The organism is Noviherbaspirillum sp. (genome assembly GCF_035254865.1).
Classification (GTDB): domain Bacteria; phylum Pseudomonadota; class Gammaproteobacteria; order Burkholderiales; family Burkholderiaceae_D; genus Noviherbaspirillum.
The window spans coordinates 1-41,893 of sequence record NZ_DATFAF010000007.1; the positions used below are offsets into that span (position 1 = coordinate 1).

At 59.9% G+C, this 41,893-nt stretch carries 47 protein-coding genes and 1 pseudogene; 28 read left to right on the plus strand and 20 right to left on the minus strand.

Features of this window, described 5'->3' with window-relative positions:
• The 15 genes and pseudogenes from VJ651_RS01910 to motD form a co-directional block, all read left to right on the plus strand.
• Window positions 1-388: pseudogene (locus tag VJ651_RS01910) on the plus strand (methyl-accepting chemotaxis protein); the annotation flags it as partial.
• A 282-nt stretch (window positions 389-670) separates the two neighbouring features.
• Window positions 671-2,311, plus strand: coding sequence for a methyl-accepting chemotaxis protein (locus VJ651_RS01915; protein WP_324105802.1), 1,641 nt, complete (start codon window positions 671-673; stop codon window positions 2,309-2,311).
• A 68-nt stretch (window positions 2,312-2,379) separates the two neighbouring features.
• Window positions 2,380-3,267 carry a CheR family methyltransferase gene (locus tag VJ651_RS01920; RefSeq protein ID WP_324105803.1) on the plus strand — a complete coding sequence of 296 codons (888 nt, stop codon included), beginning with the start codon at window positions 2,380-2,382 and terminating at the stop codon, window positions 3,265-3,267.
• A 3-nt stretch (window positions 3,268-3,270) separates the two neighbouring features.
• Complete coding sequence (cheD, locus tag VJ651_RS01925; protein ID WP_324105804.1) at window positions 3,271-3,882, plus strand: chemoreceptor glutamine deamidase CheD; 612 nt, start codon at window positions 3,271-3,273, stop codon at window positions 3,880-3,882.
• A gap of 68 nt (window positions 3,883-3,950) precedes the next feature.
• Entirely contained in the window at window positions 3,951-5,027 is a 1,077-nt protein-coding gene (locus VJ651_RS01930) for a protein-glutamate methylesterase/protein-glutamine glutaminase (RefSeq protein WP_136416135.1), read from the plus strand.
• Between the two features lie 170 nt (window positions 5,028-5,197).
• A complete protein-coding gene (gene cheY, locus VJ651_RS01935) occupies window positions 5,198-5,596 on the plus strand; it encodes a chemotaxis response regulator CheY (protein ID WP_136416137.1) in 399 nt (132 codons plus the stop codon).
• Between the two features lie 73 nt (window positions 5,597-5,669).
• The gene (gene cheZ, locus VJ651_RS01940) at window positions 5,670-6,242 is read left to right on the plus strand and encodes a protein phosphatase CheZ (protein WP_414691288.1); all 573 of its coding nucleotides are present in this window, start codon (window positions 5,670-5,672) and stop codon (window positions 6,240-6,242) included.
• A 55-nt stretch (window positions 6,243-6,297) separates the two neighbouring features.
• Window positions 6,298-7,512, plus strand: a complete 1,215-nt coding sequence (locus VJ651_RS01945) for an EAL and HDOD domain-containing protein (protein WP_324105806.1) — start codon at window positions 6,298-6,300, stop codon at window positions 7,510-7,512.
• A gap of 177 nt (window positions 7,513-7,689) precedes the next feature.
• Window positions 7,690-8,859: a flagellar biosynthesis protein FlhB gene (gene flhB, locus VJ651_RS01950; protein ID WP_324105807.1), complete on the plus strand. Its 1,170-nt coding sequence runs from the start codon at window positions 7,690-7,692 to the stop codon at window positions 8,857-8,859.
• Window positions 8,856-10,943: a flagellar biosynthesis protein FlhA gene (gene flhA / locus VJ651_RS01955; protein WP_324105808.1), complete on the plus strand. Its 2,088-nt coding sequence runs from the start codon at window positions 8,856-8,858 to the stop codon at window positions 10,941-10,943. Before flhB ends, flhA begins: the two co-directional genes overlap by 4 nt.
• Window positions 10,940-12,265 (plus strand): flagellar biosynthesis protein FlhF, encoded by a 1,326-nt coding sequence (gene flhF, locus VJ651_RS01960; RefSeq protein WP_324105809.1) that lies wholly within the window; start codon window positions 10,940-10,942, stop codon window positions 12,263-12,265. The genes flhA and flhF overlap by 4 nt, the downstream gene beginning before the upstream one ends.
• Window positions 12,258-13,064 carry an antiactivator of flagellar biosynthesis FleN protein gene (locus VJ651_RS01965; protein ID WP_324105810.1) on the plus strand — a complete coding sequence of 269 codons (807 nt, stop codon included), beginning with the start codon at window positions 12,258-12,260 and terminating at the stop codon, window positions 13,062-13,064. The genes flhF and VJ651_RS01965 overlap by 8 nt, the downstream gene beginning before the upstream one ends.
• A 50-nt stretch (window positions 13,065-13,114) precedes the next feature.
• Window positions 13,115-13,846 carry an RNA polymerase sigma factor FliA gene (locus tag VJ651_RS01970; protein WP_324105811.1) on the plus strand — a complete coding sequence of 244 codons (732 nt, stop codon included), beginning with the start codon at window positions 13,115-13,117 and terminating at the stop codon, window positions 13,844-13,846.
• Window positions 13,828-14,565 carry a flagellar motor protein gene (locus VJ651_RS01975; protein WP_324105812.1) on the plus strand — a complete coding sequence of 246 codons (738 nt, stop codon included), beginning with the start codon at window positions 13,828-13,830 and terminating at the stop codon, window positions 14,563-14,565. Before VJ651_RS01970 ends, VJ651_RS01975 begins: the two co-directional genes overlap by 19 nt.
• Before the next feature lie 8 nt (window positions 14,566-14,573).
• Window positions 14,574-15,350 (plus strand): flagellar motor protein MotD, encoded by a 777-nt coding sequence (gene motD / locus VJ651_RS01980; RefSeq protein WP_324105813.1) that lies wholly within the window; start codon window positions 14,574-14,576, stop codon window positions 15,348-15,350.
• Window positions 15,351-15,412: 62 nt separating this feature from the next.
• Here the strand turns inward: motD and VJ651_RS01985 are convergent, their stop codons facing one another.
• The 3 genes from VJ651_RS01985 to flgA form a co-directional block, all read right to left on the minus strand.
• Window positions 15,413-15,883, minus strand: coding sequence for a flagellar protein FlgN (locus VJ651_RS01985; RefSeq protein ID WP_324105814.1), 471 nt, complete (start codon window positions 15,881-15,883; stop codon window positions 15,413-15,415).
• Window positions 15,884-15,888: 5 nt separating this feature from the next.
• The gene (flgM, locus tag VJ651_RS01990) at window positions 15,889-16,194 is read right to left on the minus strand and encodes a flagellar biosynthesis anti-sigma factor FlgM (protein ID WP_324105815.1); all 306 of its coding nucleotides are present in this window, start codon (window positions 16,192-16,194) and stop codon (window positions 15,889-15,891) included.
• 132 nt (window positions 16,195-16,326) lie between these two features.
• Complete coding sequence (gene flgA / locus VJ651_RS01995; protein ID WP_324105816.1) at window positions 16,327-17,028, minus strand: flagellar basal body P-ring formation chaperone FlgA; 702 nt, start codon at window positions 17,026-17,028, stop codon at window positions 16,327-16,329.
• Window positions 17,029-17,217: 189 nt separating this feature from the next.
• On the opposite strand from flgA, the gene flgB reads away from it, so the two are divergent.
• The 11 genes from flgB to flgL all read left to right on the plus strand — a co-directional run bounded on the left by flgB (window position 17,218) and on the right by flgL (window position 27,627).
• The gene (gene flgB / locus VJ651_RS02000; RefSeq protein WP_324105817.1) at window positions 17,218-17,631 is read left to right on the plus strand and encodes a flagellar basal body rod protein FlgB; all 414 of its coding nucleotides are present in this window, start codon (window positions 17,218-17,220) and stop codon (window positions 17,629-17,631) included.
• A gap of 2 nt (window positions 17,632-17,633) precedes the next feature.
• Entirely contained in the window at window positions 17,634-18,038 is a 405-nt protein-coding gene (gene flgC / locus VJ651_RS02005; protein ID WP_324105818.1) for a flagellar basal body rod protein FlgC, read from the plus strand.
• Between the two features lie 14 nt (window positions 18,039-18,052).
• Window positions 18,053-18,724, plus strand: a complete 672-nt coding sequence (gene flgD / locus VJ651_RS02010) for a flagellar hook assembly protein FlgD (RefSeq protein WP_324105819.1) — start codon at window positions 18,053-18,055, stop codon at window positions 18,722-18,724.
• Window positions 18,725-18,760: 36 nt separating this feature from the next.
• Window positions 18,761-20,014: a flagellar hook protein FlgE gene (gene flgE, locus VJ651_RS02015; RefSeq protein ID WP_324105820.1), complete on the plus strand. Its 1,254-nt coding sequence runs from the start codon at window positions 18,761-18,763 to the stop codon at window positions 20,012-20,014.
• 46 nt (window positions 20,015-20,060) lie between these two features.
• Entirely contained in the window at window positions 20,061-20,804 is a 744-nt protein-coding gene (flgF, locus tag VJ651_RS02020) for a flagellar basal-body rod protein FlgF (RefSeq protein ID WP_324105821.1), read from the plus strand.
• Window positions 20,805-20,881: 77 nt separating this feature from the next.
• Window positions 20,882-21,664 (plus strand): flagellar basal-body rod protein FlgG, encoded by a 783-nt coding sequence (gene flgG / locus VJ651_RS02025; protein WP_324105822.1) that lies wholly within the window; start codon window positions 20,882-20,884, stop codon window positions 21,662-21,664.
• Window positions 21,665-21,688: 24 nt separating this feature from the next.
• Window positions 21,689-22,360 (plus strand): flagellar basal body L-ring protein FlgH, encoded by a 672-nt coding sequence (locus VJ651_RS02030; protein ID WP_324105823.1) that lies wholly within the window; start codon window positions 21,689-21,691, stop codon window positions 22,358-22,360.
• 94 nt (window positions 22,361-22,454) lie between these two features.
• Entirely contained in the window at window positions 22,455-23,510 is a 1,056-nt protein-coding gene (locus VJ651_RS02035; RefSeq protein WP_324105840.1) for a flagellar basal body P-ring protein FlgI, read from the plus strand.
• A gap of 12 nt (window positions 23,511-23,522) precedes the next feature.
• Window positions 23,523-24,377 (plus strand): flagellar assembly peptidoglycan hydrolase FlgJ, encoded by an 855-nt coding sequence (gene flgJ / locus VJ651_RS02040; RefSeq protein WP_324105824.1) that lies wholly within the window; start codon window positions 23,523-23,525, stop codon window positions 24,375-24,377.
• Between the two features lie 95 nt (window positions 24,378-24,472).
• Complete coding sequence (flgK, locus tag VJ651_RS02045; RefSeq protein ID WP_324105825.1) at window positions 24,473-26,395, plus strand: flagellar hook-associated protein FlgK; 1,923 nt, start codon at window positions 24,473-24,475, stop codon at window positions 26,393-26,395.
• Window positions 26,396-26,415: 20 nt separating this feature from the next.
• Window positions 26,416-27,627, plus strand: a complete 1,212-nt coding sequence (gene flgL / locus VJ651_RS02050) for a flagellar hook-associated protein FlgL (RefSeq protein ID WP_324105826.1) — start codon at window positions 26,416-26,418, stop codon at window positions 27,625-27,627.
• Window positions 27,628-27,672: 45 nt separating this feature from the next.
• Here the strand turns inward: flgL and fliR are convergent, their stop codons facing one another.
• Window positions 27,673-28,431 (minus strand): flagellar biosynthetic protein FliR, encoded by a 759-nt coding sequence (gene fliR / locus VJ651_RS02055; protein WP_324105841.1) that lies wholly within the window; start codon window positions 28,429-28,431, stop codon window positions 27,673-27,675.
• Between fliR and VJ651_RS02060 the strand changes: the two genes are divergently transcribed.
• Complete coding sequence (locus VJ651_RS02060; protein ID WP_324105842.1) at window positions 28,361-28,525, plus strand: hypothetical protein; 165 nt, start codon at window positions 28,361-28,363, stop codon at window positions 28,523-28,525. The genes fliR and VJ651_RS02060 overlap by 71 nt on opposite strands.
• 61 nt (window positions 28,526-28,586) lie before the next feature.
• Here the strand turns inward: VJ651_RS02060 and fliQ are convergent, their stop codons facing one another.
• The 12 genes from fliQ to fliF all read right to left on the minus strand — a co-directional run bounded on the left by fliQ (window position 28,587) and on the right by fliF (window position 38,638).
• Window positions 28,587-28,856 carry a flagellar biosynthesis protein FliQ gene (fliQ, locus tag VJ651_RS02065; protein ID WP_136416187.1) on the minus strand — a complete coding sequence of 90 codons (270 nt, stop codon included), beginning with the start codon at window positions 28,854-28,856 and terminating at the stop codon, window positions 28,587-28,589.
• 9 nt (window positions 28,857-28,865) lie between these two features.
• Window positions 28,866-29,642 (minus strand): flagellar type III secretion system pore protein FliP, encoded by a 777-nt coding sequence (gene fliP / locus VJ651_RS02070; RefSeq protein WP_324105827.1) that lies wholly within the window; start codon window positions 29,640-29,642, stop codon window positions 28,866-28,868.
• A complete protein-coding gene (gene fliO, locus VJ651_RS02075; RefSeq protein ID WP_324105828.1) occupies window positions 29,626-30,039 on the minus strand; it encodes a flagellar biosynthetic protein FliO in 414 nt (137 codons plus the stop codon). The genes fliP and fliO overlap by 17 nt, the downstream gene beginning before the upstream one ends.
• Entirely contained in the window at window positions 30,036-30,455 is a 420-nt protein-coding gene (fliN, locus tag VJ651_RS02080) for a flagellar motor switch protein FliN (protein WP_136416194.1), read from the minus strand. The genes fliO and fliN overlap by 4 nt, the downstream gene beginning before the upstream one ends.
• The gene (fliM, locus tag VJ651_RS02085; RefSeq protein ID WP_292935011.1) at window positions 30,448-31,449 is read right to left on the minus strand and encodes a flagellar motor switch protein FliM; all 1,002 of its coding nucleotides are present in this window, start codon (window positions 31,447-31,449) and stop codon (window positions 30,448-30,450) included. Before fliM ends, fliN begins: the two co-directional genes overlap by 8 nt.
• A gap of 4 nt (window positions 31,450-31,453) precedes the next feature.
• Window positions 31,454-31,984, minus strand: a complete 531-nt coding sequence (gene fliL / locus VJ651_RS02090; protein WP_324105829.1) for a flagellar basal body-associated protein FliL — start codon at window positions 31,982-31,984, stop codon at window positions 31,454-31,456.
• A 176-nt stretch (window positions 31,985-32,160) separates the two neighbouring features.
• On the minus strand, window positions 32,161-33,408 hold the full coding sequence (locus VJ651_RS02095) for a flagellar hook-length control protein FliK (protein WP_324105830.1): 1,248 nt from the start codon (window positions 33,406-33,408) through the stop codon (window positions 32,161-32,163).
• A 7-nt stretch (window positions 33,409-33,415) separates the two neighbouring features.
• Window positions 33,416-33,856, minus strand: a complete 441-nt coding sequence (fliJ, locus tag VJ651_RS02100; protein WP_324105831.1) for a flagellar export protein FliJ — start codon at window positions 33,854-33,856, stop codon at window positions 33,416-33,418.
• A gap of 29 nt (window positions 33,857-33,885) precedes the next feature.
• Window positions 33,886-35,286, minus strand: coding sequence for a flagellar protein export ATPase FliI (gene fliI, locus VJ651_RS02105; protein ID WP_324105832.1), 1,401 nt, complete (start codon window positions 35,284-35,286; stop codon window positions 33,886-33,888).
• The gene (locus VJ651_RS02110; RefSeq protein WP_324105833.1) at window positions 35,283-35,930 is read right to left on the minus strand and encodes a flagellar assembly protein FliH; all 648 of its coding nucleotides are present in this window, start codon (window positions 35,928-35,930) and stop codon (window positions 35,283-35,285) included. The genes fliI and VJ651_RS02110 overlap by 4 nt, the downstream gene beginning before the upstream one ends.
• Window positions 35,931-35,994: 64 nt before the next feature.
• The gene (fliG, locus tag VJ651_RS02115; RefSeq protein WP_324105834.1) at window positions 35,995-36,990 is read right to left on the minus strand and encodes a flagellar motor switch protein FliG; all 996 of its coding nucleotides are present in this window, start codon (window positions 36,988-36,990) and stop codon (window positions 35,995-35,997) included.
• On the minus strand, window positions 36,983-38,638 hold the full coding sequence (gene fliF, locus VJ651_RS02120; RefSeq protein ID WP_324105835.1) for a flagellar basal-body MS-ring/collar protein FliF: 1,656 nt from the start codon (window positions 38,636-38,638) through the stop codon (window positions 36,983-36,985). The genes fliG and fliF overlap by 8 nt, the downstream gene beginning before the upstream one ends.
• 238 nt (window positions 38,639-38,876) lie before the next feature.
• Between fliF and fliE the strand changes: the two genes are divergently transcribed.
• On the plus strand, window positions 38,877-39,218 hold the full coding sequence (gene fliE / locus VJ651_RS02125; RefSeq protein ID WP_136416216.1) for a flagellar hook-basal body complex protein FliE: 342 nt from the start codon (window positions 38,877-38,879) through the stop codon (window positions 39,216-39,218).
• A 72-nt stretch (window positions 39,219-39,290) separates the two neighbouring features.
• Here fliE and VJ651_RS02130 read toward each other — a convergent pair whose 3' ends face one another.
• The 4 genes from VJ651_RS02130 to VJ651_RS02145 are packed head-to-tail and all read right to left on the minus strand — an operon-like array spanning window position 39,291 to window position 41,868.
• Window positions 39,291-40,058: a flagellar brake protein gene (locus tag VJ651_RS02130; RefSeq protein ID WP_324105836.1), complete on the minus strand. Its 768-nt coding sequence runs from the start codon at window positions 40,056-40,058 to the stop codon at window positions 39,291-39,293.
• A 46-nt stretch (window positions 40,059-40,104) separates the two neighbouring features.
• Entirely contained in the window at window positions 40,105-40,392 is a 288-nt protein-coding gene (locus tag VJ651_RS02135) for an EscU/YscU/HrcU family type III secretion system export apparatus switch protein (RefSeq protein ID WP_324105837.1), read from the minus strand.
• Window positions 40,379-41,524, minus strand: a complete 1,146-nt coding sequence (locus VJ651_RS02140; RefSeq protein WP_324105838.1) for a flagellar hook-length control protein FliK — start codon at window positions 41,522-41,524, stop codon at window positions 40,379-40,381. Before VJ651_RS02140 ends, VJ651_RS02135 begins: the two co-directional genes overlap by 14 nt.
• 5 nt (window positions 41,525-41,529) lie before the next feature.
• The gene (locus tag VJ651_RS02145; RefSeq protein ID WP_324105839.1) at window positions 41,530-41,868 is read right to left on the minus strand and encodes a flagellar protein FliT; all 339 of its coding nucleotides are present in this window, start codon (window positions 41,866-41,868) and stop codon (window positions 41,530-41,532) included.
• Window positions 41,869-41,893: the final 25 nt, after the last annotated feature.

A 41,893-nucleotide genomic window follows, 5' to 3' on the forward strand; every position in this document is an offset into this window, starting at 1 on the left:
GGTCAAACATGTGGCCGACATCATGAACGAGATCAGTGCTGCCAGCCAGGAGCAGAGCGCCGGAATCGAGCAGGTCAATCTGGCGATCAACCAGATGGATGAAATGACGCAGCAGAACGCGGCGCTGGTGGAAGAGGCGGCCGCGACCGCAGAGAGCATGCAGCAGCAGTCGGTCACCCTCGCGCAGGCAGTGGCGGTATTCAAGTTGCAAGGCGGCGGTTTCACACTACAGCCTGCGTCTATCGAATCAAGCGCACACGCGCCGCAGCGCGCGGTCCCGGCCAAAGCCATGCCGAGGCAGCGTGCCAAACAGTTGCCGGCCGCGCCGAAGGCAATCGCAAAGGCCAAGGTGGCGACCAGCTCGGATGGCGATTGGGAGGAATTCTGATTTTCGACGCGGGGGCGATTCGCGTGCGCCGGATTTTCAGGAGAAAAGCGGAGGCGCGCTGCGGCGCGCCTTTTCTTTATGGCAAATGACGCGGTAATCATGTTCTGTTTTCCTCTTTGTTCGGGGTTGCGACTGCGCATAATCGAGGCGGCGTCTTCTTGCAGCATCGGTTCTGCAGCCTCAAGTTCGGCAGGCATGGCGTCGATAACAGAAGTGGATTAACCGAATTGCGGCCGGCGGGTTCCGCAGCGACGAGGCGGAATGGGATTCTTGGGAGGCCGAATGAAGACAATTGATAGAAAGTCACTTCGTTATGTGGTGGCGGGCCTCGTTGCGCTCGCTGCCGGCACCTTGTTCGCGGCCTTGCTCAACTGGGTTGCAGCCGCCGCGTTGGGCCCGATTGGCCTGGCCGCCATTGCATCTGCCGTGGCGGCTGTGGTCGCATTGGCAACTTGCCCGAATAACACGCGCGAACTGGCGCAAGCGGTTGAAAAGATCGGTCAGGAAGTCGACCACTTCATGATCGGCGCTGCCGAGACTTCCTACTTCGTCGATTTGATCAAGAAACGAGTCGATACGGATTTGCAGACGACAGAAGACATCGTTGGCAAGGCAGATCAGACTGCGCAAACTACCGAACAGATCGCCGCCAACGCGCAGCGGGCATCCAAGGTGGCGGCCGACGTGCGTACCGAAAGCGTTGCCGGGCGTGCCGAGGTCGATGAAGGGCTGCGACGCATCAATCATGCCCGCCAGGACGCACAAACTGCCTCGCAAATGATGAGCGCGTTGCAGGAGAAGGCACGCCGCATCCATGTGATCACCGAAGTGATCAATGAGATTGCTGCGCGCACCAATCTGCTTGCCTTGAATGCGGCGATCGAAGCAGCGCGTGCCGGCGAGCATGGTCGCGGCTTTGCCGTCGTGGCCGGCGAAGTACGACAACTGGCGCAACGCACCAAGTCCGCAACCGACGACATCGGCGTGATGGTGCGCGAGATCAATGAAGAGGCTGAGCGCGCCGCGGCGGGCATGACGGCCTTGACCGGCAAGGTGCTGGACGCTGCCCAGAATGTCGAAAAGGTCCACTCGCTGCTCGGCAGCATCGAACGCTCGGCAGGGGTGTCGGAAAACGAAGTGCTGCTGATTTCCGCCGCGTCGCGGGAACATGTGGAAACCACCCAACTGATCGCGGATGCGATCTCGCGCATCCGCGACGGCATGATGGCGACCGAGGACGAGCTGCCGCGCGCGGCGAACTCCGCCATGATGCTGTCGGAACGCGGCGAAGAACTTTTTGATGTGCTGTCGCATTCCCATGCGCGGACGGCGCATGACCACATACGGATCGCCGCCCAGCGTGGCGCAAGTGAGATCGGAAAGCTGTTTGAGACAGCGATTGCAAGTGGCCAGATCAGCGAGATGGCACTGTTCGATCGCACATACAAGCCGATTCCGAACACCAATCCGCTCAAGCATACGACGGCCTTCGATACATTTACCGACCGCGTGCTGCCTTCGATCCAGGAGCGCATCCTTGAAGAAATGCCGCAGTTGACTTATGCCGGGGCGGTGGATGATCATGGCTACTTCCCGACGCACAACAAGCGGTTCTCCAAGCCTCTGACCGGGGACTACGAAACCGACCTGGTGAACAACCGCACTAAGCGGATTTTCAATGACCGAACCGGTGAACGATGCGGTGCCAGCACCAATCCGTTCATGCTGCAGACCTACAAGCGCGATACCGGCGAGGTGATGCATGATTTGTCGGTGCCGATCTATGTAAACGGGCGGCACTGGGGCGCCTTCCGTGTTGGTTATCGATCCACTGCGACCCCGGAAACTGCGGCCGTGAACAAGTTGACGAAGCAGACGCCGGCACCGAGCAACAAAAAGCGCGGCCTCGTTACACATGGATAGGGTTGATGTCGATGCAGGTCGACAGTATTTTGAATTTGGACACGATCAATAGCGGAAAGAAGCCTGGAGTGACAACTACGGTACGACCAAACAAGCCGGATACAGTCAAGGAGTTCGAGTTCACGGCTCGCGACTTCAACAGGGTACGAGGCCTCATTTACAAGCGTGCCGGTATCGCACTCGCGGACAGCAAGCACGAGATGGTCTACAGCCGCCTGGCCCGCCGCCTGCGCGCGACCGGCGTGCGTTCCTTCGAACTCTATCTTGACACTCTGGAAAACAGGCCGGACAGCGAAGAATGGGAGGCGTTCACCAATGCGCTGACGACCAATCTGACATCGTTCTTTCGCGAAGCGCATCACTTCCCGATACTCGCCGAACACGTCAGCGCAAGGCCGCAACCGGTCACCGTGTGGTGCGCCGCCAGCTCGACCGGCGAGGAGCCGTATTCGATCGCGATGACCTTGTGCGAAGCACTCGGTCCGGCAGCGTCGCAATCGCATGTGATCGCAACGGATATCGACACCAATGTCCTCAATACCGCTGCCAGCGGCATTTATGGTTTGGACAGGCTGGACAAGATGTCCCCGGAGCGCGCCAGGCGTTTTTTCCTGCGTGGTAAAGGGCAGCAGGACGGGCTGGTGAGAGTGCGCCCCGAGTTGCGGCAGATGGTGACTTTCAAACAACTGAATCTGCTGTCCGACGACTGGCCGATCTCAGGACCCTTCGACGCAATCTTCTGCCGGAATGTCATGATCTATTTCGACAAGCCGACGCAAGGTAAAATTCTTTCGCGGTTTGCACCTTTGATGAAGCCGGATGCATTGCTGTTCGCCGGCCATTCCGAAAATTTTCTATATGTGTCCGATGCATTCAAGTTGCGAGGCAAGACGGTCTACGAGCTGGATCCGACCCATTCCGCGCATCGCATGGTCGCGCGCCGTGTCGAGAAATAATCTATGAGCTACGGTATCGAAGAGCAGTTTGCGACGAACGTCTATTACGATCGGACCTTCGATTGCGACGCCGCCAAGATTCTTCCCGGTGAGTACTACTTCACCTGCAAGGACATGATGATCGTGACGGTGCTCGGCTCCTGCGTCTCCGCCTGCATCCGGGATCGGGTGACCGGCATTGGCGGTATGAATCACTTCATGCTGCCGGATAGCGGCGGGGACATCGACAGCCCGGTATCGGCCTCGATGCGTTATGGTACCTATGCAATGGAGGTCTTGATCAACGACGTCCTGAAGGCCGGCGCAAGACGGGAAAACCTGGAGGCGAAGGTCTTCGGCGGCGGCAATGTGCTGCGCGGCTTTGTCGCGATCAATGTCGGCGAGCGCAACGCGCAATTTGTACGCGACTATCTGCGCGCCGAGAATATTCGCGTCGTCGCGGAAGACCTGAATGATGTCTACCCGCGCAAGGTTTACTTTTTTCCGCGGACCGGGAAGGTGCTGGTCAAAAAACTCAAGCAACTGAATAACAATACGCTGGTCAACCGCGAGCAGGATTACGCAAGTCGTCTCCAGACGACGCCGGTGGTTGGCGATATCGAGCTGTTCGGTTAAACCGCTTTGCACAACGGCCGGCAAGATGCCTGCGCAAAGGGTGGCGCCCGCAATGGAAAGCATGTGTCATGAAAATTAAAGTCCTGATTGTTGATGATTCGGCGCTGATTCGCAGCGTGATGAATGAGATCATCCGGCAGCAGCCGGATATGGAGGTCGTCGGCGTGGCGCCGGATCCGATCGTCGCGCGCGAGCTGATCAAGCAGACCAATCCCGATGTGCTTACGCTTGACGTTGAAATGCCGCGCATGGACGGTCTGGACTTCCTTGAGAAGTTGATGCGCTTGCGGCCGATGCCGGTGGTAATGGTGTCCTCGCTGACCGAACGCGGCTCGGAAATCACGCTGCGCGCGCTGGAATTGGGCGCGGTCGATTTCGTGACCAAGCCCAAGCTGTCGATCCAGAGCGGCATGCTGGAATACGCCGAGCTGATCACCGACAAGATCCGGGCCGCCGCCAAGGCGAGGGTCAAGCCGCGCACCATCGCGCATGCCGATCCGAACAGACCGCCTTCGGAAGGCCTGCCCTTGATCCGCAATCCGCTGACCAGTAGCGAGAAACTGATCATCATCGGCGCATCGACCGGCGGTACCGAGGCGATCAAGGAGTTCCTGGTGCAGATGCCGTCAGACTGCCCCGGTATCCTGATTACGCAGCACATGCCGGAAGGATTCACCCGCTCATTCGCCAAACGGCTGGACAGTCTGTGCAAGATCTCCGTGAAGGAAGCGGAGGGCGGCGAACGCGTTCTCCCCGGTCACGCGTTCATCGCGCCGGGTCACTCGCATCTGCTGCTGGCGCGCAGCGGCGCCAACTATGTGACCCAGCTCGATCAGGGGCCGCCGGTGAACCGGCACCGGCCTTCGGTCGATGTATTGTTCGATTCGGCTGCGCGATTCGCAGGCAAGAATGCTGTCGGTGTCATTCTGACGGGAATGGGCAAGGATGGCGCGGCAGGCATGCTGACGATGAAGAACGCGGGCGCCTATAACTTTGCGCAGGACGAAGCGAGTTGTGTTGTGTTCGGCATGCCGCGCGAGGCGATCGCAATCGGCGCGGCGCATGAGGTCGGCGCCCTGCACGCGCTGCCCGGCATGGTGCTCGGCTACCTTGCGGCGCATAGCAGTCGCGCACTGCGTGTCTGACGACGTTGCAAGAACGACCACACAGGCTTGTCGCAGCTTGTATTTGTCACGCCACTGACCGGGTTGTTTAGGTGCATAAAGAACAGTGGAAGGATTATACTTAGTACGCCGCTCGAATTCGCAGGTGAGCGGCCGGTCTATAACGTTTTATAGAATCAATGGAGCATTTCATGGCTGGTCCAAATACTAAATTCTTGGTGGTTGACGATTTTTCGACGATGCGTCGTATCGTTCGCAATCTGCTGAAAGAATTGGGCTACACAAACGTCGATGAGGCGGAAGATGGTGCCATGGCGCTTTCAAAACTCAGGAGCGAACAGTTCGATTTCGTCATCTCCGACTGGAACATGCCGGTGATGGATGGACTGACCATGCTTCAGCAGATCCGTGCCGACGCCGCCTTGTCCAAGTTGCCTGTCCTGATGGTGACGGCGGAAGCCAAGAAGGAAAACATCATCGCTGCGGCGCAAGCGGGAGCGAATGGATACGTGGTGAAGCCTTTTACCGCGGCTACCCTGGACGAGAAACTTTCAAAGATTTTTGAAAAGCTCGAAAAAGTAGGGGCCTGACGTGGACAAAGCGGTGACCCAGTCGAGGTCCACTGAGCTTGTGCAGGAGGAGGTGCTGGCGCGCGTCGGCCAGATGACGCGCCTGTTGCATGAAAACCTGCGCGGTCTGGGATTCGACAAGCTGCTCGCCAAGGCGGCACATGATATTCCCGACGCCAGGGACCGACTGGATTATGTCGCAAGAATGACCGAGCAGGCCGCGCAGCGCGTTCTGACGGCAACCGAAACGGCGAGCCCCCTGCAGGATCAAATCGTTTCCGGCTCCGACAAGCTCGAACAGGAATGGCGGGCACTGATGCAGTCGCCGTTCACCGAACTCCAATGCCGGGAGATGGTTGAGCGTACCATCGCGTATCTTGACGAAACGCGAAGCAACGCCACCGTCACCAGGCAGCAGTTGTTGGACATTATGATGGCGCAGGATTTTCAGGATCTGACCGGACAGGTTATCAAAAAGGTAACCGAGCTTGCGCATGGCATCGAACAGCAACTTGTTCAGTTGCTCATTGATTATGCACCGCCCGAAGTGCGGCGTGAGGCAGGGCAGGGTTTGCTGAACGGTCCGCAGATCAATCCCAATGCCAGTGCCGATGTGGTTGCCAATCAAGGGCAGGTGGACGACCTGCTGGAAAGCCTGGGCTTTTGACCGCCCGCCAATATCGACGACGATAATGTCGATCTACATCACCAGATAAGCGCAGATGCACGAAGATTACTTCATTGTCCGGGAGCCCTTGGTCAACACGCAGGAGCGCGTTATCGGCTTCGAGCTTTCCTGGCACAACACCACAGCGGGACGCCGCAAGCCAACCGATGTAGAAATCATTGCATTGGCACGTTTTGTCGCCGGACATCTCAACGATACCGAGGCGGGCGCCTTGCTGGGGGATCAAATCCTCTTCGTGGAGGCGACGCCGGAATTGCTTGCGCATGAAGCGCTTTGTGCCTTGCCGCCGAAGGGTACCGTGTTTTCCTTGCGCGGATCGGATGTGGCCTCGTCCGAGGCAATCACGGCAATTCAAGCCGCGCGCTCATTCGGATATGGCATATCGCTGCGGGACGCCGATCTGGGCGCGATCGACAAGAGTGTGCTGCAACACGTGTCGTATTTTGAGGCGCCGATCGGTTTGCCGGATTTTGCGGCGCAAGTACGTCTTCATCGCTCGCTCAATCTGATGTCGCTGCGCATGGTTGCGCGGCAGGTGGACAATTGGCAGGCGTACGATACTTGCGCCCAGCTGGGTTTGTATGCGTTTGTCGGCCATTTGCACCTGACGCTGCGGCCCAACAATTATTCGCGGGATATCAATCCGGCACAGGCCATGATCCTGCAGTTGATGGACATGGTGCGGAAAAACGTCGACGTCCGACAACTCGAAAACGTGCTGAAGCGCGATCCTGCCATATCGTACAAGCTGCTGCGGTATATCAACTCGGCCGGTTTCGGACTGGGGTGCGAGATTCAATCCTTGAAGCATGCCGTCACCATGCTCGGCTATTCGCCGCTCTATCGCTGGCTGGCGCTGCTGCTGGCAACGGCCACGTCGACCGGTTATTCGCCTGTTTTGATGCAGACGGCCGTGGTCCGCGGACGTTTTGCGGAGCTGCTCGGCCAGACCTTCCTGCCCAAGCATGAAGCGGAAAACCTGTTTGTGGCCGGCATGTTCTCCTTGCTCGACAAATTGCTCGGTGTTCCGATGGAGGACGTGCTGGAGAAGATCCAGTTGTCCGAGTCGGTCACGCAAGCGCTCCTGTCGCGCGAGGGTATTTACGGTCCCTTCCTGGCTCTGGCGGAAGCCTGTGAGCTGAACAGTCCCGAACTGGCGTCGATGGCCACGTCCTTGTGCATCGATGCCAGGCAGGTGAGCGACGCACAGATGGCTGCGCTCGCCTGGGCGCAGAGCCTCAGGCTGTAGCTTTCCGCTGCGGCGAAAATCTCCTTTCGGCACGGCCTGCCCCTCCGCATTTGCGAATAGCGGGGGGTTTTCTCTCCTATTCACGGGATCGTCTTCCTGCCATATCGCCAATAATCCTATCTATTAGCCCCCAATGTATCGGCGCATCCGCCGCACGGGGTGAAACAGGAGTCGGCGATGGCCGAAGACAGCGATCTCGAAAGAACAGAACCAGCGTCGCCCAGGAGACTGGAGCAGGCGCGTGAGGAAGGCGACGTTCCCCGCTCGCGGGAACTCGCTACCTGCACGGTTCTGCTCGCCGCGGGCCTCGGCTTCTGGTTTACGGGCGAAGGCCTGATCCGCCGTCTCAATCACATGCTCGCATCCGGCTTGAGCTTCGATCGCGAACAGGCATTCGATTTCAATCTCATGCTGATGCGCCTTGGCTTCAGCCTCGGCGATGTCGTGATCGGCCTTGCCCCGCTGGCCGGTATCCTGGTTCTGGTAGCGCTCGGTTCTCCATTGCTGATCGGCGGTTGGTTGTTCACCACCAAGTCGCTGCAGCCCAATTTCTCGCGCATGAATCCCCTGAGCGGTCTTGGCAATATGTTCTCGGTGCGCGCGCTGGTGGAATTGCTGAAGGCGATCGGCAAGGCGATCCTGGTCGGCACCGTCGCCTGGCTGGTCGTATCCTCGCAAATCGAATCCATGCTTGCACTGAGCGTCGAGCCGCTGGCCTCCGGCACTGCCCACCTTGCTCACTTGCTGCTGATCAGCTTTATTTCCATCGTCGCCAGCCTGGTCGTGATCGCATTGATCGACGCGCCGTACCAGATGTGGCAGTACGCCAACAAGCTGAAGATGACGCGCGAAGAAGTGCGCCAGGAAGCCAAGGAATCGGATGGCGATCCGCAAGTCAAGGCGCGCATCCGCCAGATGCAGCGCGAGATGGCGAAGCGCCGCATGATGTCCGAAGTGCCGAACGCCGATGTGGTCGTGACCAACCCGACTCACTATGCCGTGGCCCTCAAGTACACCGAAGGCAAGATGCGCGCGCCGACCGTGATCGCCAAGGGCGCCGATGAAGTCGCCGCCAAGATTCGCGAGATCGCGGCCGAGCACAAGGTCGCATTGCTGGAGGCACCGCCGCTGGCGCGTGCCCTGTATCGCCATACCGAGCTGGGCGATGAAATTCCGGCCGCCCTTTATACCGCAGTGGCTGAAGTGCTCGCCTACGTGTTCCAGTTGCGCGCTTACAGCAAGCACGGCGGCGTCCGTCCGGCGAAGCCGGAGCAACTGGAGGTGCCGCCCGAACTGGATCCGCTGAACACCGCGCAAACGCGGCCCGATAACGGATTGACGCAATGAATAACCTGACACTGCCCGCATGGCTGAGCGGTTCGTCGAGCAAGGCGCTCGCGGCGCCGATTCTCATCATCATGATGCTGGCAATGATGGTGCTGCCTTTGCCGGCATTCGTGCTCGACATGTTCTTCAGCTTCAATATCGCGCTGTCGATCATCGTGCTGCTCACCAGCCTGTACACGGTCAAGCCGCTGGACTTCATGGTGTTCCCGACCGTACTGTTGGTCAGCACCATGCTGCGCCTGTCGCTCAACGTCGCATCCACCCGCGTGGTGCTGACCGAAGGTCACACCGGTCCGGACGCCGCAGGCAAGGTGATCGAGGCCTTCGGACACTTCCTGATCGGCGGCAATTACACGGTCGGCATCGTGGTGTTCATCATCCTCACCATCATCAACTTCGTGGTTGTCACGAAGGGCGCAGGTCGTATCGCGGAAGTCGGTGCGCGCTTCGCCCTGGATGCGATGCCGGGCAAGCAGATGGCGATCGATGCCGACCTGAATGCCGGCATGATCGGTGAAGCGGAAGCGCGCCGCCGCCGCCAGGAAGTCGGACAGGAAGCCGAGTTCTACGGCGCGATGGACGGTGCGAGCAAGTATGTGCGCGGCGACGCGGTGGCCGGCATCATGGTCACCATCATCAATATCTTCGGCGGCCTGATTGTCGGCATGGTGCAGCACGACCTTGATTTCGGCATGGCGCTGAAGAACTACACGCTGCTCGCCATCGGCGACGGGCTGGTCGCGCAGATTCCTTCGCTGATCATCTCGACTGCCGCCGGTGTCGTGGTATCGCGCGTCGCAAGCGAACATGACATCGGCGGGCAGTTGGTCAACCAGTTGTTCGCCAAGCCGGAAGTCTTGTACATCACCGGCGGAATCATCGGCGGCATGGGCGTCATCCCGGGCATGCCGCATATCGCCTTCATCATGCTCGGCGGTGTCCTTGCAGGCGGTGCGTACATGCTGAAGAAGCGGGCCGAAAAGGCCGCGGAACCGCCGCCGCCCACACCCGAGGTTGCGATGACTGCACCCGAGGTGGAAGAAGCTACCTGGCAGGACGTGGTCCCGGTCGATACGCTGGGACTGGAAGTCGGATACCGCCTGATTTCCCTGGTCGATAAGGGCCAAAGCGGCGAGCTGCTGCGTCGTATCAAGGGCATCCGCAAGAAGTTCGCGCAGGAGGTCGGCTTTCTGTCGCCGTCCGTGCACATCCGCGACAATCTCGAGCTCAAGCCGACCGCCTATCGCATCACGCTCAAGGGCGTGGAAGTCGGCAGCGGCGAAGCCTATGTCGGGCAGTTCCTGGCGATCAATCCCGGCATGGTCAGCGGCAATCTACCCGGCACCGTGACCGCCGACCCGGCATTCGGACTGCCCGCGGTCTGGATCGACGCAGGCATGCGCGATCAGGCGCAGGCGATGGGCTATACCGTGGTCGATGCCGGCACCGTCATCGCCACGCATCTGAACCACTTGATCACGACGCATGCTTCCGAGCTGCTCGGCCGGCAGGAAGTGCAGCAGTTGCTTGACCATCTCAGCAAGGAATCGCCGAAGCTGGTGGAAGACCTGGTGCCCAAGCTGATCCCGCTGTCGACCTTGCAGAAAGTGTTACAGAACCTGTTGATGGAAGGTGTGCATATCCGCGACATGCGCACCATTATCGAGACCATGTCCGAATACGCGGCCCAGGTCCAGGATCCGAATGAACTGACGGCACTGGTGCGCATTGCGCTCGGCCGTGCGATCGTGCAGCAGATTTTCCCGGGAAGTCATGAGCTTTCCGTCATTACCCTGGACAGCCGCCTGGAACGCATCCTGATGCAGGCGATGCAATCGGGCGGACCGGACGGCGCCGGCATCGAGCCGGGCCTGGCGGACACGATCGTGACGCAAGCCGAACAGGCGACACGCCAGCAGGAGCAGATGGGGCTGACACCGGTGCTGCTGGTGCCCGGCCCGCTGCGCGCACTGCTGGCGCGCTTCCTGCGCCGCGCACTGCCGCAGCTCAAAGTGTTGTCGCACGCCGAACTTCCCGATTCCAAGACGATTAGAGTTACCAGCCTAGTTGGAGGCCAAGCATGAACGTAAGAAAATTCTCCGCAAAAACCTCGCGTGAGGCGTGGCGCCTGGTGCGCGACGCCCTCGGCCCGGATGCGGTGATCCTCTCCAACCGCACGATCAATGGCATGGTCGAGATTCTCGCGCTGGCGCCGGAAGACATGTCGGCGCTTGCCGAGCCTGTGATCGAAAAACCCGCAGTGTCGGACTCGACGCTCGCTGCCTTCGGCGCCAAACGCCAGGCCGAGCCGAATCCAGCGAACACACCTTCGGCATTCGGCGCCGGCCGGCCGATCGACAGCGACCAGGCATCCAACCTGGCCGACGCGCTTGCGTCCAGTCGCGGTGTAACTCAGCCGAAGGAGAAAGCGGCAGCGGAATTGACTGAAGTGATGTCGGAGTTGCGATCGATGCGCGGCATGCTGGAATCGCAATTGGCCGAAATCGCATGGAGCAGCCAGCAGAAACGCGAGCCGATCAAGGCATCGATCATGCGCGAAATGCTGTCGGCCGGTTTCAGCGCCAGCCTCGCGCGCTATCTGACGCAAAAGCTGCCGGCAGGCGAGAAACCGGAAAACGGCCTGAACTGGGTGAAATCGGTCCTCGCGCGCAACCTGAATGTGATCGGCAACGAGAACGAGATTCTGGAGAAGGGCGGTGTCTATGCGCTGGTTGGCCCGACCGGCGTCGGCAAGACCACGACAACGGCCAAGCTGGCGGCGCGCTGCGTGATGCGTCACGGTGCCGGCAAGCTCGCATTGATTACCACTGACGGCTATCGTATCGGCGGTTACGAACAACTGCGCATCTACGGCAAGATCCTCGGCGTGATGGTGCATTCGGTGAAGGACGAAACCGATCTGCGCATCGCACTGGATGAATTGAAGAACAAGCACACCGTCCTGATCGATACGGTCGGCATGGGGCAGCGCGACAAGATGGTGGCTGACCAGATCGCGATGCTGTCGGGTACCGACTGCAAGGTCAAGCGCCTGCTGTGCCTGTCGGCGACCTCGACCGGCGAAACGCTCAACGAAGTCGTGCGCTCGTATCAGGGCGATGGTCTGGCGGGCTGCATCATGACCAAGCTTGATGAGGCGGCGACGGTGGGAAATGTGCTCGACGTCATGATCCGCCAGAAGCTGAGCCTGTACTACGTGGCCAACGGCCAGCGCGTGCCGGAAGACTTGCATGTGCCGAACCAGCATTATCTGGTCGATCGCGCATTCAAGCTCAAGCGCGAAACTGCACCGTTCCAGTATCACGACGAGGAACTGCCGCTGGTGATCGCCACCACGGCACATGCCATGAATGATAAAAGTTTGCGCGAGGTGACACTTGGCTAGTTTCGATTTTGATCAGGCCGAAGGCCTGCGCCGGATGCTGGCCGGTCCGAAGCCGCGCGTATTTACCTTCCTGTCGGCTGCATCGCCGGAGGAAAAGGGCGCCATGCTGGTGAACCTCGGTGCATCGCTCGGACAAGCGGGCAGAGACGTGTTGCTGCTGGATGCCTGCCTTGGACAAGACGGCATCGCAACACGCCTGAAGGCGACGCGCGGTGCGAGTTTGATGCAAGTGGCACGCAATGAGCGTTCGCTTGACGATGTCATTCAGCTAATGCCGCAAGGGTTTGCTGTGGCGGCGCTGTCGCGCGGACCGAGCAGAATGGAGAAGGATTCGGAGCAGGCGCGTCGCCTGGAAGATGCCTTTGGCGTGCTGGCCAAGCGTGCCGACATCATGGTGGTGGATGCGGAACTGGACAAGGAGGACAACTTCGCGATCCCGGCGCTCACCAGCAGCGAGATCGTGGTGCAGGTGTCGAACAATCCGGCTTCGATCAAGAACGCCTATGCGATCATCAAGCGCGTCAACGGACGCCTGGGGCGGCGTCCTTTCAGTCTGCTGGTCACCGGAGCCAGCGAAAAGGAAGCGCAGGTCGTGTTCGAAAACATGGCGCAAGTCGCGAAACGTTATCTTGCTGTCAAGCTCAATTCGATGGGCTCTGTGCCTGCGGACGAGCACCTGAAACGCGCCATGCACTTGGGGCGTGCGGTGGTGGATGCCTTTCCGCTGGCAGGTGCCTCGGTGGCGTTCCGGAAATTAGCTGGCCGGGTCGTATTGTCTGAAGTCGCTACCGCGGGATAACATGGTGCGATTGCAACTACCGGTCGCCGCATGCAACCGGAAAAGACACTATGTACACCGTTAGCGGAAAATCCGACAAGAATCACCTGCTGGAGATGCATGTTCCGCTGGTGAAGAAGCTTGCGCATCAGATGAAGGCCAAGCTGCCGCCGAGCGTCGAGGTCGATGACCTGATCCAGGCGGGCATGATCGGCTTGCTGGACGCGATCAACCGTTATGAGGAAACGCACGGCGCGCAATTCGAAACCTATGCGGTGCAACGCATTCGCGGCGCCATGCTGGATGAACTGCGCAACAGCGACTGGCTGCCGCGCGGTATCCGTCAGAACATGCGCAAGATCGAAGAGGCGATGAACAAGCTGCAGCAGCGCCTCGGCCGTACGGCGAAGGAAGCCGAGATTGCGAAGGAACTGAAGGTCTCGCTTGAGGAATACCAGGACATGCTGAGCGAGGGCAGCGGCCACCAGCTGGTGTATTACGAAGATTTTCACGACAAGGACGAGAACGAACATTTCCTTGATCGTTACTGCGTCGATGAGTCGAGCGATCCGCTGAAGGCACTGATGCATACCGGTTTCCGCGAGGCGGTGATTCGCGCGATCGAGGCCTTGCCGGAACGTGAGAAGATCCTGATGGGGCTCTATTACGAACAGGAGATGAACCTGAAAGAGATCGGGGCAATCATGGGGGTGTCCGAGTCGCGCGTGTGCCAGTTGCACAGCCAGGCCATTGCACGCATGCGTGCGCGGCTCAAGGAGCAGGCATGGACTGGGCTAGCCTAGCCGGCCTGCTGCTCGCGGTCGCGGGCATCCTGTCGGGGCAGTTTCTCGAAGGCGGGCACATGGACTCGCTGGTGCAGCCGGCGGCATTCGTGATCGTCGTCGTCGGCACCATCGGCGCCGTGCTGCTGCAAAGCGGCTCCGTCAACTTCGTTCGCGGCATTGCGATGGCGCGCTGGATTTTTTTTCCGCCGGAGGACAAGAGCCGCACGCTGGTGCAGGACATCACCATGTGGAGCACGACCGCGCGCCGCGAAGGCTTGCTCAGCCTGGAGCGCTTTCTCGATGATGTGAAGGACGATTTCACCGCCAAGGGTTTGCGCATGATCATCGATGGCATCGACCCGTACAAGATTCGTGAAATCCTCGAAGTCGACATCTCGACCTACGAACGGCGCGAGCGGCACGGAGCGAAGGTCTGGGAGGCGGCCGGCGGGTATTCTCCGACCATCGGCATTCTCGGAGCGGTACTGGGATTGATTCACGTGATGGAAAACCTGACCGACCCTGGCAAGCTGGGTGGCGGCATCGCGGTCGCGTTTGTCGCGACGATCTACGGTGTCGGTCTGGCCAACCTGGTATTTCTTCCTGTCGCCAACAAGCTCAAGACCCTCATCTCCGACGAGGTGCGTCGGCGCGAAATGCTGACGGACGTGTTCTGCAGCGTGGCGAATGGCGATAATGCGCGCGTAGTCGAAGAGCGCCGGTTGGCATACAAATAGCCCGCACCATGGCGCGTAAAAAATACGACGAAGAGAGCGACAATCACGACCGCTGGCTGGTGTCGTATGCCGATTTCATCACTTTGCTGTTCGCCTTTTTCGTGGTGATGTATGCCTTGTCCTCGGTCAACGAGGGCAAGTATCGGGTACTGTCGAATTCACTCGTCAATGCATTCGGTGGAGTGCAGATGGCGCCCATCAAGGGAACGCCGCCGCCGGTGAGTCCCATTCTTCCGCGCAGCCTGCCGCCGGTAAGGCCGCGCAATGCCGAGGCATTGCGCAAGGAGAGGGAGCAGTTGACCGGCGTTGCGCGCGACATCCTCAAGGTCATGGCGCCGCTGGTCGAGCAGGGCAAGGTACGCGTTACGCAATCAGGCCGGGGCGTGTCTGTCGAGATCAATGCAAGCGTCTTGTTCGCGCCGGGTGACGCCCACCTCTCGGAGGCCAGCAGTCAGGCGCTGCGGGCAGTGGCAGCCGTCCTCAAGAATGACGACCATGCGATCCAGGTGGAGGGACATACCGATAGCGTGCCGATCCGGAATGCGCTGTTTCCCTCGAACTGGGAGTTGTCGGCCGTGCGCGCGTCGAGCGTGATACGGCTGTTCATCGATAGCGGCATCGACGAGGCACGCCTGACCGCGGTCGGACATGGGCCGACACAACCGGTGGGATCGAACGAGACGACGGAAGGGCGCATGCGCAACCGCCGGGTGGCGGTCATGATCCTGTCGAATTTGCCGGACCCGGCGACTGACGTGCCTGTGGAGGCACAGGGCAAGAAATAGAAAAAAATCAGGAAGTGCGCGCGATGCCGGCTGGATCACCGGCACGGGGAAGTTGCTTCTTGTCAGCCGACAACCAGTTTGCGGCTGGCGGCCTGCCCGGTGGATTGCCCGTTCGGGCCATACATGTTGCCGCCTTGCGGATTGCCTTGCAAAACGTTCAGTGCTGTCTGCGCGCGCGCCATGTGCTTGCCGATCAGCAGGCCGTTGACGCGATTCAGCTCTTTTACCTCTTTGGCCAGTTCCAGCAATGCATTCCATGCCTGAACAGCTGTCGGTGGCGCTGTTTTCAGCCATGTCTTCATGCCGGCTTCGCTGGCTTCGATTCCGGCAGCGGTCAAGCTGCGATGACGGCGTTGTGCCAGTTCGGTCATGCGTACCACGACCTTGTTCTTTTCCTCGGCAAGCCTGGCGAGCGCTTCGACATCGGCGTTGATGAGGACCGCTTGTTCCTCCTTGAGCAACTGCAGCAGAGCATTGCCCTCTTTGATTTCTTCGCCGAGATTGATCGCCGGGTTCTTGCCAGAGTTTTGCATTTTTGTTAAGCCTTGCGCGTGTGGATCAGGTCGTTGACCGTGTCCAGCAATCCATTCGCGACCTTCTCCGGGTCGACCTTGAATGTGCCGTTGGCGATCGCGGCCTTGATTTCTTCCACCTTGCTTGCGTCGAACACGCTATTGCCGCCGACTTGTGCCAGCGACTCCAGTTTCGACGAGATGTGGACACTATCCGATCCGGCCGGCGCCTTGCTGACGCTGCCTGCCTTGTCGGCGCTCTTTCCCGAGCGAGTTTGCGTCGTCTCGACGCCCAAGCCCGCGGTTTTCTTCAGCGAGTCATTGATTTTCACGGCATCTTCCTTGTCTTGTTAATGTCTGATTCATGTCCGGCCAACGGATTTTCGCATCTTGTCATGTTGTTTATCGACGCATTCTTCCGAAACTTTAGCATTGAATCCCGAAATCAGGAAAAAGCACGTGAATTAGTAGCTTACTTCAACAACGCCGCCCGCTTTTGCTACGCCGCTGACGACTTGGCCGGATGCGGTCCGAGCTTGCGCAACCTGGCCTTCAGCCGCGTTGTTCAGCGCGCGCGCCTCCGCGGAAACGCTAAAACCCGGGCCGCTGGAAACCAGTCGCACGGTTTGCCCTTGCTGAACCGCCTGCTGGCTTCTTAGCGCATCGTTGCGCAAGGGTGTGCCTGCAGACAATGAAACCACTGCTGTCCGACCGATCGCCTGCGACATCTCGGTAACGATGCCGGGCGGCAGTGCCGTGAGATCACCCTTGACCTTGGCAAGTTCGTTCGCGCTGATCAATTGGCCTTGCGCCAAGGGCGCCGCCGTCACAAGGTATTCGGAAATAACCTGCACGGTCGCCGAAACATAGATGGTCCATGGCGACGGCACCGAGCAGCGGATGCCGACGGTCGTCTTGCCCCAGAGTCGGCTGCCATGCGGCAGGAAGGGCTCGGGAGCGGCGCACGCAGGGAGGTAAGTTCGTGTATCGATTTGCCCGACGCTGACGTTGACCTGGCCTGGCAAGCCGTTTGTCTGCACTTGCAGGAATTGTTGAACTCGTTGACGCAAGGCTCCCACGTCTTGCTGGGGCGCGGCTGTCTGCGCGGCTGCGGCGTTTGCCAGCAGGCAGAGTGCAGCGAGCATTGCGTTGAAGGATGTTCTCATGGCGGGCAGAGCTTTGAATTCAGGCTCAATGTTAATGAGCGGGCTGTAAATCAAAAGCGCGAACAGGGGAGGGTTTTAGAGTCTTCTCTGCCGATCGTTGCGGCTACCGCCTTCGTATGATCGAGGCTATATCAATCTATCATCGGCTCGAGTTGTCAGAACTTCAACCGATGCCTTCCGGAGGTGGTCATGATCGGAAAACTTGACGAAGCGTTTCAGTTCCAGCAAACGGCGTTACGGGTTCGTGCTGAACGCCAGCAGGTTCTGGCATCGAATATTGCCAATGCGGACACGCCCAATTACAAGGCGCGCGACATGGATTTTAACAGCGCGCTGAAGCAGGCATTGGCAGGTGGTGTCCAGGCCGCGAGCCCATTGGCTACGACTTCTCCCGCGCACCTCGCCGGAACGGCAGCCGGTACGACACCAAGCGGCGCGCCGCTGCTGTATCGCACGGTGCGGCAAGGTAGTGTGGACGGCAATACGGTCGATATGGACATGGAGCGCAATCAGTTCACCGATAACGCGTTGCGTTACGAGGCTGGCGTCACCTTCGTCAGTACGCAGCTCAAAAATCTGCTTGCAGCGCTTCAGGGGCAATAATCATGTCGCTATTTAATATTTTCAACGTCGCCGGCTCGGCCATGAGCGCCCAGGGGCAACGACTCAATACCGTGGCCAGCAACATCGCCAACGCTGACAGCACGAGCAGTTCGACCGGCCAGGTTTACCGTGCCAAGCAAGTCGTGTTTCAAACTGTGCCGACCGCCGACCCGACCGCGAGCGGCGTCCAGGTGCAACAAGTCGTGGAAGACAAGTCGCCGCCGAAAATGGTGTATGACCCGAAGCATCCCCAGGCAGACGCGAATGGCTTCGTCACGATGCCAAACGTTAACGTGGTGGAGGAAATGGTCAATATGATTTCCGCGTCGCGGTCCTATCAGACCAATGTCGAAACCATGAATGCGGCAAAGACCATGCTGTTGAAGACGCTGACGCTCGGTCAATGAATAAGGAGCTCTGAATGACAACCGTGCAATCCAATACCGTTTCGTCCGATCTGATGTCGACGATGAACGGAACACGCAAGACTGCGGCGTCGACGGCACAGGAGGCGCAGGATCGCTTCATGACGCTTCTTGTTACGCAGATGAAGACGCAGGATCCATTGAATCCGCTCGACAACGCGCAGGTCACCAGCCAGCTCGCGCAGCTGTCGACCGTGACTGGCATCGACAAGCTCAATGCGACCTTGCAGGCACTGCAGGGAAGCTATCAATCCAGTCAGTCGCTGCAGGCGGCCAACATGATCGGGCATGGCGTTCTGGTGCCCGGATCGAATGTCGATCTCGCTGAAGGGCGCGCCGTATTCGGCATGCAACTGGCTGATGCGGCGGATAACGTCACGGTCACCATACGCGATGGTGCCGGTCATGCCGTGCATACGATGGATCTGGGTGCGCGGGAGGCCGGTACCGTTCCTCTGGTATGGGATGGCGCAACCGACAGCGGCGCGGCGGCGACGGACGGCAGATACACCTTTGAAGTTGCGGCGACGCGTGGCGGGCAGCGCTCGAGCGCGACCGCGTTGTCATTCGGTCAGGTTTCAAGCGTAACAACCGGCGCGCAAGGCGTCAGCCTGAATGTGCCCGGCGTGGGCAGTGTCAGTTTGAACGATATTCGCCAAATTCTTTAAGTCGATTGCATAAACCCGGAAAGCAGGGAGAGAAAAATGAGTTTTCAACAAGGTCTGAGCGGTCTCAATGGCGCGTCGAAGCAACTGGAAACAATCGGCAATAACATTGCGAACGCCAACACTGTCGGCTTCAAGGCGGCCACGACGCAGTTTGCCGATGTCTATGCGAATTCATTGAGTGGAACTTCCGGCCTGGGGACGGCGGGTATCGGTACGCGCGTTTCGCAGATAGCGCAGCAGTTCAGTCAGGGCAATGTAACGGCTTCCAATAATGCGCTTGATATGGCGATCAATGGCGGCGGCTTTTTCCGCCTGACGAACGGCGGCGCCGTAAGCTACGCCCGCAATGGCCAATTCCAGCTCGACAAGAACGGTTTTATCGTGAGCCCCTCCGGAGGACACCTCACCGGCTTCGGGGTCGACTCGCAAGGGCGGATCGCCACCGGCAGCGCGACCGATCTGCAGATTACAACGGCGGACCTTCCGCCGAAGACGTCGACGGAAATTGATGCGCAGTTGAACCTTGATGGGCGATCGACACCGATCACCGCGGCATTCGATGCGACCGATCCGACGACCTACCATAATGGGACCTCGGCGACGGTTTATGACAGCCAGGGTAATCCGCATGTCGTTCAGACCTATTACGTGAAGACGTCCGCCAATACATGGAATGTCTATGCCGCCTGCGATACGGCAACCTCGGTTAATGGCAGCGCGACTCCGCCCGGACTCGTGGGAACGTTCACCTTCACGTCCGCCGGTCAAATCGTCGCGCCGTCCTCTGCTTCAATAGCACTGGATTTGCCTAACCCGCCGGCGGCTAGTCCGACGAACGGCGCGGCGGACTTCACTGTGACCTTGAACTTGAACGGAACGACGCAATTCGGTTCGACCTTCAGTGTGAATTCTCTGGTGCAGGATGGCTATGCCTCCGGCCGCCTTTCCGGCTTTGCCATCGGCAACGATGGCGTCATCACCGGTCGCTATACCAACGGCAAGACATCGACGCTCGGGCAAGTCGTGCTGGCGAATTTCAGAAATCCGAATGGCCTGCAACCGCTGGGCAACAATCAGTGGGCGGAAACGGCCGGTTCCGGCGAAGCGCTGGTCGGTGTGCCGGATTCCGGCAGCCTGGGCCTGATCCAGGCATCGGCAACGGAAGACTCGAATGTCGACATGACGGCGGAGCTGGTGAACATGATCACCGCGCAGCGCGTCTTCCAGGCGAATGCACAGACCATCAAGACGCAGGATCAGATTCTGCAGACGCTCGTGAATCTGAGGTAATGATTGTTGAAGATGCGGGCTTTGCCTGCATCGACGGAGGAAACGGATGGATCGCCTCATATACACAGCCATGACTGGTGCGAAGCACATCATGGAGCAGCAGGCCAATACTTCGCACAACCTGGCAAACGCGACCACGACGGGTTTTCGGGCGCAGCTGGATTCGTTCCGGGCCGTGCCTGTCGTCAGTGAAGGGCTGCCGACGCGCGCCTTTGTGGTGGATGCGACAGTCGGGACTGACTTCACGCCGGGGCCGATCCAGAACACCGGGCGCGACCTGGACGTGGCAATTCAAGGCAAGGGATGGATTGCGCTGCAGCTTGAGGATGGCAGCGAGGCCTATACCCGGAACGGCAGCTTCAAGGTCAGCGACAACGGCGTGCTGCAAACGCAAACCGGCATCAATGTGATGGGCGACGGCGGGCCGATCTCGATTCCGCCGGATGTCACCATCTCGGTCGGCAAGGACGGGACGGTATCGGCGATTTCCACTGTCGGCAAGGCCGGTTCCGCCACCACGCTGGGCCGTATCAAGCTCGTCAATCCGCCGGAGGAATCGATCGTTCGCGGCGACGATGGATTGTTCCGTATGAGCGGCGGAGACGCCGCCGATGCCGATGCCGGTGTTGCCGTCATCGGTGGCAGTCTGGAAGGAAGCAACGTGAGCGTGGTTGATGCGATGGTCAACATGATCAGCCTCGCGCGGCAGTTCGAGATGCACATGAGCTTGCTGAAGAATGTGGAGAGCAATGAGGCGAAAGCAAGCCAGCTTTTGTCTTTGACAGGCTAGCATCAGGATCAAAATGAGTCGTAACGTGCCGGCGTAGAACGCTTCGTCGGCGATGAAAGAGGTTTTCGGAGAAAAAAATGATTCGTTCCTTGTGGATTTCAAAAACCGGTCTGGATGCGCAGCAGACGCAGATGGACGTCATCGCCAACAACCTGGCCAACGTGAATACGGCAGGCTTCAAGCGCTCGCGCGCGGTGTTTGAAGACCTGCTCTATCAGACGGTTCGCCAGCCTGGTGCGCAATCCTCGCAGCAGACACAATTGCCGACCGGCCTGCAAATCGGCACCGGCGTGCGCCCGGTTTCCGCAGAACGTGTCTTCACGCAGGGTAATCTGCAACAAACCAACAATGAGAAAGACCTTGCCATCCAGGGCGTCGGATTCTTTCAAGTGCTAATGCCCGACGGAACGACCGCGTACACGCGCGACGGATCGTTCAGTATCGACAACCAGGGCCAACTGGTAACGGCCAGCGGCTATGTTGTCCAGCCTGCTGTGACTGTTCCTGCCAATGCCATCACGATGAGCATCGGTCGCGACGGCACGATCTCGGTCACGCAGCCGGGCGTCAACGCCCCGGTTCAGATCGGCGCGATCCAGCTCGCGACGTTTGTCAATCCGGCCGGGCTGGAAGCAAAAGGCGAGAACCTCTTCATGGAAACCAGCGCATCGGGCAGCCCCAACACCAACACGCCCGGAAGCAACGGCGCGGGCACGCTGGCGCAGGGTTATGTGGAAACGTCCAACGTCAACGTCGTGGAAGAACTGGTGAGCATGATCCAGACCCAGCGTGCGTATGAGATCAACAGCAAGGCAATACAAACATCCGACCAGATGCTGCAGCGCCTTTCCCAGGTCTGATCGATTTTTCGTGGCGAGGCTGACATGAAGTGCGTTCCTGCGATCGTAATTGGTTCTTTGCTGGCGGTATTGCTCGCCGGTTGCGCATCGGTGCCGGAAACGATCATTCAGCATCCGAGCAGCACCATGCCGCAGCAACAAGCCGCGGTTGCGCCATCCAACGGCGCCATCTTCCAGGCATCGGCATACCGGCCCATGTTTGAAGATCGCCGTCCGCGTCTGGTCGGCGACATCCTGACGATTGCAATCAACGAGCGCACAAGCGCCGGGAAGACGGCGGCCGATTCCGCCAGCAAGACCGGCAGCGTGAGTTTTGCTGCGCCAACGCTGTTCGGCGTGCCTTCCACGACGACCGCCAAGGCGTCGCTTTCGGCAACCTCATCCAACAAGTTCGAAGACAAGGGATCGGCCAGCTCCAGCAATACATTCAGCGGAACGATCACTGTCACGGTCGCGCAGGTCCTGTCGAACGGGAACCTGGTTGTTGCCGGCGAAAAGCAGGTCGCGCTCGATAAGGGCGTGGAATACGTACGGTTTTCCGGTGTCGTGAACCCAGACACCGTGGGCGCGGGTAATGTCGTGTCTTCAACGCAAGTAGCGGACGCGCGTGTCGAGTACCGAACCAACAGCCGCATCGACAAGGCTGAAATAATGTCGCAACTGACCCGCTTCTTCCTGAGCATCTTGCCGATGTGATGCCAATGTCGGAATGCATATGAAATACCTCGATCTTATTACGCTGAAAATCCTCAAGCCGCTTGCCATTGCGGCTGTCGCCTGCGCGTGGAGCATGACGCCGGCGCATGCGGAACGCCTGAAGGACCTTGCGTCGATTCAGGGCGTGCGTCAGAACCAGTTGATCGGCTATGGATTGGTGGTCGGCCTGGATGGCAGCGGCGACCAGACGACGCAGACACCATTCACCGTGCAAAGCGTGGTCAGCATGCTGCAAGGGCTCGGCGTTAATCTGCCGCCGAGCTCCAGCCTGCAATTGAAGAATGTGGCGGCGGTGGTTGTTACCGCCTCGTTGCCGGCGTTCGCGCGGCCCGGGCAGACGCTGGACGTCACGGTTTCTTCGATGGGTAATGCGAAGAGCCTGCGTGGCGGGACACTGTTGATGACGCCCTTGAAAGGCGCGGATGGACAGATCTACGGTATCGCGCAAGGCAATGTGCTGGTGGGCGGCGTGGGGGCATCCGCCAACGGCAGCAAAACGCAGGTCAATCATCTCAGCGTGGGCCGCATTTCGGCGGGGGCGACGGTCGAGCGCTCCGTGCCAACGACTCTTGGCAGCGGCGACGCAGTGTATCTCGAGCTCAACGACACCGATTTTTCCACCGCCAGCCGGGTCGTGGATGCAGTCAACCGGCGCTTCGGCGCAGAGACCGCATCAGCGCAGGATGGGCGGGTAATCCGTGTTCGCGCGCCGCTCGGAAGCGACGAGCGCGTGGCCTTCCTGGGCGCACTCGAGAGCCTCAGCATCACGCCCGCGCAGATGGCGGCCAAGGTTATTCTGAATGCGCGCACCGGTTCGGTCGTGATGAACCAGGCGGTGACGCTGGATAGTTGCGCGGTCTCGCATGGCAACCTGTCGGTCGTCATCAACTCGCAGCCAGTGATCAGCCAGCCGGCGCCATTTTCCACCGGGCAGACTGTCGTGGCCGCGACGTCGCAGATCGATATCCAGAAAGAGCCTGGCCAGGTACTCTTGCTCAAGAGCGGTGCATCGCTGGCCGAGGTGGTCAAGGCCCTCAATGCGATCGGTGCGACGCCGCAGGACCTGCTGGCGATTCTGCAAGCGATGAAGGCGGCCGGTTCGCTGCGGGCCGAGCTGGAAATCATTTGATATGGGCGCGTCATGATCAACCCAACCAGCCTCTCGGGAAAGCTCGCGATCGATGTCAAGGACATGAACGAGCTGCGCCAGGCGGCCAAGGCGAATTCGCCCGAAGCGCTGAAGACAGCCGCAACGCAATTCGAGGCGCTGTTCATGAACATGATGTTGAAAAGCATGCGCGAAGCGACGCCGCAAGACGGTATGTTCGACAGCGAGCAGACCCGCATGTATACCTCGATGCTGGACCAGCAGTTGAGCCAGACCATGGCAAGCCGCGGCATCGGCCTGGCTGACGCCTTGTTCAGGCAGCTCTCCGGCAAGGTCGGTAATGCGCCGACTCCGGCGGCGGACGGCATGTCTTCTTCAACGATGGATCCGGCAGCGCTCGGCGGCGCACGGGCGCCATCCTCGCAACCGGCACACATCAAGGACTTCCGCGATCGGCTTGAACCCCATGCGGAAGAGGCCAGCCGCGCCACCGGCATACCCGCCAAGTTCATGCTCGGACAGGCCGCGCTGGAAAGCGGATGGGGCAGGCGCGAGATCATGGAGCAGGATGGCAGTGCAAGCCACAATCTGTTCGGCATCAAGGCCACCGGCGGATGGAAGGGACGGGTCGTCGAAGCCGCCACGACGGAATACGTCAATGGCGAGCCGCAAACGAAGGTGGAGAAATTCCGTGCCTACGATTCCTACGCAGATGCGTTCCGCGACTATGCCAATCTCTTGCGCAGTAATCCGCGCTATGAAAGCGTGCTCGCCAACGCGCAGAGCGCAGAGGGATTTGCCCAGGGCTTGCAGCGGGCGGGTTACGCCACTGATCCGAATTATGCGGCCAAGCTGACGCGCATTATCAGACAGTCATTGTCCGCGTGACAATGTTCCAACAAAGATCATACGTACGGCTCTCAAGTTTCCGGCAGCCGTGCCGATGACTTAGATATCATCGAATCGGCAGAAAAGAGCAAATCATGGCATCCAGTATTCTCGGTGTGGGGCAAAGCGCGCTGAATGCCGCGCAAACCGGCCTGGTCACGACAGGCCACAATATTGCCAACGTGAACACGCCCGGCTACAGCCGACAGGAGATCGTGCAGGTCGCCGCGCCGGCGCAGAATATCGGCGTCGGCTTTGTCGGCAAGGGTACCGAAGTCAGCAACGTTCAGCGGGTTTTCGATCAGTATCTGTACAACCAGGTGCTGTCATCGCAGGTCTCGAAATACTCGGTAGATAGTTACTACTCGCAGATCAAGCAGATCGACAACTTGCTGGCCGATCCGACAGCCGGCGTGTCATCGGCCATGCAGGATTTCTTCGACGGCGTGCAGGACGTCGCTTCCAATCCGAGTTCCGCCGCATCGCGCCAGGCGATGCTGTCATCCGCTACGGCGCTGGCCGCGCGCTTTCAAAGCGTGGGTGGGCGGCTGAACGAAATGCGCCAGGGTGTGAACGACCAGATCACAACCAGCATCGGCGTCATCAACACCTATGCACAGCAAATCGCGAATCTCAATGACGCGATTGAAAAGGCGCAGGGCACTTCCGGCGACAGCAAGCCGGCGAACGATTTGCTCGATCAGCGCGACCAGCTCATTTCCGAGCTGAGCAAAGAAATCAAGGTGACAACCGTCAAGCAGGGCAATAGCGTCAATGTCAGCATCGGCAATGGTCAGGCGCTCACGGTAGGCACGCAGGTTTTCAAACTGGTTCCGGTAACCTCGCAGACCGACCCCAGCAAGATTCAGGTCGGTTACCTCAAGAATGGCGCGGTGAGTCCGCTTGCGGACAGCAGCCTCCCCGGCGGCAAGCTGGGCGGCCTGCTTGACTTCCGCACGAATTCGCTGGATCCGGCGCAAAACTCGCTTGGGCGGGTGGCGACCGGCCTCGCGATGACCTTTAACGCGCAGCATCAGTTAGGGCAGGATCAGAATGGCGCAATCGGTGGCAATTTCTTCACCGCCGGGGCGGCGCAGATCAACCCGAGCAGCCAGAATAACCAGACCGCGCCCATCGCATCGATCGGAGCTGCGATTACCGATGCCAGCAAACTGACAACAAGCGATTATCGTTTGCAGTTCGTTGGCGGCAATTATGTGGTGACGCGTTTATCGGACAACACGCAACTCTATTCGAACGCGGCGTTCCCGGCGGCGGCGAACGTTATTGAAGGGGTGACCCTGACCAATACAGGCACCTTTACCGCCGGTGACGAATTCATCATCAAGCCGACGGCCAATGGCGCTTCCGGTTTTGGCGTTGCGATCAACGATATCGCAAAAATCGCAGCGGCGGCGCCGATTCGCACCGTAGCGCCGACCGCCAATACGGGAACTGGCACGATCAGCGCGGGGACGGTGAATGCACCGCCGCCCGCGAATCCGGACCTGCAGCAGCCGGTCACGATCACGTTTACCTCCGCGACGACCTTTAACGTCACGGGTACGGGCACCGGCAATCCGACCGGCCTCACCTATACGGCGGGCGGGAATATTACCTATAACGGCTGGACCGTGCAGATCAGTGGTGCACCGGCAAGTGGAGACACCTTCACCATCGGGCCGAACACCAATGGCACCGGGGACAATCGCAATGCCTTGCTGCTCGGGGGACTGCAGACGGCGAATACGCTGGCCAACGGCACGTCGACCTATCAGGGCGCCTATACCTATATGGTGAGCCAGGTCGGCAACAAGACGCGTGAGCTGGAGGTGACCAGCCGTGCCGAAGACAAGATGCTCGAGCAGTCGATCGAGGCGCAGCAGGCAACGTCGGGCGTCAATCTCGATGAAGAGGCAGCAAACATGATGCGCTATCAGCAAGCGTACCAGGCAGCCGCAAAGGTCATGCAAACCGCAAGCCAATTGTTTGAGATGCTGCTTAACCTTGGCCAATAAGCCACTAGGAGTTAACGATCATGCGCATCAGTACGAACACCATATTCGACAAGGGCACCGCTCGGATGGGGGAGCTGCAAACCGGAATCGCCAGGACGCAGCAGCAGGTATCGACCGGCCGCAGGATTCTTTCGCCCGCTGATGATCCGGTCGCGTCGGCGCGCGCGCTTGACGTGACGAACGCGCAGGAAATCAATTCGAAATTTGCGACAAACCGGCGCACCGCCAAGGACTCTTTGTCGATGGCGGAAGGTGCGTTGCAGAGCGTGACCAGCCTTCTTCAGGATGTAAAGGCACTCGTGGTCGAGGCCGGGAACGGCGCACTCGACGATACGCAACGCGGCTATATCGCAACCGAGCTGCAGGGGCGCTACGACGAATTGCTTGGCTTGGCCAACAGCCGTGATGGCGTCGGCAACTACATCTTTGCCGGCTACCAGACATCGACGCAACCGTTTTCGGCGACTGCCTCCGGCGCACAGTATGCAGGCGACCAGGGAGCGCGCCTGTTGCAGGTCCATACCGGACGCCAGATGGAAGTCGGCGAAAACGGCGACGCCTTGTTCCAGAAGATCAGCAGCACAGGGACCTTCGCGTCTGCCGCCGCCGGCACCAACAGCGGAAGCGGTGTGATTTCCGCTGGCGCAATTGCCGACGCGTCACTCCTCAATGGGCATAGCTATCGCCTCGACTTCACCGTTGTCGCAGGGCCCGTCACGACATACGCCGTCGTCGACACCACGACCTCTACCACGCTGTCCACCGGGAATCCGTATGTCAGCGGTCAGCCGATAACATTCGGTGGATTGAAGTTCGATGTCAGCGGCGCGCCCGCCAACGGCGATAAGTTTACGGTTCAGCCGACCAGCAACCAGAGCATTTTCACTACGCTGAAAAACCTGATCACGACTTTGCAGGCACCGGGAACAGGGACAGTCGCACGCGGCAACCTCGACCATGGACTTCAAGTTGCCAACGGTAACCTCGATAGCGCCTTGGACCATGTGCTGACGGTGCGCGCTTCGGTTGGCGCAAACCTGAAGGAGATCGATTCGCTCGACAACCTCGGTGAGGACTTGAACGTGCAGTACGCGCAGACATTGTCCGGATTGCAGGACCTCGATTATGTGCAGGCCATCACGGACCTCATGAAACAGCAGACGTCTCTGCAAGCTGCACAACAGTCATTTGCAAAAATCACCAACCTGTCATTGTTCAATTACATCTCGTAATTCTTCAAGCAAGCTGCGTTACGAGGGGCGTCCGGGTGGCGCCTCTTAACGGGGACCCGTCATTGCCGGCGTCGCAATCTGGCGCGTGATCTCCAGCCCCTCGCCAAACAAGCGTTCCAGCGGCGTCGCCAGATACGGAAGCGCAAGCGCAATGATGATAAAGCCAACCCCGAGGGTAATGGGAAAGCCAATGCCGAACAGGTTGAGTTGTGGCGCGGCGCGGGTGAGAATTCCAAGGGCGATATTGGTGACAAGCAGCGCGGCGACGATCGGCAATGACAGTTGCAAGCCGGCGCTGAATATCAGTTGGCCCCAATCGGCAATCTGTTTCATTCCTCTCACGCCAATGGGCGCGGTCGATATCGGCAGCGTGACGAAGCTTTCCGCCAAGGCCGACAACAACATCAAATGGGTATTGGTTGCCAGGAATAGCATCAACATCAGTAGTGCAAGAAACTGACTGATTGCCGATGAGCGGCCGCGCGTTTGCGGATCGAAGAAGGTTGCAAAGCCGAAGCCCATCGTCAGACCCGCGACTTCTCCTGCCATCTCGACGGTAGCGAAAACGACGCGCATGGCAAAACCCATGGCAAGACCGATGATCAATTGCTGGGTGAGAATCAACAAACCGGCCAGCGAAATCGGATCTGCGTCCGGCAGAGACGAGATGGTGGGAGTGATGATCAGTGAAAGCAGAATACCCAAGCCGATCTTGATGCGCACGGGAACACTCATGTTGCCGAACAGCGGCGCAGTTGCGATCAAGCCGAGGATGCGCGTCAGCGGCCACAGGATCGTCGCGATCCAGGCGTTGAGTTCAGCGCTGCTGAAAGTAATCATGCGACTTCATCAACTGGCCGGGCAGGCGCAATGCGCTCCCGGCGGTGCGGCGCATTGATGCTATGCTTTCCTCGCATTCCGTGCATTCGCCGATTCGCAAGCGATCCCAGCGTTTTCAATTACCCGACCATGCCGGGGATGCTGGAAAACATCTGCCGCATGAAGTCGAGCATGACCGTCAGCATCCATGGCCCTGCCACAATCATGGCGACAAAGACGCCAATGAGCTTGGGAATGAACGACAAGGTCATCTCGTTGATCTGCGTTGCGGCCTGGAAGATGCTGACGATCAGACCCACCACCAGCGCAACCAGCAGCATGGGTGCCGACACCATCAGGGTCACTTCGATGGCCTGGCGGCCGATGGTCATCACGCTTTCGGGAGTCATGATTTATCCTCAATAAAAACTTTGCGCAAGAGAGCCGATCAGCAATTGCCAGCCATCGACCAGCACGAACAACATCAGCTTGAAGGGCAGCGATACGATGGCCGGTGACATCATCATCATGCCCATCGACATCAGGATACTGGCCACCACCATGTCGATGATCAGGAAGGGAATGAAGATCGCAAAACTGATCTGGAAGGCGGTCTTCAGTTCGCTGGTGATGAACGCCGGGATCAGCACGCGCAGGGATACGTCCTCAGGGCCGTTCAGCTGCGGCGTGTTGGACAATTTGACGTACAGCGCGAGGTCGGCCTGTCGTGTCTGCTTCATCATGAAGCCCTTGAGCGGTGCGGCTCCGCGTTCCATGGCCTGCGACATCGTGATCTTGTTTTCCGACAGCGGCTGATACGCATCGGCATAAATCTTGTCGAATACCGGCCCCATCACGAACAGCGTCAGAAACAGCGCGAGTCCGATCAATACCTGGTTGGGCGGTGCCGTCTGCGTGCCGAGTGCCTGCCGCAAGAGCGACAGCACGATGATGATGCGGGTGAAGCTCGTCATCATCAGCAGCGCAGCCGGCAGCAGCGACAGGCCCGTGAGCAGGATCAGCGTCTGCAGGCTGAGCGAGTAGGTCTGTCCGCCGCCGGGGCCAGGAGTGCTGGTGATTGCCGGCAGCCCGACCTGCGCGGCCGCGATGAGCGGTATGCCGAGCAGGGCCAGGGGCAGGAGACGGGAAAGGATCTTTACTGCGGAGTACGCAAGGTTGCTAGTGTTGATTGCCATTGCGTTTTTCAATTGTTTGCTTGAGCCATGCGGCAAAATTCGTTGCGGCCGGCGCGATGTCCGGCAGCGGGGAGATTTCCTGGCGCGGCATGCTGGAAAGGGCATTGACCCGCCCCGGAGCCACGCCAACCACGATCCATTGATCGGCGACTTCCACCACGATCACGCGCTCGCGATTGCCGACGCTGACGCCGCCGATGACTTTGACGACACTGTTGGTGCTCGTGCCCGCAAGGCCGATGCGCTTCAGGATCCACGCCGCGCCCGCCATCAGAGCAAGTACGACGACCAATCCCAATGACACCTGCAGCAGACTTCCGGTGGAAGCGGGAGCCTGCTCAGCCGCAAAACCAGGGATGGCAAGCAACAGCGCCGGGAGGATACGCAGACGCATCATTTGTTGAGTTTTCTGATCCGTTCGGACGGCGTGATGATGTCGGTAAGGCGGATACCGAACTTGTCGTTCACCACCACGACTTCGCCTTGCGCAATCAGGCAGCCATTGACCAGGACATCCATCGGTTCGCCGGCCAGACCATCAAGCTCCACGACGGAGCCTTGCGCCAGTTGCAGCAGATTCTTGATCGCGATCTTCGTGCGGCCGAGTTCCACCGTGAGCTGCACCGGAATATCGAGAATGAAATCGATATCATTATGCGTGCCGGTCTTGACGCTGCCGCTGGAAAAATCCTGGAACATCGCCGCCGCGGCCTGCTGCTTTTGCACCGCTGCCTGTTCGGCCTGTGCCTGCTCGGCGAAAGCCGCCCCCCAATCGTCGTCGGCTGTCGTCTGGGTATCGTTTTCGTCAGCCATGTTCTTCTCCTTGCGTGAAATCGTTGGTGCTATAGGTCAGGAGCTTTTCCACGCGCAGGGCATACTGACCGTTGAATTTTCCGTAACTGCATTCCATCACCGGCACGCCGTCCACCTTGGCGGCGACGGTTTCCGGGATGCTGATCGGGATGATGTCGCCGACTTTCATGTTCAGGATGTCGCCCAGCGACGATCTCGCGGTGCCCAGGTCGGCGACAAGCTGCACTTCCGCGGTCTGGATCTGCTGCGTCATCAGGCGCACCCAGCGCTTGTCCATTTCCAGCGTCTCGCCTTGCAGGCTGCTGGTCAGGATGTCGCGGATCGGCTCGATCATCGAATAGGGCGTGCAGAAATGCATCTCGCCGCTCACCGGGCCGAGCTCGATGGTGAAGGTGGTGGCGACCACCACTTCGTTCGGCGTGGCGATATTGGCGAACTGCGTATTCATCTCGGAGCGCACATATTCGAACTCGACCGGGTAGACCGGCTCCCAGGACTTCGCGTAAGTTTCGAACACGATGCCGAGAATGCGCTGGATGATGCGTTGCTCGGTCTGCGTGAAATCGCGGCCTTCGACGCGGGTGTGGAAGCGCCCGTCGCCGCCGAACAGATTGTCGACCAGCAGGAACACCAGGTTCGGATCGAACACCATCAGCGCGGTGCCGCGCAGAGGCTTCATGTGGACCAGGTTGAGGTTGGTCGGCACTACGAGGTTGCGGATGAATTCGCTGTATTTGTGCACGCGCACCGGGCCGATCGACACTTCGGCGCTGCGGTGCAGGAAGTTGAACAAGCCGATACGCAGCAGGCGCGCGAAACGCTCGTTGATGATTTCCAGCGTCGGCATCCGGCCACGGACGATGCGTTCCTGCGTGGCCAGGTTGTATGGACGTATCCCCGATTCGTCTTCCGGCGCGGCACTTTCGTCCTGATCGCCGGTGACGCCCTTGAGCAGGGCATCGACTTCTTCCTGGGAAAGGAAATTGTCAGCCATGATGTTACTGAATGACGAAGGACGTGAAGAAGACGCCTGTCACCGCCTGCGGCGGGCTCTGCGGTGTGAACGGTTGCTTCACCTTGGCGATGATTTCATCCTGCAGCTTTTTCTTGCCTTCCTCGGTCGCGAGTTCGGAAGGCTTCTTGGTGGACAGCAGCAGCAGGATGCGGCTGCGCACCAACGGCATGTACACCTTGATCAGCTCGACCTGGGCTTCGTCGGCAACCTGCATCGTGAACGCCACTTGCAGATACTGGTCGCCGTTCTCGTGCTGCAGGTTGACAGTGAATGGATCCATCACGACAAAGACAGGTGGCTTGGGGGCCACGCGCTTCTTTGCCGTTGCGTGTGCTTCGTCACTGGAATCCGTGAAGTACCATGCGGCGCCGGTGCCGCCGCCGATGAGGAGCAGCGCGATGGAGAGAAGCATGAAAAGCTTCTTCTTCGATTTCTTGGGAGCGGCTGAATCGTTTTCGGCGCTCGCTTCCGCGATCGGCACGACTTTCGGGTTTGGTTTCGGCGCTGTTGCCATCGTTTTCCTCTTTCAATCCGCTGAATCCGCAGTGCGGTCTTCATTCAGATTTTTCACGCGTATGCTTGCTTCCGATTATCCGGAAAAACTATCGTCAGGATGCGTCGAAAAGAGGGATGAAGTCAATGCATATTCGCGCTTCCAGGGACAGCGCAAGCCTCTCCGAACCTCGGCGCTCAGACGAAGGTGTCGACCAGGCCCAGCCCGGAGTTGGCCGGCTGGATGCGGGTCACGCGTATCGGTGCATCGTTGCGGGTGTCCGCCTGCTCGATGCGATGCGTCGGATGGGCGTTGTGCTGGTCCGGCGCATTGTGCTGATTCGGCGAGCCGCTGTTGACCGTTGCCTGTCCGAGCTGGATGCCTGCCTCGCCCAGCATGTCGCGCAGTTTCGGCAGCGCCGCTTCAAGCGCCTGGCGCACTTCCGGCTGGGCCGCGGTGAAGGTGGCGCTGGCGTGCGAATTCGAGACGTTCAGCACGACTTGCAAGGGGCCGAGATCCGGCGGATTGAGCGTGAGGGATGCGCTTTGTTGTTCGCCTGCTACCATCCAGACAACTTTTTGCCCCAAGGCCTGATCCCACGCCGGCGTGCCGACGCGTGGCGAGAGTTGTTCCACCGCATGGGCAAGCGCGGGTTGCGCCGCGTGGAGTGCGGCCGACTGAATCTGCTGCATGCCGTTCGCACTGGTGGCGACGGATTCTTTCATCTCGTTGGCGAAATCCGGAACGCTTGCCGCGAGCGCCGTACCGCGCGACGGGTCCTTGTCCTTGGCGGCGATGTCAGGTGCGGCTGCGCTTGCTGCCGCAGGCAGGTCCGCGCGCTGCGCTCCGTTCGTTTCCGGCCGTGACCGTGTCGTTGCTGTCTTGTCTGTCAAAGCGGAGAGTTTGGTGTCCTGCTTCTCCGAAAGGGGTTTTCCCTTGGGAGTGAGCGCCTGCGTGGTGTCGGTCACTTGCGTGCTTGCGAGCGCTGCGATGGTGGATGCGTCCGTCGTGCCGGCGGCAGTGACCAGCGCAGGATCTGTCGGGGTCGATGCGTCCTTTACGTTGGTCGCCTTGGTTTCTCCCTTTTGCGCAAGCGGGTTCGTCATTTGCGTGAGGTTGGCGACCAGTGCGAGCATTTCCTCCGGCAGCGTCACGCCTGCGGGCGTGGCATCGCTGGTGCTGGCGGTGTCGTCCTTGGCGCTGCCCGCGTCCGCTGACTTGGCTTCGGGCGCTTGCTTATTATCGCTCGTGGAGGAGTTCTTTGCGGCGTTTGTGTTCCCCGCGTCGGACCGGGCAGGGGCTTCGCTTGCTTCATGGCGGTTCGCCACTTCGCGCGACAGCACCTGGCCGAACGGCGCGGATGACGAATTGGCATCGGGCTGCTTTGCTGCCGGCGCGGGGCTCGAAAGCGCATTGACCGGATTCATGACCTGAGATGTCTGCATGTCTGTCTTACCGTTTGTAGTTTGCCTGCCGGGTTGCGTATTCGTCCATCAACTTTTGATCGCGCTTGTTTTCCTTGCGCTGCTCTGCCTGGTGCACGCGCGTCGCAAGCGTGTCGTAAGAGATGCGCTTGCGCTCGCAAGACTGCCATGCATTGCGTTCGGCCGCGATGCGGTGCTTTGCATCATTGACAATCTGCTGCTGGCCGGCGATTGCTGTATCGAGCTTCTCCAGAAACATCTGGAAATTGCGATAGCCCGCCGCGCTGATACCCGCCGCCATGCCTGCCTTCAGGCGCGACTCGTAGTCGTCGCGGTACTGCATCAGCAGCGCGAGCTTCTGCTCGGTGTCCGCGCAGGTACGAATCGCCATGCCGAGCCGCTTTGCGGCGTCGTCGGTCTGGCTTGTTGCCAATTCAATAAGCGTGTCGAGAGCAGAGTTTGTTGCCATGATTCATTATAGGTCTGCATTTTCGAAACCTATCCTCCGAATAGCGCGGCAAGTTGCCCCAAGCTCTCCTGAATGCCCGAACGTTCCATGATTCCTTGCTGCAGGAAGGCTTCGATTCGCGGATGCAGATTGATGGCCTGGTCCAGCACCGGATCCGAGCCTGCGCTGTAGGCGCCGACGCTGATCAGGTCGCGGTTGCGCTGATAGCGGGAATACAACTGTTTCAACTGGCGCGTGAGCTTCTGGTGGTCTTCGCTCGTGATGTTGTGCATGGCGCGGCTGATCGACTGTTCGACGTCGATCGCGGGATAGTGTCCTGCATCGGCCAGCGTACGGTTGAGCACGATGTGGCCGTCCAGGATCGCGCGCGCCGCATCGGCGATCGGATCCTGCTGGTCGTCGCCTTCGGTCAGTACGGTGTAGAAAGCGGTGATAGAGCCGCCGCCGACTTTGCCGTTGCCGGCACGTTCGACGAGTGTTGGCAGTTTTGCAAACACTGATGGCGGATAACCCTTGGTGGCTGGCGGCTCGCCGATTGCGAGTGCGATTTCGCGCTGTGCCATGGCATAACGGGTGAGTGAATCCATGATCAGCAACACGCTCTTGCCCTGGTCGCGGAAATACTCGGCAATCGAATGCGCATAGGCCGCACCTTGCAGGCGCATGAGCGGCGGCGTGTCGGCCGGCGCGGCGACAACGACGGAGCGCGCCAGTCCGGCCGTGCCGAGAATCTGTTCAATGAATTCCTTCACTTCGCGGCCGCGTTCGCCGATCAGACCGACCACGATCACGTCCGCGCCGGTATAACGCGCCATCATGCCGAGCAACACGCTCTTGCCGACGCCGGAACCTGCGAACAGTCCCATGCGCTGGCCGCGACCGACGGTCAGCATGCTGTTGATCGCCCGTACGCCGACGTCGAGGATGTCGGTGATCGGCGCACGCGTGAGCGGGTTGGCGGCGCGCACATTGAGCGGCGCGGCATGCATGGTATTGAGCGGGCCGAGGTTGTCCAGCGGTCTGCCGGCGCCGTCGAGCACGCGGCCGAGCAATTCCTCGCCGACCGGCAGATGCCGTCCGCGATCGCTCGGGCGACGGCGCGGGTGGGCGACGGTGCCGGGGCGCGGCAGACTTTGCGCAACCTCGACCGGAAACACGCGGGTGCCCGGCACGATGCCTTCCACATCGCTCTGCGGCATGAGGAACAGTTTGTCGTTTTCAAAACCGACCACTTCGGCTTCGATGCGTGCGCCGCTGGGCAAGGGTACCGTGCATGCGCTGCCGACGGCCAGCCTCAAGCCGACGGCTTCCATCACCAGGCCGGCCACGCGCGTGACGCGGCCGGACACCTGCATTGGTTCGGGAATCGAGACCAGCGCCCTGCAGTCGCGCAGGTAAGCTTGCCAGCGCGCGTTGTGACCGCCTGTCATTCCAGCCAGTCCGATTGTTTGCCGAGCGCGTCGGCGATGCGCTGCCAGCGCACGGCGGGTGCCGCGTCGATCTGGTTGCTGGCGGTCTCCACGCGGCAGCCGCCGCGCTCCATCTGCAAATCCTCTGCCACGCGCCAGCCGGCCTTGGCCAGTTCATCGGCCATGTGGCTCTTGACGATTTCGGCATCCTGCGGATGCAGCACCAGCAGGGCGGGTTGCTGCAGGCTGGGCAGGTAGCGGATCGCTTCGCCGACGATCGACAGCACGATTTCCGGGCGTACCTTGAGTGCCGTTTTCAGCATGGCCTTGGCCATGTCGAGCGAGAGGTTGAGGATGTCGTCCGCGACTGCCTCGCTTGCGCGCGCAACCTCACCCGAAAAGTTTTCAGCCACCTGGCGCAACAGCAGCAACTCGCGCGCGGCTTCGGCGCGCCCTGATTCCAGACCGGCGGCACGCCCTTGCGCAAAGCCTTCCTCATGGCCTTGACGACGTGCGTCCTCGCGCAGTTTGGCAAGCTGCTCCGCCTGAAGCTTCGCATTGGCCTGCGCGTTGTGCTGCATGCTTGGGCGCTCGTCGCCAAAGGAGGCCAGTTCCCAGCGCTGGTAGGCGGACAACTGTTCTTTGGGGATGGCATTGGAGCTCATGGCTTGATCCTGACAATAGATTATTTCTGGCGATACAAGCGTTCAGCCGTCCTCGGGGACGACGTCAAATATAGGCATCCTCGCCCTTGGCGCCAAGGATGATCTGACCTTCGTCCGCCAGGCGGCGCACGATCTGCAGGATTTCCTTTTGCTGCGCTTCCACTTCCGACAGGCGTACCGGGCCTTTCGATTCGAGGTCTTCGCGCATCATCTCGGCCGCGCGCTGCGACATGTTCTTGAAAATCTTCTCGCGCAAGTCCTGGTTGGCGCCCTTGAGCGCAACGATGAGCGATTCGGACTGCACTTCGCGCAACAGGATCTGGATGCCGCGGTCGTCGATGTCGATGATGTTGTCGAACACGAACATCTCGTCCATGATTTTCTGCGCCATGTCGCCATCGTAGTTCTTCAGGCTGTCCATCACCGAGGTTTCGACTTCGCCGGACAGGAAGTTGAGAATTTCCGCCGCCGAGCGCACGCCGCCGATCGGCTTTTTCTTCAGGCTTTCGTTGCCGGTCAGGAGCTTGGTCAGCACTTCGTTCAGCTCGCGCAGCGCGGCCGGCTGCACGCCGTCCAGCGTGGCGATGCGCAACACCACATCATTGCGCAGGCGCTCGGAAAAATAGGTCAGGACTTCGGACGCGTGATAGCGCTCCAGGTGAACCAGGATGGTGGCGATGATCTGCGGATGCTCGTTGCGCACCAGGTCTGCGACGGACTGCGCGTCCATCCACTTCAGGCTTTCGATGCCGCTGGCGTCGCGCGTGCCGAGAATGCGGTTGAGCAGGGACGATGCCTTGTCTTCGCCCAGCGCCTTGGTCAGCACGGTGCGGATGTATTCGTCCGAATCGAGGCCGAAGGAAGTGTTCTGCTCGGTCTCCGAACGGAAATCGTCGAGCACTTTTTCAAGCTGCTCGCTGGCGACCGCTTTCATGGTCGACATCGCCGCGCCGAGCTTCTGTACCTCGCGCGGGCCGAGATACTTCATCACTTCGGCGGCTTCTTCCTCGCCCAGTGCCAGCATCAGGATTGCCCCTTTCATGACGCCGTCTTCACTCATTTGTTCCCACCCATGCCTTTACCACGTTTGCGACCATCTTGGGATCGTTTCGCGCCAATTGCTTGGCCGCGTCCAGGTTGTCCTGATAGGTGCGTTGCTTGCTTCCCATCGGCTCCACATCATGCGAAATCTGCGCTACCGCGGTCTCCGGCGGCGCTGCGGGCGGCTCGAAAGTCTTTGCAATCTTGCGCAGCAAGGGCTTCAACACCGCGAAGAACAGGTAGGCCAGGATCGCTGCGGCGAGGACATACTTGCCGGCGCCCATTGCCATGTTCAGCGCCTCGGGACGCTTCCAGATCGGCGTCTCGGGAATCACTTCCTTCTCGGCGCCGGCAAACGGGCTGTTTACGACATTGAGCGAGTCGCCGCGATCCTTGCTGAAACCCATGGCTTCCTTGACCAGATCCGTGATCTGGGCTTTCTCCGCGTCGCTCAGGGGCTTCATCGTGACCTTGCCGTCCTTGCCGATTTCCTTCTTGTAGTTCACCACGACCGCCACCGACAGGCGCTGGATGCCGCCCATGGGTTGTTGCGTGTAGCGCACCGTCTTGTCAACTTCGTAATTGACGGTCATGTCCTTGTGCGCATTGCCCGATGCGGCAGCGGCAGCGGCAGCGGGTGCGGCGGCATTGGCGCTTGCAGTCGGTGCGGTGAGCGGCGCGGTGGCAGGCGCGGGCGGCTGATTGCTCAGCGCACCCGGCACGCCGGATGCCGTGGCAGGCGCGCCGTTCTGCGATTCGCTCAACTGCTGGCTGCGAATGGCAGAGGTGTTCGGTGCCTGGTTCGGCTTGTAGATCTCCGCCGCCTGCTCGGTGTGGGAGAAGTCCACATCGGCGGTGGCTTCCGCGCGCACGTTGTTGAGTCCGACGATGGGCGTCAGGATCGATTCGATGCGCTTGACGATGTTTTGCTGCAGCTCCTGCACATACTTCAGCTGGGTCGGATCGAGGCCGTTGCCGCTTCCCGGTGCGCGGACTTCCGACAGGAGATTGCCGTTCTGGTCGACGACGGTGACATTCTTGGTCGGCAGGTCCGGGACGCTGCTGGCCACCAGGTGCACGATGGCACTGACTTGCTGTTCGTCCAGCGTGCGGCCGGCATGCAGATTCAGCAGCACCGACGCCGTCGGCTTTTGCTGGTCGCGGATGAACACCGATGCTTTCGGCAGCGCCAGGTGCACGCGCGCTGCCTGTACGGCGGCAAGTGACTGGATGGAACGGGCCAGCTCGCCTTCCAGCGCGCGCTGGAAGTTGACCTGTTCGAGGAACTGCGAAACGCCGAGTTTCTGGTTTTCCATCAACTCGAAGCCGACGCTGCCGCCTTTGGGCAAGCCTTGCGAAGCCAGCTTCAGCCGCACATCGTGTACCTGGTTGCCGGGCACCAGAATGGCGGCCCCGCCTTCGGCAAACTTGTACGGCACGTTCATCTGTTGCAAGGACGACACGATGGCGCCGCCGTCACGATCGGAGAAATTCGAGAACAGCACGCGATAATCCGGCTGCTGGCTCCACATCCACACGCCGGACATGACGGCCGCGACCGCCGCCACGCCGAGCATCAGGAAAAAATTCCGTCCTCCCGGCGTCTGCGCGAAGCCGACAATGCCTGAACCGGCGGGGACGACGGCGTTTTCGCCTGCTACAGCCATGGTCCGCCTCCCGGGTAGGTGCCGCGATGCGTGTTGTTTTTCATGTCATGTCCACATATTCGAGGTTTATGCCTTAGTGCAGGATTTTCGGCTTCTTGCACAAATTTAATCGTTGGAACAGAGCGCGATTCTTGCCGTTTATCTTCCGCAGGCATGGCCGGTTCGCGTGATACCTTAGCGTCGTGGAAAAAGGTGTCTGCCGTTGCTGGCTGACGGTAATTGATTGAATGGGGGCCGCATGAAAACCGGAATGATCGATGCAAGCAGAATCGAGGCGATGATTTCTCAGCTCAAGGCTGCGGCGACCCGCCCTCAGGATGGCATCGACGCGCCCCAGCTCGGCCAGGCGGCACCCAAGGTCGACTTTGCCAGCGCACTGAAGGCAACGCTGGACCAGGTCAACGGCGCTCAGCAGAAATCGGAAGATATGGCGAAGCGATTCGTCCTCGGCGACGATACCGTCAGCCTGTCGGATGTGATGATCAATTCGCAGAAGGCAAGCATCGCTTTCCAGGCAACCGTCCAGGTGCGCAACAAGCTCGTATCCGCCTACCACGACATCATGAACATGCAGGTATAAGGGCGCTTTTACGGCCTTCCTGGCCATGTGCACGCGCGCGTCCGCCGCACCTCCATCTCCACCTGCGCCGCTTCAGCCCATTCCAGTCGCTTTCGCATTCCGCTCGCGCTCCAGCTTGGTAATGTAACGCTGTACCGCCGACATCATCGGTTTGGGCGGGTCGACGAACATGCATCCCAGCTTGCGAATCGATTTCCCGCTGGTCAGCGTGTAATCGTGCGAATTGCGAATCTGCAGATCCACCACGACCTGGCTGCCGCCGGGCAGATCGATCCGGCACGCCTTGTAAATGCGGCCGATCGTATTGTCGAGCATCTTTTTCTCGTCGACGATGGCGATACCGCCGCCGCTGATGTCCTTCAGCGTGACGATGACCGTCGTGCCGGCGCCACCGGTGTCATCGGGAGGGACATGAATGCTGCAGCGAAGCGGATTGGCGACCGGAGTCGGTATGCGGTAGTGCTCGCGCCGCTGCAGGCGTACCAGCGTCGCGGGGATGGCGATGTACAGGGCAGGGAGGTTTTCATACAGGCATTCGCCGACCTTGTCTGCGAAAAACAGGATGCGGATGTTATCCAGCACGGTCTCAAATGAGACGTTGTCACTTTCCAGAATGCGCTGGTTGAGCATATTGCTCGGCGCGCGGTCGATCACCACGATGCCGGTTTTTTCGTCGACCGCCAGCACCGAAGTGACAACGGAGTCCGAACCGCCGTCGGCTTCCATGCTGACAAGCTGGTTGCGCTCCTGCATGCCGCGCAGCAGGCTGATGATCTCGCGCCGGGAATGCACCTGATACGGGCTAACATCCTCCGTTCCGAACTTGGTATTGAATGCCATTGATGTCAACTTTTCCTGCGCAGTTTTCTGTTTGTCAAGGCAGGGCTTACCTTCCCTTGTCTCCGTTGTGCCTGGCGGCGTCAATATGGTATAGCCACGCGAGCAATTCCGCTACTACTCGATACAAGGCGGGCGGAATATGGCGATCCAAGTCAACCTGCATCAGCAGCGCAACCAGCTCCTTCGACTCGTGCACGAAGACACCGTGCTCGCGTGCGCGGGATATGATTTCTTCCGCGATCAGCCCACGCCCCTTGGCGACCACCTTCGGTGCCAGATCTCCGGTCTGATAGGCCAGCGCAACGGCGTTCTGGGCGGGGTTAGGGCGATTCATTGCGCTTCACCAAAAACATGTCGAGCGGCGCGCCCGCCGCTTCCAGGGCGTCGGCAAGACTGCCGCTATGCTGGCGCAGCGATTCGGCGGCATCCTCGCTCGCGGCATTGATCTGGACATGCACGCGCGAATCGGTCAGTCGTACCGTCGCCGATATTTCGCCCAGATGCGGCAGCTCGAAGCGTACCGTGCTGGTCCAGGACGATTGTTGCTGTTCCGCGGATCCTTCTTTCTGCTTGTCCTCGCGGACTTCCCATTCCATCGGCTGGCCCGGCCACAGCTCGCCCTGCCAGCGCACCTGGTGGTGTTCCAGCGCATTGAGCTGAAGATTGATGAGGCGACCCGATTCCTGATCGATCGTCGGCAATTCCTCGGGCGGGCGCGAGATGACGTCGACATCGGTGGTGGCCGGGTTTCCCGGCTGGGATTGCGCTTCGCGCATCAGGTCGAGCAATGCCTGCGCGCCGCTGCCCAGTTCGCGCATGCCCGCCGCCAGCCTGGTCAGATCAATATTGGCGGGGTTTTGCTCGGTTGTGTGATGCGCCCGATTCGACGATGCTTGCGGGAGTTGCGCCTGCGGTTCTTGCGCGAGATCCGCCAGTGAACGGCTGCCGCTGATCCAGTCATGCAGATGCGATTCGTAGAACACGCCGCTGGAGGCGAGTGCTTGGAAAAGGCTGGTGGCAACCGTCTTCGGATCGGCCGCCGCGACCGCCGGAGCGCTCACCAGCGGCGTGCGTCCGGGAATCACGTCTGGCGCGCCATCCTGCTCGGCGGATTGCAGAAGATGATCGATCAAGCGCGCGGTTGTGCTGAGCGAAGCCGTCGTGCTGCCTTGCTGCATGAGCAGAAAGGTAGGGCGCGGCTCGCGCGCAACGAACACCATGGAAAGCTGGTCGCCGACTCGGGTGCCGACCGGAAGCGCCATGCGCGCGGTCGTATCGGCAACCTTGACCAGATAGGTGCCGTCGTCCAGCATCGCATCCACGGTCGCGTGCAGTTCCTTGCCGATCGCGATTTGCGTCAGCCTGCGAAATATCTCCTGGCGCGAATCGGTCGCGGAGACGACAGGCGTAGGGGCCTCAAGCGAGGCCGGGGGGCGGGTAGTGTTGAGATCGGCCCGCGGGAGCATGGCCGCTATCCGGCCTGGTTCGCGCCGTAGGCCTTCGAGAGTTTGCGCTCGGTGCCTGCGCTGTTGATCATGACCGACAGTCGCGCCATCCACGGCTCGGTGATGTCGCGAATCTGACGGTCATCCTCAAGAATCTTCTTGATGATTCGCGTCTTCTTTTCACGCGCCATCGGCGTGAGCGGCTGGCGCGGCTGATCATTCTGCTTGATGATTTCCACCTGGCTGGAGCAGCGAGACTCTAACGCGGCCAGCTGTTCCCAATCGCCCGTACGTGCGGCCGCCAGCATCTGATCGGTGATGTCGGCAACGGTCTCGTAGAGTGCAAGGATTTCTTGGTTGTCCATTTGATCAGGCTTTCACTAGGCGGGA

Excerpts from the sequence above, each read along its gene's own strand:
- VJ651_RS01915 (WP_324105802.1), top strand. The coding sequence starts at position 671 with ATGAAGACAATTGATAGAAAGTCACTTCGTTATGTGGTGGCGGGCCTC.
- cheD (WP_324105804.1), top strand. The coding sequence starts at position 3,271 with ATGAGCTACGGTATCGAAGAGCAGTTTGCGACGAACGTCTATTACGAT.
- VJ651_RS01930 (WP_136416135.1), top strand. The coding sequence starts at position 3,951 with ATGAAAATTAAAGTCCTGATTGTTGATGATTCGGCGCTGATTCGCAGC.
- cheY (WP_136416137.1), top strand. The coding sequence starts at position 5,198 with ATGGCTGGTCCAAATACTAAATTCTTGGTGGTTGACGATTTTTCGACG.
- cheZ (WP_414691288.1), top strand. The coding sequence starts at position 5,670 with ATGACGCGCCTGTTGCATGAAAACCTGCGCGGTCTGGGATTCGACAAG.
- VJ651_RS01945 (WP_324105806.1), top strand. The coding sequence starts at position 6,298 with ATGCACGAAGATTACTTCATTGTCCGGGAGCCCTTGGTCAACACGCAG.
- flhB (WP_324105807.1), top strand. The coding sequence starts at position 7,690 with ATGGCCGAAGACAGCGATCTCGAAAGAACAGAACCAGCGTCGCCCAGG.
- flhA (WP_324105808.1), top strand. The coding sequence starts at position 8,856 with ATGAATAACCTGACACTGCCCGCATGGCTGAGCGGTTCGTCGAGCAAG.
- flhF (WP_324105809.1), top strand. The coding sequence starts at position 10,940 with ATGAACGTAAGAAAATTCTCCGCAAAAACCTCGCGTGAGGCGTGGCGC.
- VJ651_RS01970 (WP_324105811.1), top strand. The coding sequence starts at position 13,115 with ATGTACACCGTTAGCGGAAAATCCGACAAGAATCACCTGCTGGAGATG.
- VJ651_RS01975 (WP_324105812.1), top strand. The coding sequence starts at position 13,828 with ATGGACTGGGCTAGCCTAGCCGGCCTGCTGCTCGCGGTCGCGGGCATC.
- motD (WP_324105813.1), top strand. The coding sequence starts at position 14,574 with ATGGCGCGTAAAAAATACGACGAAGAGAGCGACAATCACGACCGCTGG.
- VJ651_RS01985 (WP_324105814.1), bottom strand. The coding sequence starts at position 15,883 with ATGCAAAACTCTGGCAAGAACCCGGCGATCAATCTCGGCGAAGAAATC.
- flgA (WP_324105816.1), bottom strand. The coding sequence starts at position 17,028 with ATGAGAACATCCTTCAACGCAATGCTCGCTGCACTCTGCCTGCTGGCA.
- flgB (WP_324105817.1), top strand. The coding sequence starts at position 17,218 with ATGATCGGAAAACTTGACGAAGCGTTTCAGTTCCAGCAAACGGCGTTA.
- flgC (WP_324105818.1), top strand. The coding sequence starts at position 17,634 with ATGTCGCTATTTAATATTTTCAACGTCGCCGGCTCGGCCATGAGCGCC.
- flgD (WP_324105819.1), top strand. The coding sequence starts at position 18,053 with ATGACAACCGTGCAATCCAATACCGTTTCGTCCGATCTGATGTCGACG.
- flgE (WP_324105820.1), top strand. The coding sequence starts at position 18,761 with ATGAGTTTTCAACAAGGTCTGAGCGGTCTCAATGGCGCGTCGAAGCAA.
- flgF (WP_324105821.1), top strand. The coding sequence starts at position 20,061 with ATGGATCGCCTCATATACACAGCCATGACTGGTGCGAAGCACATCATG.
- flgG (WP_324105822.1), top strand. The coding sequence starts at position 20,882 with ATGATTCGTTCCTTGTGGATTTCAAAAACCGGTCTGGATGCGCAGCAG.
- VJ651_RS02030 (WP_324105823.1), top strand. The coding sequence starts at position 21,689 with ATGAAGTGCGTTCCTGCGATCGTAATTGGTTCTTTGCTGGCGGTATTG.
- VJ651_RS02035 (WP_324105840.1), top strand. The coding sequence starts at position 22,455 with ATGACGCCGGCGCATGCGGAACGCCTGAAGGACCTTGCGTCGATTCAG.
- flgJ (WP_324105824.1), top strand. The coding sequence starts at position 23,523 with ATGATCAACCCAACCAGCCTCTCGGGAAAGCTCGCGATCGATGTCAAG.
- flgK (WP_324105825.1), top strand. The coding sequence starts at position 24,473 with ATGGCATCCAGTATTCTCGGTGTGGGGCAAAGCGCGCTGAATGCCGCG.
- flgL (WP_324105826.1), top strand. The coding sequence starts at position 26,416 with ATGCGCATCAGTACGAACACCATATTCGACAAGGGCACCGCTCGGATG.
- VJ651_RS02060 (WP_324105842.1), top strand. The coding sequence starts at position 28,361 with ATGTTGCCGAACAGCGGCGCAGTTGCGATCAAGCCGAGGATGCGCGTC.
- fliQ (WP_136416187.1), bottom strand. The coding sequence starts at position 28,856 with ATGACTCCCGAAAGCGTGATGACCATCGGCCGCCAGGCCATCGAAGTG.
- fliP (WP_324105827.1), bottom strand. The coding sequence starts at position 29,642 with ATGGCAATCAACACTAGCAACCTTGCGTACTCCGCAGTAAAGATCCTT.
- fliO (WP_324105828.1), bottom strand. The coding sequence starts at position 30,039 with ATGATGCGTCTGCGTATCCTCCCGGCGCTGTTGCTTGCCATCCCTGGT.
- fliN (WP_136416194.1), bottom strand. The coding sequence starts at position 30,455 with ATGGCTGACGAAAACGATACCCAGACGACAGCCGACGACGATTGGGGG.
- fliM (WP_292935011.1), bottom strand. The coding sequence starts at position 31,449 with ATGGCTGACAATTTCCTTTCCCAGGAAGAAGTCGATGCCCTGCTCAAG.
- fliL (WP_324105829.1), bottom strand. The coding sequence starts at position 31,984 with ATGGCAACAGCGCCGAAACCAAACCCGAAAGTCGTGCCGATCGCGGAA.
- VJ651_RS02095 (WP_324105830.1), bottom strand. The coding sequence starts at position 33,408 with ATGCAGACATCTCAGGTCATGAATCCGGTCAATGCGCTTTCGAGCCCC.
- fliJ (WP_324105831.1), bottom strand. The coding sequence starts at position 33,856 with ATGGCAACAAACTCTGCTCTCGACACGCTTATTGAATTGGCAACAAGC.
- fliI (WP_324105832.1), bottom strand. The coding sequence starts at position 35,286 with ATGACAGGCGGTCACAACGCGCGCTGGCAAGCTTACCTGCGCGACTGC.
- VJ651_RS02110 (WP_324105833.1), bottom strand. The coding sequence starts at position 35,930 with ATGAGCTCCAATGCCATCCCCAAAGAACAGTTGTCCGCCTACCAGCGC.
- fliG (WP_324105834.1), bottom strand. The coding sequence starts at position 36,990 with ATGAGTGAAGACGGCGTCATGAAAGGGGCAATCCTGATGCTGGCACTG.
- fliF (WP_324105835.1), bottom strand. The coding sequence starts at position 38,638 with ATGGCTGTAGCAGGCGAAAACGCCGTCGTCCCCGCCGGTTCAGGCATT.
- fliE (WP_136416216.1), top strand. The coding sequence starts at position 38,877 with ATGAAAACCGGAATGATCGATGCAAGCAGAATCGAGGCGATGATTTCT.
- VJ651_RS02130 (WP_324105836.1), bottom strand. The coding sequence starts at position 40,058 with ATGGCATTCAATACCAAGTTCGGAACGGAGGATGTTAGCCCGTATCAG.
- VJ651_RS02135 (WP_324105837.1), bottom strand. The coding sequence starts at position 40,392 with ATGAATCGCCCTAACCCCGCCCAGAACGCCGTTGCGCTGGCCTATCAG.
- VJ651_RS02140 (WP_324105838.1), bottom strand. The coding sequence starts at position 41,524 with ATGCTCCCGCGGGCCGATCTCAACACTACCCGCCCCCCGGCCTCGCTT.
- VJ651_RS02145 (WP_324105839.1), bottom strand. The coding sequence starts at position 41,868 with ATGGACAACCAAGAAATCCTTGCACTCTACGAGACCGTTGCCGACATC.